Below are 54,555 nucleotides of genomic sequence, written 5' to 3' on the forward strand. Positions count from 1 at the left end.
ACGCCGGAATCGATTCGATCTGGATTGATCACGGAGACGGCAAAAAAATGGAGGGAGCAAAACCGACCTATCGTGTAGAGCGATTGAAAGACGTTTTGGATACGACCGTTCTTCTTCCGCGATAAGATCATGATATCTGCTATGGCTGATATTTGTGCAATTCTTAATCGATCGATGTTTTTTCGTCGGAAAGCAACAATAGCATCGTTTTGTTCCGTCAGAACATGTTGACCTGATTTTATTCATAAAAACAAGATTCCCTCTAACAGTAGACGCAAAAACAAGAGTGACCTGCCTGTTATGGGTGGTTGCTAACTGAGATCTGCTTTAGAGGGTTTTTATTAAGTAGATCTATTTTGTGAAAAACGGCAAAATCGTTCTTATGTGTGAAAAGAATGACAGTGGTTTTTCTCAAATATGAGAACTGAATAGCCATTGCTTTTATAGAGTGCAAATCGAGCGTTGAGTGAACATCTTATAAATCAACGCCTCCTAGTTTCATTATTTACTGCATGACCCTTTAGGACTACTTTCTCTTAGATTTTTCCGTTTTCCATTTCACAAACGTTTTTGCTTAATAGTCTATTACTATATATAAGCAAGGCTAACCCTATACTAGTAAAATACAGACATAAATATTTAAGAAAATTATTGCTCTTTAATAACCATTCGTACAGAATGACGAGCAAGTTTTTTGTGCGAGTGATCATGATAATTTATTAAGATGGACCTAGGTAAAAAGAGATGACAATTTTCCCGAATAATAGAAGAAAAACTAGATGAACACTTGGAAATCAATATATTTCGAGTAGGTAAATGAGTATTTTTATTCATACAAAAAGAATAAAAATATTAAAGAATGACTGGACTAAAAGGAAAGAATAATATACAATATTTTCAGAATATTAATATATATCAAATAATTGTAATATTTTATTAGTATAAGAAGGAGGTCTGGGTACCGTCAAGAATTTTGTGTAAGAGAGTATTCTCAGATACGTTTTTTTAATCTTGGAGGAGGTGTTTAGTTGTCTTATATGAGACTGAATATTCAGTCTCATATAAGACAACTTAGTCTCCCTAGACTCTGTTCTTCATGAACAAAATTTGGTCTTTCAGTATCTTTCTTCAAACATATCTTGAAGTGCCTTGTATGCCGTAGAAAACCCTTTAAGTTTTCTAGTGGACCATTTTTCATTCAAGTCCTGTACCGTTAAGAACGTGATTTTTTCTGCTGCTTCAATACTGGTTAAGCTGTTCATCGTTTTGAGTCGTTTACGTATATCTTTAATCGTTCGTTCAATAGCATTGGTCGTGTAGATGACACTACGAATACTGGTCGGATATTTCATGAATGTTAGGAGGACATCTAAATCTTGTTCCCAAGATTGGACTTCTCTAGGATACTTTTTAGACCACTTGTCTTTAAACTCATGAAAGGCTTGAATGGCTGCGTCTCTTGTCATCGAACGATAGATCAGCTTTAGGTCTTCAGCCACTTCAAATTGGTCTTTTTTCCTTACCTTGTTTAACGTATTTCTTACTTTGTGGACCACACATCGTTGAACATCGGCTTTCGGATAGACGGCTTTAAAGGCTTCTTCAAGACCTGGGAGTCCATCAAAAACACCAAGTAAGACTTCATGAGCACCGCGTGTATAAAGGTCTTGGAGAATCTCTTGCCAGCCATGCGCGCTTTCTTGACCTCCAACGTAAAAGCCAAGAATTTCACGATAACCTTCTTCATTGACACCAAGAACAACGTAAATGACTTCTTTGGCATACGTATCACGACGAACTTTTATATAAAACCCATCAAGATACAACACAGAATACCGTTTGTTTAATGGACGTTGTTGCCATTTTTGAATATCCTCCAACGCGGCATCTGTAATATGACTAATCGTGGTAGGAGAGTAGGTTGAACCAAGAATTCTTTCGATAAACTTCCCAATTTCTCGAGTGCTCATCCCACTTTGATACATTTTAATAATCGCCTGTTCCAGCCAGCCGTCTTGACGTTGATAAGGCTCAAACAGTTGAGTCTGGAAATCCCCGTTGCGATCTCTTGGAACCGTAAGAGCTTCTATTTTCCCGTACTTTGTATCAAGAGTACGGTGATAATAACCATTTCTTGAGTTTTGAACGTGTTCCTGTTCCACTTGGAGGAAATTTTTGATTTCTTCTCTCATGATGAATTCAAGCTTTTCTTGAACAAAATCTTTTATCATATTTTCCAGTTGATTTGCGAAATCTGAGTTGAGTATACTATTACTCATAAGGTAGGGTATCTCCTTTCAGTTTTGTTTGGTCGCAAATCTGAGAATACCCTGCCTTTTTCTTTTTTTCTAGTAGAAAAATTTGCTTACACAAAATAATTTACATCATCGAGGTCTGCGTCGTTCATTCATTTGTTAGGAAAGAAATAAAAAAATGGGGGAATTTTTATGAAGAAAAAATTTTCTAGTATTACGCTGACTTTATTATTCTCAACCGTACTCATGGCAGGGTGCGGAGCCAGCAGCACCACCGGCGGAAGCGCATCGAACGGCAAAACGATCAAGGTGGGCGCCGATCTCGAACTGTCGGGGAATGTGGCATCGTATGGGCAATCCATTGCTGAGGGATTTGCTCTCGCATTAGATGATATTAATAAAAAAGGAATTGATGGGAAGAAAATTGAATTAATCAAAGCGGATAATAAATCTGATGCGGCTGAAGCTACGAGCACCGCCATTAAGCTGGTGAGCCAAGATAAAGTAGCGGTCCTTGTAGGTTCTGCAACAAGTACCAATACGCTTGCACAAGTACAAGTGGCGCAAGATAACAAGATTCCTTTAATTACGCCGACAGCCACGAATCCGGAAGTGACTGTAAAGGGTGGAAAGCTGAATGACTATGTGTTTCGGACTTGTTTTATCGACCCATTTCAAGGGACGGTCGCAGCGAATTTTGCAGCCGATCAACTGAAAGTGAAAAAAGCGGCGATTCTCATTGACAGCTCGAGTGATTATGCAAAAGGGTTGGCAAGTGCTTTTGAAAAATCCTTTAAGAAAACGGGCGGGAAAATCGTTTCAAAAGAAGCGTATGTAGCAAAAGATACAGATTTTCATGCTACATTAACAAGAATCAAAGGCGAAAATCCACAGTTTATTTACTTGCCGGGCTACTATGAAGAAGTAGGGCTGATTGTAAAACAGGCTCGTGAAATTGGTTTAAACGTTCCGATTATGGGCGGAGACGGTTGGGATTCACCAAAACTGGTGAAAATTGCCGGGCCAAAGGCATTGAATAATACTTATATTACGAATCACTATTCTTCCGGAGATCCGGATCAAAAAATTCAGAAATTTGTGAAAAAATTTAAAGCAAAATATAATGGAGATTCTCCAGATGCCTTTAATGCGCTTGGCTATGATACGGCTTACCTGTTGGCAGATGCAATAAAAAGGGCGGGAAGCACAGATCCGGAGAAAATCAAAAAAGCACTGGAAGACACAAAGAATCTTGAATTGGTGTCAGGCACCTTGACTTTTGACAAAGATCATAATCCGATTAAATCCGCCTCTATCTTAGAATATAAGGATGGTAAGCAAGTATTTAAAACAAAAGTGAATCCATAATCTTGAAGATAGGGGGGATCTTTCCCCCTATTTTGAATTTTCAAAGGGATTAAGCCACAAGGATGGGAGGAGCATGCATAATGGAATTCGTTCAACAATTAGTAAACGGAATATCGCTCGGCAGCATCTATGCTTTACTTGCTCTCGGATATACCATGGTTTATGGAATCGTGAAATTGATTAATTTTGCACATGGTGATGTTTTTATGGTAGGAGCCTTTATCGGATTTTACTCCGTCACCGTGTTTCATTTCGGTTTTTTCCCGGCTTTGCTGTTGGCGATGGCGGTTTGCGCAGTGTTTGGCGTGCTCATTGAACGCATTGCCTATAAGCCATTGCGCAATGCTACGAGAATTGCCGCGCTGATCACAGCGATTGGAGTTTCTTTGTTTATTGAATATGGCACGATCTATTTGCACGGAGCACAGCCGGAAGCATATCCAAGCAATGTTCTTCCCGAAAAAAATATCAACATTTTCGGGGTTACGATCAATAGCCAATCGCTGTTGATCCTTTTTACCTCCATTGTATTAATGATCGTTCTTCAGTTTATCGTACATCGAACAAAGGTAGGAAAGGCCATGCGGGCCGTTTCCTATGATGCGGAAGCTGCACGATTAATGGGAATCAGCGTAGACCGCACCATATCGGCCACTTTTGCCATCGGTTCTGCTTTAGCAGGCGCTGCCGGAGTTATTTTTGGAATTTACTATACCAAAATTGATCCACTCATGGGAATTATCCCAGGACTGAAAGCTTTCGTCGCAGCCGTATTGGGGGGTATAGGGATTATTCCGGGAGCCATGGTGGGAGGTTTGCTTCTCGGTGTCATTGAATCGTTGGTCAGTGCAATGGGCTTTTCATTATGGCGCGATGGGGCGGCATTTATCGTTTTGATTCTGCTGTTAATTTTTCGACCGTCCGGCTTGTTTGGAAAAAATGTAAGAGAAAAAGTGTAGGAGGAAAAAATGATGACGATCAGACATACAAAAGGCTTTTGGCTTTCCATCATATTGGCGCTCGCAGCATTTGCAGTGGTTCAAATTCTTATTACCGGGCAAATTCTTAATTCCTTCTATTTAAACACACTATTTTTAATTGGCATCAATATCATATTGGCGGTCAGTCTTCACCTTATTATTGGTATTACAGGACAATTTTCGATTGGCCATGCCGGGTTTTTAGCGGTGGGGGCATATGCATCGGCGATTATGACGATGAAGTTTCAATTGCCTTTTTCGGCAGCCCTTTTGATAGGCGGAGTGGCAGCAGCTGTGGCAGGATTGATCATCGGGATTCCGACGCTTCGCTTAAAAGGAGACTATTTGGCCATTGCCACACTGGGATTTGGAGAGATATTGCGGATTGCATTATTGAATATTGATTATGTCGGGGGAGCAAGCGGGATGCAAGTCTCTCATTTTACCACGTGGCCATGGGTATTTGCCTGTACGCTGATTGCTATTGTGGTGATAGCCAATTTTACGAATTCCAGACATGGACGAGCATGTATTTCCGTCCGTGAAAATGAAATCGCTGCTGATGCGATGGGGATTAATACTACTTTTTATAAAGTGGTGGCATTTGTGATAGGGGCGTTTTTTGCCGGGGTGGCCGGAGGTTTATATTCCCACAACTTTTACATCATTCAGCCGACTAACTTCGGATTTTTAAAGTCTTTTGATATCTTGATTTTTGTTGTATTAGGTGGATTAGGGAGCATGTCTGGAGCGGTTATTTCAGCGATCTTGCTGACGATTATTTCCACGTTTCTTCAAGATTATCCGGAAACCCGCATGGTGATATATAGTCTTGTTTTGATTCTCATGATGTTGTTCCGCCCTCAAGGACTGATGGGGACAAAAGAACTGGCGACATTTTTCAAGAAACGTGCAGCTGAAGGGGGAACGAACCATGACAACAAACAAACCGTTGCTTAAAGTGGAGAATGTCGGAATTCGATTTGGCGGCTTAAAAGCTGTGGCCGAGGCCAATATGGAAATTTATAAAGGGGAGCTTGTCGGGCTAATCGGGCCAAACGGAGCCGGCAAAACTACTTTTTTTAACCTTTTAACCGGCGTATATGTACCGACGGAAGGAAATCTTTTGTTTAACGGTGAACGGTTAAATGGAATGGCGCCTTTTAAAATTACACGAAAAGGCATCAGCCGCACTTTCCAAAACATTCGATTGTTTCAGGACCTTTCTGTTCTTGACAATGTGAAAGTGGCTTATCACTCTTCAGCGAAAAACTCTATTATCAGCTCCATTTTTCGCCTTCCTTCCCATTTTAAGAATGAAAAGGAAATAGAAGAAAAATCGCTGGACATTCTAAAGCTTTTCAAACTGGAAGGTTATGTACACGAAAAGGCAAAAAACTTGCCATACGGACAGCAGCGGCGTTTGGAAATTGCGAGAGCTCTCGCAGCGAATCCAAAGCTTTTATTGCTTGATGAGCCGGCAGCCGGAATGAATCCGCAGGAAACTCATGATTTAATGAATTTGATTGCGTTTATCCGCGATCAGTTTGAATTGACGATCTTGTTGATTGAACATGATATGAATTTAGTCATGGGTGTTTGCGAACGGATTTACGTCCTCGACCACGGACAGCTGATTGCCCAGGGAACACCGGAGGAAATTCGAAACAATCCGAAAGTCATTGAAGCCTATCTGGGCGAGGAGGTATCGTAAATGCTGAAAATAGAAGATATTCATGTTTATTATGGAAATATTCATGCTTTAAAGGGTGTGTCTTTGGATATTCATCAAGGCGAAATTGTGACGCTGATAGGAGCGAATGGCGCTGGAAAGAGTACACTGTTAAAAACGATTTCCGGATTGCTAAAGCCGAAATCAGGAAAAATAGAGTACGAGAATCAATCTATTATGGGAAAACCGGCTCAAGCAATCGTTAAGATGGGGATTTCTCACGTTCCGGAAGGACGTCGAATTTTTGCGAATATGTCTGTTCAAGAAAATTTGGAATTAGGAGCTTTTTTGAGGAAGGATAAAGATGAGATTCGCAAAGATTACGAAAAAGTTTTTCAGTTGTTTCCGCGGCTGCAGGAACGTTGGAAGCAGCAGGCGGGAACTTTATCGGGCGGAGAGCAGCAAATGCTAGCCATGGGCCGAGCATTGATGGCTCGTCCGAAACTGCTGCTGCTGGATGAACCTTCCATGGGATTAGCGCCTCTTTTAGTGAAAACCATTTTCCGAATTATTCAGGAAATCAATGAAACTGGTACAACCATTTTGCTGGTGGAGCAAAATGCCAATATGGCTCTGTCAGTAGCCGATCGAGCTTACGTGATTGAAACAGGGAAAGTCGTCCTGTCCGGAACTCCGGAAGAGCTGAACGAAAGCGATCAAATCAAACATGCTTATTTAGGAGGGCAATAATGGACAAAAGTTCTGATTAAAACACTTCCGTCTGAACAAGGCGGAAGTGTTTTAATCATTTCAATGGTTTCTGCTAATGTTATAGAAAAAATGGTGAATGTGGAGTGTTGTATTTCATGAAAGATTTGTCTCTCATTGGAAAAATAAGTATTGTATCAGGAATTTTTTTTGCTTCGTATGGCCTTTTATTATTCATAAAAGATATGAAAGAAAAGTCAACATTAATAAATTTTCTCGATTCAAGCGGATTTATTGCTCTTGGTATATCTATATTTTTATCAGCATTCTTTTACAAGAAACGAAAATAAAAGTCGAAGTGCAAAACGGATTATGGAGGGATTTATGGGACGTAAAACGAAAAGAACTTTGGAAATTTTAAATATACTAAGATGATTAGAGGGTATTATGTTCAGTTTAAGGACATATATCCTCTTTTTTCATACATAATAGATATATCGATTTTGGATGAAAATTTAAAATAATTAGTTTTTTAGGAAAGGGCATAGTCCAAAGCGGGAGGCGTAGCGAAGTCTTTAGAGAATGACAGCAGGAGATAATGTATTAGTGGTGAAGTGGGATTTCCTTTGATTCCTGTCGTTGAGTATCTGAACTATTTAAATACAACAGGGAAACGCAGTAATACAGTAAAAACTAAACCGTTATGCTTTAAAGCAATATTTTATGTATTTACGGGAGAAAAAGAAAGATTACAGGGAGATTCGTTTAAGAAAACTTGATGGAGTTTGTCCCATGGTTGAGGAATCCATATGAGAGTGCAAGGGCCAATCCCCTGCAACTTGTTAAAGCAAAAAACAGACAAGACGATTCATCTAATGAAGAAATTCAAAATGATATGGTCGGTAAGTTGATGAAACATTGTTTACGGTTAGAATAATTTTATTTATGAGGGGGATTTTTATGGAACTAATTACAAGTAAAGTAATGATCATCTCTTCATTTTTATTAGTTATCACAATGATTGAGACTTTGGCCTATTCAACGAGGATTTCAGGGGCAAGAGTAAAGTTAATCGCAACTGCAATATCTTTGTTTAGTACATTAGTGGTCGTTTCAAGATTATCTACAACCATTCAACAACCTTTAACAGCAAAACTTATTGCAGAAGCTCCAGATATAAATAGATTACATTTTATAGAGGAGCAGTATAGAATTTTAATGGGATTAACTTCAATTGGAGTTTTACTGGGGATTTTTCTTTTTCCGACATTTATCAACGTCTTCTCAAGAGCCATCGTTCAATTGTCAAATGAACGAGGTTCGATGATCACTTTATTTTTTAAGTTCTTTAATATAGAAGGTTTTAAAAAAGTTTTGAAATGTTTTAGATTGCCGAGATTTACCTACCTAAAAGGGATTACCTTAAAAACAATACCTAAACGTCTTTTTGTGATAAATATCATTATTTCTGCTATATTTACAACTGGTGTACTCTCTTCCATATATGCTTCATTGTTAGTTCCGAAATATTATGCACAGGCTGCATTAATGTCATCTGGGATTATAAATGGAATAGCGACCATTTTGTTAACTTTGTTTATTGATCCAAAAGCTTCTGTATTAGCAGATAGAGTAATGAAAAATCAAATTGATTATATTTATTTAAAAAGTTACACTTTGACAATGGTTAGTTCAAAATTTTTAGGCACAATCGTGGCTCAATTTTTGTTTATTCCCGCTGCCTACTATGTCGCTTGGTTTGCCAAGTGGATTTAATGAAGAGGTTATTCCACTAAGAGGGCGTTCATTTAAAAAAAGGACATTACATTTTAGCCATATAAAATATGTAATGTCCTTTTATTTATCTTTTTAAAATTTGTTCTTGATAAAAAACTTAATGTCCTTATTTATTGGCCTGATAAAGGTCTAAGATAGGAGTAGAAAAGAACCACGATCTAACGTGATGATGTAAAAGCCCGAAGGAGGCGTATGGCCCCCATTCGGGCTTTTCTTTTAATCTTCTTTTGCAGCTTCAATGTAGATGGCTACTTTAACGTCATCGCCGACAAGAACACCGCCGGTTTCGAGCGGAGCATTCCAAGTCAGGTTGTAGTCGCTGCGTTTAATCACGCCATTAGCGGAAAATCCTGCTTTTTCTTTACCGCTCATAGGATCTTTCGCCAAGCCTTCAAACACTACTGTAAATGTTTCTGGGCGAGTGACGCCATGAAAATTGACATCTCCCGTTACTTCATACTCTCCATCGCCTTTTTTGTGAATGTTTGTAGTGCGAAATGTCAATGTTGGGTATTTTTCGATGTCAAAGAAATCAGCGGACTTTAAATGTTGATCACGGTCACTGTTGCGAGTGTCAATGCTGGCTAAATCGATTTCTACTTGAATCTTTGCCGTTGTTAAATCGGTTGGATCCGCTTCAATGGAAGCATTGAAGTTTTTAAATGCGCCCCTTACTCTCGATATCATCATATGTCTGACAGAAAAATCAATGTTACTATGGGCCGGGTCCACGATCCATCTGGAAATGGTCATTTTGATTCCTCCAATTCACCAATATTATTACTAAAAGTAAGTTAGTGTTAATAAATAATATAATGCGATAATTAAAGTATAAGAGTGATAGTAACAATTGTCAATTTAAACAGTTTTTTCATACAAGCGCTCGTAAGATAGATGTTAAAGGAGAATGAAACAGTATCGGGAGAAGGGTTTAGGAAAAAGATCAACACATTGGATGAATGAAAGTACGTTTTAGATAAGTTAAATTCTAAAGCAATTAGGCTTTAGGAGGAGTGGGAAAACAAAAAAATAGACTTATTCATTAACTTTTTTTAAACAATTTTTGATGTCTTTTGAATATGTTGTATGGAGAGGAGATGAAAAAGCATGAAAATAAGGAGCATCAAGAGAGAAGCGCGGCAGGCGCTAAAAAACCATTGGGGATTTGCAGTGCTTTTGAGCATCGTCGTCTTTTTGGTTTATTCAGTTGTCCCTTATTTAGTAGAAGTCATTTTAAGCGGCGGTTTTACACGATGGGCGTCTGAAGAGCAAAACTGGCCTGCCATTGTGTCTCAAATCCTCACATTGTTGTTAACACCGGTTACGGTTGGATACAGTTGGGTATTTTTACGATTGGTGAGAAAAGAACCTGTTCAAATAAAGAACACGTTCGAGCTGTTCTCCGGCAAGTTGTACTGGAAATCGCTCGGCTTGACCATTCTCATAACCATTTACACGTTTTTATGGTCTTTATTATTAGTCATTCCCGGTATTATTAAGAGCTTCGCTTATTCTCAAGCTTACTTTATTTTGAAAGATCATCCGGACTATTCATTAAATCAAATCATTACAGAGAGCAGAAAAATGATGAACGGATACAAATGGAGATACTTTCTGCTGCAATTAAGTTTTATTGGCTGGTTCATCCTCAGTTTGATTACTTTAGGTATCGGGTTTCTTTGGTTAGTTCCTTACGTCTACAGCTCATTAGCCCGTTTTTATGAAGAAATCTCTCAAAAAAGGGAAGAAGTTCCCCAACCATAATCGAAGGATTACATGCTGCCGCTCATTTACAAATGGGTGGTTTTTTTCGTAAGAGAAAAAGCGTTGTTCACACTTTTTTCACAGCGATTGCTTCCCGTATTTTTTGAAGCGTGCCTGCGGCTTTTTCTTTTCTCTCCTTCATGACGTTGACAAATAAAGCGTCAATGATGGACAATTGGGCAATGCGCGAAGCGAGAGCTTCTGAACGATATTCGGTTTCTTGTGAAACGGTATGCAAGGATAGATCGGCCTTTTGAGTGAGCGGCGATTTCGAAAAACTGGTAATGGCAATGGTTTTACAGCCGGTTTTTTTAGCAACATCCACAATTTCAAGCAAATCTTTATTCATTCCGGAATGAGAGATAAAGACCGCGACATCTTGTTTGGACAGCAAGGAGGCGGACATGATTTGAAAGTGGGCATCCATAAATGCCTCTGTAGGGATGCCTGTTCTCATAAATTTGTGCTGAGCATCCAAAGCCACGATGGCTGAGCCGCCTGTGCCGTAAAATGAAATTTTTTTTGCCTGCAGGAGATACTCAACCGCTTCCCCAAAGTGTTGAAGGTTTAAAATGTTCAGAGTATCTTGCAATGTTCGGATATTGGATTGGAACACTTTTTCAGCGACTTGATCGCTTGTATCATCTTCTAATATGTTTTCATGTATATCTTGAATGGGGGTCACAATTTCAGATGCCAAGGCGATTTTCATTGCTTGAAACCCTTTAAAACCTATACGTTTGCAAAAACGGAAAATCGTAGCTTCGGCCACTTGGAGGTCGTCAGCTACTTGGTTGATAGTGCTGTGGATAACTTCTTGCGGTTTTTCCAAAAAGTAATCGGCAATCGTTTGTTCCTTAGGACTAAAGCTGGAATAAGCAGATCGAATGGTTTGCAAGCAAGATCGGGTGGCCATAAGTCACTCTCTCCTTTTTCGTGTTTTTAAAACAGACAAGCAATCCAAAGCAGGGATGATCATAGTGCAGCGGCTGAATCTGCAGGTTCTTTGGCTTTGTTAACCATAATCTTGTGAACGCTTCCATTAAACGGTTTTGATTTCTTGTGTTTTGCACTTCCCGAAGGTCTTATCTCCATATGATGATAAGCTCCGTTGCCTGCCTTACGTGAATAACCTATATAGTTGGAAAAATTTTTGACGATTGCTCTTTGATCCTATTTCGTCCCGGATACGTATCGGGTTGTCGAACGAAAGTTTCTTATTTTAGTGTACATGAAAAAAGCTGTGAATAAAATATATTTTCATTGCCATCTTTGAATTAAAAAATTTTTATTATAAAATAAGGATAAAAAGAAAATTTTTTTCTATTAAGATAGGAGAATGAATATGAAAATTGGATTAATCGGTTTAGGAAAAATGGGGCTGAATTTAGGCCAAAACTTAATCGACCATCGCCACGAAGTGGTAGCGTATGACGTCAATCCCAAGGCGGTGGAAGAAATCCAAAAATATGGCGCTCAAGGAACTTCCAGCTTACAAGAACTGGTGGACTCGTTGGAAAAGCCAAGAATTGTCTGGATCATGGTGCCGCATGGTGTGGTGGATTCCGTCCTCAGCGACCTGAAGCCGCTTTTGGAAAAAGACGATATTGTGATCGAAGCGGGGAATTCCCACTATAAAGAATCGATTCGCCGCTACAACGAGTTCAAAGAAGCAGGCATCCGCTTCATGGATGCCGGTACTTCCGGAGGCATGGAAGGAGCTCGCCATGGGGCTTGTTATATGGTAGGGGGAGATCCCGAAGCTTGGAACATCGTGGAACCGATTTTCCGGGATACCGCTGTGGAAAACGGCTATTTATATGCCGGTAAACCGGGCAGCGGCCACTTCTTGAAAATGGTCCACAACGGCATTGAATACGGGATGATGGCCGCTATTGGAGAAGGATTTGAAGTATTGGAGAAAAGCGACTTTGATTTTGACTACGAAAAAGTCGCGAGAGTATGGAACAATGGGTCCGTCATTCGTTCCTGGCTGATGGAATTAACCGAACGCGCCTTCTCGAAAGATGCGAAATTAGACGGCATCAAAGGCGTGATGCACTCTTCCGGTGAAGGAAAATGGACGGTGGAAACGGCTCTGGATTTACAAACGGCCACACCGGTCATCGCCCTGTCCTTATTGATGAGGTATCGTTCGCTCGAAAACGATACCTTTACTGGAAAAGTAGTTGCTGCTTTACGAAATGAATTTGGCGGGCATGCAGTAGAAAGATCTTAAACTATTCGTTGTCAGGACCGTTAACTACACCTAAAAGCGCGGATCATGAGTGATTCGTTGAGAAAGGATGTAGTTGCGGTCTTTTTTAATGGATGATTTTTTCCATCGATTGACGGTCCACCGATATTGATAAAGGGATTAAAAAAGAAAGCCATTAAAGCATTAGGTAGAGAGGGCGGGGGAGCGTTCCATAGGGTTTTGATGGCTAGCCTTTTATCAATGTATAGCAGGCTGAGCAAGTTTTGTTTTATGTAAACTTTGTTATTTTTCAGTTTACATAAAAAGTATTGTTTACTATAATGCTAGTATCATACATCATGAGGAGGATGAAGATGAAAACAAGAGATATGGTGCTAGCGGCGATGTTTACAGCTGTGGTGGCGGCGCTAGGGTTGATACCGCCAATCCCAAGTCCGTTTTCGCCAGTTCCGATCACAGCTCAAACATTTGGAGTGATGCTGGCTGGGGCGGTCCTTGGTCCCAGATTGGGAGGTTTGAGTTTATTATTATTTGATCTGTTAGTAGCAATGGGCGTTCCGGTATTATCAGGTGGAAGAGGAGGTATGTCCGTACTCCTTGGCCCGAGCGGAGGATATATTATGTCTTATCCGATTGCGGCGTTTTTGATCGGTTATTTGGCGGACCGCTATCGAAATAATCTAAATGTGTGGAAGTTGCTTCTTTTTAATATTTTAGGTGGGATGATTTTCGTTTACTTATGCGGAGTAACGTATTTATCCGTTGTTACCGGTACGCCATGGCTGGCGGCGATGACAGCAGCTCTGATTTACTTGCCGGGAGATTTGACGAAAGCGATCGTGTCGGCCATAGTAGCCATTGAATTGAGAAAGCGTTTATCCTTCAAAAGGTTTGCGGATGAAGGATGAGCCGGTCATGTATATAGGAGAATCATTATCGCACTATGCAGAAACGCAGCCAGATACACCGGCTGTTTGTTTTGAACACACACAGATTACTTATAGGGAATTCCGGGATCACATCAAAGGAATATCCGATAGGCTTCTTCAAATATTAGGTGAGGGAAGAAGACGAAAAGTCGCTTTATGGCTAGGAAATAGGCCAGAATTCCTCGAAGCCTTTTTTGCGATTATTCGTCTCGGTTGGATCGCTGTCCCTTTAGATAGAAAATGGACGACGGCGGAATTGCGTCATGCCATGAGTATTGCCTGCCCTGATGCAGTGATTGCAGAGAATGATTCTTCTCCGGGATGGCAAGAAACTTTGGTAATACCGGTCGAACAGCTGTATCAGTATTCTGCCGGCAGTTCGAATTTGCCAAAGCCTCCGACAGAAGACGACCTTTTTTATTTGGGATTTACTTCAGGTACGACGGGAAAACCGAAAGGCTATGTTCGCAATCATGGTTCATGGCTTAAAAGCTTTTCCGCCGGAGAGACAGCCTTTGGTTTTCATAGCGGCCATAGCGTTTTGGCTCCGGGGCCTTTATGCCACTCTTTGTCGTTGTTTGCCGCTGTTCATGCCGTTCATGGCGGCAGCACTTTTTATATGCTTGAGTCGTTTGATGTGGACAAAGTCTGTCGTCTGTTGAAGCAAGGCTGTGTGGATATGCTGCATGTTGTCCCGACGATGCTGGAAAAAATAATGGCTCAATACCGATGGAAACCCATCATCCATCAAAGTGTCAAATGGATTTTGGCTTCCGGTGCTTATTGGGAGGAAAATTCAAAGGAGCGGGCAAAGCAGCTTTTTCCGCAGGCAAGATTGTTTGAATATTATGGAGCTTCGGAGCTAAGCTTTGTCGCTTATCAAGAATATCCGGCTGAAGAAAAAGGAAGCAAGCCATTTCCGGGTGTTCACATTCGCATTTGTGATCAAGCAGGACGGGATGTCGAACCGGGGGAAATCGGGCAAGTCTACATAGACAGCCCATTATTATTTTCCGGTTATGTAAAAGACGAGAACGAAACGAAAAAAGTGTTAACCCATTTTGGGGCCACTGTTGGCGATATGGGAAGAATGGATTCACAAGGCCGCCTTCATATTGTCGGGCGACGCAAAAATATGTTTAAAAGCGGAGGGCTGAAAGTTTACCCAGAGGAAGTAGAGCATGTCATTAAAAAGCATCCTTCGGTAGAAGAAGCGGTGGTCATTGGAATAAAGGACGAGTATTGGGGCGAAAAAGGCGTCGCGTGTGTGCAGTGGAGAAAAAAAGAATCGGAAGAAGAAATCAAGCGTTTTTGCAGGCAGCATCTCGCTGCTTACAAATGCCCAAAACAATGGGTTGAAATGGATCATTGGCCTTTGACCAAAAGCGGAAAAGTAGATCGCTTCACATTAAAACAGTGGCTGGAGAAGGTGTTGTCATGCCAAGAGCAGTGATTGTGGCAGCAAAAAGAAGTGCTGTTGGAAAAATTGGCGGAATTTTCCGTAATGTTCTGCCGGAAGTGTTGGCAGCGAAAGTGATTCAAGCGGTTTTAGAGGAATGCCCTATTCCCGCGGAAGAAATAGATGATGTGATTTTAGGGAACGTGGTGGGACCTGGAGGAAATCTTGCCAGGCTTTCCGCTTTAACAGCGGGTTTGCCTGTTGAAATACCGGGCATGACCATTGACCGTCAGTGCGGATCTGGATTGGAAGCTATTATTACTGCTTGCCGCTTCGTTCAGGCCGGTGCTGGAAATATCTATATAGCGGGTGGAGTGGAAAGTACTAGTCTGGCGCCATGGAAAATAGAAAAGCCAGCTTCTTTATATTCGGCGGCTGCTCCGCGAATTTATACACGCGCACGATTTTCTCCAGATTGGATCGGGGATCCGGAAATGGGGATCGCGGCGGAAAATGTGGCACGAGTGTATCATGTGAGCCGAGAAGAACAGGATGAGTATGCACTACGAAGCCATCAAAAAGCTGTCAAGGCCCAAGAAAATCAATTATTCGCTGAAGAAATTGTCCCGATAAACAATAAGAGTCAAGATGAATGTCCTCGTCCCGGACTTACTCTTTCTTTATTGAGAGCACTAAAGCCCGTTTTTCAAGAAGATGGGATGGTGACAGCGGGAAATGCGTGTCCGATCAATGACGGAGCGGCCATTGTCCTTGTAATGTCTTTGGAAAAATGTCGCGAACTGAATCTGGAGCCGGTGATGGAATTTGTCGACAGTGCCGTAGCTGGAGTCGATCCGAATCTGCTTGGAATTGGACCGGTTCCAGCGGTAAAGAGATTGCTGCACAGAACGGGAATCAGCCTACAGGACATTGACTTGGTTGAATTTAATGAAGCTTTTGCTTCTCAAGTGATTGCTTCCATTCGCGAATTGGGGTTGCCGGAAGAAAAAGTGAATATTCACGGAGGCGCCTTAGCCATTGGACATCCTTATGGGGCATCAGGGGCCATTATTGTGACAAGGCTTTTTCATGAAATAAAGCGTGATTTTGGAGAAACGGGCCTTGCCACTTTAGGGATAGGCGGTGGAATTGGGCTTTCGGCTTTGTTTCAACGTTTCCGATCATGACCATTGATCATCCCCTTCTCCCGCACTGTATCCGTGAGCGGGAAAAGGGGATTTGCCGGACATAGGCTGGGTTTAAGATTTTAGAAAGTTGTTATATGGTCGGAAAGGGATTAAGGCACCTCATGTCCCATGGAGCTGTGAAGTATTTCGAACCATTGGTCGTGTGTTAATGTATGCTCTAAAGATCGGACCGCTTTTTGGATGCGTTCTTTTTTTCCGGACCCCACGATTGGCATAATCTTGGCCGGGTGGTTCAAAAGCCAGGCATACAAAACTTCGTCTATGCTCTCCGCTTGAATTTCCCGGGCAATTTTCGCTAATGTTTTTCTCATTCGCACTGCCTTTTTTTCTTGGGACGAGAAAATGGCGCCACCGCCTAAAGGCGACCAAGCCATAGGTGGTATCCGTTTTTTTAAGCAAAAATTCAAAGTACCGTCCTCGAAATTTTCTAAATGATAAGCGGAAAGCTCTAATTGATTGGTAATCAATTTTTCTTCTAAATAAGACTCAAGCATTTCAAATTGGTGGTCTTTGAAATTGGATACTCCAAAATAGCGAACTTTTCCGGCTTTTTTTAATTCGGCAAAGGCTTCGGCAGTTTGTTCGGGATCCATATACGGGTCGGGGCGGTGGATCAACAGTACATCAATGTAGTCAGTTTGAAAATTTTTTAATGACTGATCGACGGAACGAATGATATGTTTTTTGCTGGTGTTATAATGATGTGATAAATGTTTCGGCCGATTTGGCGAGGGAAGGACAATGCCGCATTTTGTGACAATTTCCATCTTTTCTCGCAAACTTGGCTTAAGGGCCAATGCTTCTCCGAATAGCGCTTCACATGTGTAGCTACCGTAAATATCAGCGTGGTCAAAGGTCGTAATGCCTAGTTCAAGACAATATTCAATGATTGAAAGAGTTTCTTCTTTTGATTTTTTCCAATCCGCCAACCGCCAATAACCGTGGATGATTCGAGAAAATGATAAATCACTGGCTAATTTTACTCTTTCCATTCATCATTCTCCTTCTGTGAATAAGATAAACGATAATACAGATTTATCTTAACCTTTCCAACATTTCCTGTCATTACCAAACCATTCGTGAACTATGCTTCTTTTTTGCTAATGGGAATTCATAATTGAGCTATAGCTAAGTTTTGAAATCATGACAAACCACGTGATTTTCTTTTGCTTTATCATTCATTATGGAGTGGTTAGTTTAACATTGGCGGTGAATTTGTGTATTTAAATGAATAGATGATCTTCTTGTCTTAGGACATAGAAGGGATGGATCATGAACGGCATCGTCAAAAGCAGTGCTTTTTCGAAATGAAATATCGCGAAAAAGAAGGAATTAGCAACGCAAAAGGAGAATTATATTCTGATATGGAAATTTAGAATAAAGGGGGATTCGACATGGAGAAATTTCGTGCCTTAGTGGCGGACAAACAGGAGGAGGCTTTTTCACTAAAGATAAAAGAGCTGACAAAAGAGGATCTTCCAGAAGGCGATGTTACGATAAAAGTTTATTATTCCAGCGTGAACTATAAGGATGGGTTGGCATCGATAAACAACAGCACAGTGGTTAGAAAATATCCTATGGTTCCGGGGATCGATCTGGCGGGGAAAGTTATTGAATCCAAAAATGATCGTTTCAAAGAAGGAGACGAAGTGTTAATTACGGGTTATGACTTAGGTGTGGCCCATTTTGGCGGATACAGCGAAGTGGCTCGTGTTCCCGCTGATTGGGTTGTTCCGTTGCCGAAAGGTCTTTCCATGAAGGAAGCGATGGCAATAGGCACGGCTGGTTTTACGGCTGCTCTTTCCGTCCATCGACTAGAGAAAAATCATCTTTCTCCAAGCCAAGGACGGGTATTGGTGGCTGGAGCGACTGGAGGAGTTGGAAGCCATGCCATTTCCATACTGAGCCGACTTGGTTATGAAGTAACGGCAAGTACTCGCAAAAAAGCGGAGCATGACTACTTAAAGCAGTTGGGTGCAAGCGATTTTGTTTCTCCAGAAGAATTTGTCATGCCTGAAAAACGCGCCTTGTTGAAGCAACAGTGGGCTGCCGCTGTCGATCCGGTCGGAGGACAATATTTGCCGTACATATTAGCGTCGATTCGATACGGAGGTTCTGTTGCTTTAAGCGGAATGACGGGTGGAACCAACTTTCAATCTACCGTATTTCCATTCATTTTGCGTGGGGTAAACTTGCTTGGCATTGATTCGGTCTTCTGCCCAATGGAGACTAGATTGCATCTCTGGGAGAAGTTGGCTGATGAGTGGAAACCGGATCATCTACTGGATTCGATCAGCCATGAAGTTACGCTCGATGAATTGCCGGATGTATTGGCTAAAATCTTAAGAGGCGAAATGCGCGGAAGAACGATTGTAAAGTTATAATCGTTGGAAAAATTTTTTAAGACCTAAAATCTAAAAATCTTTCAAAAAAAGGTAGGCACATATTATCATGCATAATATGTTTGCTTGCCTTTTTCTTATGAATGAATAAGCATTGGAGATTTTATAAGTTTTCAGGCAAATAATGTTGATACATGTTTAACGCATTGGTGTGTTTTTCTAAAACGGCAATGGTTTTTTGGATAGGTTTCGTATAGATGATGGGGAAATCTTTTTCGTCATACTTTTCTTGGATTGGAAATGCTAAGATTTCTTGATCGATAGAAAATTCTGCTTGCACTCCTGGTTTGTTTCCACGAGCATCTAGACGAATCCACCGATTGAATGAACGAAGAAAAACACCATTCAATGCATGAAGGGAATAACCCTTGTCAGGAGTATCAAATATCATAAGCCGTTGATAACAAAAACCTGTTGGTATTCGTTGCGATCTTAATAAAGCTGCTAATAAATTCGCTTTGGCGTAACAAATTCCTTCTTTATATCTAAGCACCTCAGACGCTTTACACGTAACTCTTGTGCTTTGTATATCCCACGAGTGCGAAATCTCATCTCTTACAAATTCAAATGCTATTTTAGTTTTTTCAATTTCTGACTGCCCTTCATAAAACAGTTCGTTCCTTTTTTTCTGAATGAGAGGGTGAGAAAAATTGACAACATCTAATTCTACTAGATAGTCCACTAAATTAGCTGACTCGGGAATTAACTCCATTTTTAGTTCCCCCTTATCAAATTTAATTTTACATAATTATTAGAACATTCGATCAAAAATACAATGATGAAATTAATTTAGGAAGGGTAACTAGCACCACGTTGAGTTTTTCGTGTCCGGGAATCGCAGGTGGATATACGAGGTCTTTTTCACGGATTAGAGGGAGAAAACGCCGCTTCGATAGCAAAAGAGATAAAGCCTATCAGCAGTGAATGCGTGCCAAAACAAAAAAATCATGGAAATCTGCAATTTCTACTTGAATTTTGGAGTAAATAGAGGTAAATTATATATTGGCCGTTGCGAAAAGCGGAAATTTCAATATCATGCTGGTGTAGCACAGCTGGTAGTGCACTTCACTCGTAATGAAGGGGTCGCAGGTTCGAGTCCTGTCACCAGCATAGCCAACAAATGTTGATATAATGCGGTTTCTCTGTTAAGAGGAACCGCATTATTTTATTGGGATAAAAGGAATTGCAAACAAATTGCAAACCTTTAGTATGCTAAAGCGAATTTTTGTTCTCTTTTTTCTCATTTTCAAAGAGATTTTTACTGAATAACTTGATAGCTTCTTTTTGAATGGATGGAAGCAAATGGCCATAAATATTAAGTGTTATTTCTATACTGGCATGCCCAAGACGTTCTGAAACGACTTTTACTGGAATCCCTTGAAGCAGCATTAAAGTTGCGTGGGTGTGTCGTAAATCATGAACCCTTATTTTAGGTACGTCTACCTTCTCAAGAAAGTTATACCATTTTCGATTGTAATTCCTTGGATAAATAGGTTTCCCAAGTGGGGTGCAAACAACCAAGTCGTTATCCTCATATGCAGGGCCGGCTTTCAGTTTATCTTGAGCAACTATTTTTTTTCGTTTCTTTAGTTCCATAATCGTTACGTCATCTAAATCAATTGTTCGTTTATCGCTTGTTTGTGTTTTAGCATCCGAAAATCCTTCTGTAGTAATAGTTTGCATTACTCGTAAGATTTTTTGATCAAAATCGATATCTTGCCACCGCAATCCCAGTACCTCACCGCGCCTCATTCCAGTCATTGCCGGCAAATGAAATGCAATGTAAAGCGGATCTTCTTTAATGCTATTTAAAAATGTCATCAATTGTTTTTCGTCCCAAACTTTTATCTTGCTGGGACCAATGCGCGGCGTTTTAATTCCTGAAGCTACATTTTTCATGATTAATCCGTCCTCGACTGCATCACTCAAAGCGGAGCGCACAATAGCATGAATCTTCTTTATGGAGGATGGAGCCAACTCTTTTTCTTCTTCTAACATGCTATAAAATTCTTTCAGATGAAGCCGATTTAGCTTTTCTAATTTAATATGGCCCAAAGCTGGGATAATGTGATTTTGTAGCATTCGCGTATAATTGTCCAGGGTGGTTGGCTTTATTTGTGTTTTTTTGTTACGGATCCACTTTTCAAGATAAGTTTTAAATGTTTCATTAGATGGTTCAATAAAAGTCCCCTGATTTATTTCATTTAAAATCCTTGGAAGGTCTTTTTCGGCATCCTTCTTTCGATCATACCCAGAAAACCATTTCTGTTTTCGTTTGCCATTATGATCACGGCCCAAATCGACAACAATAGCGTACTTATTTCCTCGTTTTCGTATATGTCCCTTCATTTTTTGCACTTCCTTTCATGATTACATTACGGTTAAAAACTGGAACAATACGATGTTTGAAAAGTGACAAAATGTTCCTATCTAGAACATATGTTCGATTTTATCACCTAAAGAAAAGCCCTTATCTATAGGGCAAATTATGAAAAGAACTTCAAGGCTGTAAAACCGAGAACGAAGGCAATGATTATCGTTCCGATAATCTATCCACTTAGTATATGCAGAAAGTTTTTTATTTTGCTCCCTAATTTTTTTCGTTAATATTTTTGTGGGAACATGTGTTTATGTCGAGGGGAAGGACTAACCCCAAAAGCAATTATATTTTGGGATAAGTCCGTAAAAAATTACTCTATGTAACAAAACGACTGCGGCGGATGGAAGTTTGAAAATATTTCTACTGGTGAAAGCGGTTTTTCGTATTTCTTTGTTTCACGAATTTTAATAGCGTAGCCTCTTTCTTTTTTTTGAAAATAAGATTTAAAAAATTCGTAGCTTATTCCAGAATCTTGATGAGTTTTGTTCCATAAGTCTTCAATTGACTCATCTAATATACAGTCAATCTTAATTTCACCAACAATTTTTCCAACTGGTTTTGTACTATAGATAACGATGGTATCGATATCTGTTTTTTTGAAGATACTTTTGCGATATTCATATTTTTTTTCTCCACTAAAAATCTTCTCAACGAACTCTGGTTTGATTGATAATAAAACTTTCATTGACACCACCTAATTTAATAATCCTTACGAACTGTTGTTCTGTAAGCCTCATTATACCCCAATATGCCTCTCTGTCAATTCCACATTGTTCAATCAAATCTTTGCGAATTAATCTTTTATTTAATGCCAAATTATAAGTCATTTTTAACACATACAGCTTATGTTTATTGAAAAAATGTGTTAATTCTTTTTGGTTAAAAACACTGTATTTCGAACAGTACTTTAGAAAATCATCTAGAGAATTAAAATCATTTTTGGTTTTCAATTCTTTTAAAACGCATATTGAAGTTGCGACTGATCTGTATTCTGCACGATTGGGTATATCTGTGGTTCTATAGATGACAATTGGATCACCTGGTTTTATATCTAATACACCGTCCATCCAACAAATATAAACTTTCTCTATACTATTGGTATGTGAAATATCTTTTATCAAATCATAGCCGGATTCATTATGCAAAATCGAATCAGGGAAGAGCCTTGTATGATATTCAGGATAGATACTGAGTAAATAAGGAGTGGTATTATCCAACGATACTAATGGATAATCTTTAAAAATATTACCAGTGAACTTGTTTAGATTTTTTAACATTACTGACTCTGTGCCGTTATTAGTTGTTTTCCAAGCAACATGTTCAAATCCGTACTTTTTTAGTAATTCTATGAGAGATTTATGTTTTTCAAAAACAGTTACATATAATTCTTTTATATTATTTACAACAGCGTAATCTAGAGCCTTTTTAATAAATCGTTCTCCTAATCTTGTTCCGTGAGAATTAATTTTTAGTGTACCAATTTTAATACGTTTGTTTTTTGGCAGGGAAGGTGATATGTCTGTCAAAGCTTCATCCTCTATTTTTAAGTATAGAAATGCTTGAATTCCATTTTCGTCTTCATAGTAATAAGCTTTGTCATCTGATTTTTTTAAGAACCAATCTTCAAATTCTTGGTAATCTTTCTTTAATGATTCGAAGAACGGATCCGATAGATTAATGTTTTTGAAATAATCATATTTAAAGAAATCGCTTTTACCCATTGTCATCTTATCCCCCTTCTATTGTTCTGTTTTTTGTCTAACAAACAAATTATCAATATAATCATTTATTGATTTATCAGGATTACTTACATCATATACAAAATAAGGTACAGATAATTTTTGACTAACAAATTTGGAGTAATTCAACTCAATATTTTGCATCTTTTGAAGCAATAAGATGTCATATTTTACTCTATCTCTTTGAATAAGCCGTGAATAGATTTTTTCGGGATCGTCTTTTAAAACAATAATGGTTTGTGGTGAAATAGCTAAAAAGGTATTTAATGGAATTTGCGTTACTTCTTGTTCAGGTGTTAATAAGCAAAAATGCCCATCTAATAGAAATGGATTATCGTTGAAAGTGATAGAAGACAAAGCATTAATTAGAATACTTTGATTAGTTTGAACATCTTTTACCTCCTTTTTCTTGAACTGTGATTTTTTGAATTCTGAGATTAAAGAGCTACAAGAAAAATGTTGTATACTGTATTTTTGTTTTAACTGATTACAAAAATAACTTTTGCCTACGCCGTGTATTCCGCCGACAAATATAATTTTTCTCAAAAAAGATCTCCCCTTATTTCTAATAAAAAAGAAATCAATAATTGGTGTCTTTTCTTAATACTAATATGCATATAAAGATAAAGGGTCACCCTTAGGTTTCGGATGTCCATAATTAAATAATTGTTCCATTTGTTTTTTGTTTTAGTTTACTTATAATTCCAAACATTAAGTATTCATTAGTTATGAAATTTATCTTTCACAAGCGATAAAATCGCGATCACGATCTAATTTTCTGTTTGCATCATATAAAATTTGTGAAATATATGGTTTATAATGTGTTTTCCCACCTTTGTTTTTTACTTTTGCAGAGCGGGCAACTCCACCATTGTATACTTAATTCAGTTCTGTGCAGTTTTTGAACCTTTTGGCTTTTACGGCTGCCTCAGCATTATGATTAGAATAAACAGAAAATCCTAAAATCAAACAACCAGAAGCTAAGATTCCAAATAATTTTTTCATCGTTATTCCTCCTTTTGAAAAATGAATTTTATATGAGAACCATGAAGGTTATCAAAAACATTTAATTTTTTTGCTTTTAAGAGCAAAGCCCCCGAGAGGGCTTATTCGTTATACAAAACATTATATTGATCAGCAATAGCTGGTAAATCGACATTTTCTAAATGTTTAAAATTGATCTTATCTAAGGTGCTTTTTTCTAAGCTAATTTTATAAGCAGTGTCAGCCTTGGTGTTTCCGTATTGATCTGTTAATGGCAGATACCAAAAATATGTAATGCTGTCAATTTTAAAATCAACGGTTGGATCATTTTTGATGGCTTTAGCGATCTCCAATGTTTGTTCGTTCACTTTTTCTTTGGTGAATTTATTAGTCATTTCCACTGGAGCATTCAAACGAACAAGAATCAACTTACTACCATCTTGCTTTCCCATATTGTCGTTCACTTCGACTTCTCGAACAGTGTTTTTCTTTTTACCGTTCCAATCCACTTTATCTCCTATGGCATCTTCAATATCGAACCGAACATAATCAGCATAATCTTTATTGGTCGTTTTAATATCATTATCTTTACCATCAGATTTATAAATACCAGTAGATTTTTCAGGATGGTCAAAGTTATTTACTCCATCTTTGTCGATTCTAGTAGTATCTTTTTCTATAATTCCTGATTGTTCAATTGATTCAACATAATTACCTTCATCGAATTTAATAACAGCGTATGAGTCAGGTGATAAAGCATTTTTCCCTCCATATTCCCACATATATCCTTGCTTATCTACTTTTTTGGGATTACCAAGTGTTTTCTCGACATGCTTATAAGAATCTCCTAATTTTACTTTTTTTAGATCATTTGCGGTAATAGATGCATTACTTTTTGTTTTGACATCGAGAATTGGATCGCTTTTAGTCTTAGCGCCAGTACTTGAATTGTCTGCGTTTCCAAAAAAACCTATTAAATATCCTAATGCACAAACGATGACAAAAGTAATTGTAATCTTTTTTCCTACCGATCTTGTTTTATTGGGAATTAGTAATAAAAGTCCAATAACCGACATTAATCCACCAATTAAAAAAATTATAGAACCAAACACGCCCATCGTTATCCCACCTTATTAAACGTTAGTCTATAGAACCATGACAAAAAAACTATTATTTGTGTAAAAAATTATAAAAACCTTTCCATTTCTAGTGGAATTCCATGTTCTCTTAAAACTTGATATTTAGTTTCGTAATTTTTTAAATCTTCGTCAGATAATAAAAGGCGTACGGCGAAAAAATTCGCCTCAACTTCAATTTTATCAACTGAAAAATAAGTAGACTGTTTTAAAAATGGCGTATTCACTCGATGATGTAATTGAGAGTGACCTAATTCATGGGCGCAAACAAATCTTTTAATATCCTCATTCAAATTGGAATTTATAAAAATAAATTTATTTCTTCTAATGTATTTGTAAAACCCCATAATCTCATGGTGCAAATTCCATTGAATGACATTGATATTTTTTTGAGCAGCTATTTCATAAGGATCGTTGGTTTTACAAGATTTTACTAACTTATTTACAATTCTTTCGATCCAATCCAATTAGAGCACCCCCAAAAATCATTCATTATCTTTTCTATATTTTTTCGGGGTGTATTTTTTGTTTACCCTGACAGTGGTTCGCTCTGCATATTCGATCGCTTCTAATAATGATTCGATCGCTTCTTCACTCATTGGTTCTCCAGCAAAGTTCAAACCATCAGCCTTTTTAAGATCTTCTTTAATTTTAGCCATACGTTTGGCGATGTCTTTCTCGTCCTTCTCTGTCAATGGGGGCAGATTATCTGGAATTATATTTGGAATATTAGTTCTACCAAGCAGATAATCAGTAGATACTTCGAAGTAGTCAGCTAATTTTTCTAGCGTATCATAATCTGGTTGTCTTGTTCCACGCTCATATGCCGTATATGCCGGCCTGGTTATACCTAAATAATCAGCCATATCTTGCTGCGTTCTTTTTTTCTGTTTCCTAAGTTTTATAAGCCTTTCAGCTAACAAAGGTATCACCTCTTTTCAATTATTTTAACGTAACAAATAGTTACTTTAAAATAAACGTAACAAAAAGAAACTTTTTTTGCGATTTTCTATTGACTGTGTAACAATATGATACTATAATGAGTGTAACGAAACGTTACAAAGGAGGTGGTACGAATGAGATCATGGCTCAAAGAGATGCGCCTCCAAAAAGGGCTAACTCAATATGAAGTTGCTAAAAAAGCAAAAATCGAACGATCATACTACACCATGATTGAATTGGGGAGTAGAACTCCAAGTGTTTATGTTGCAAAAAAGATCGGAAAAGCAATTGGGTTTAATTGGACAATTTTTTTTGATCATGATTGTAACGAAACGAAACATTTTGAGCTGGAATCTAAATCAAAAGAAGTCAGCTAAACTTCGGACACCGGAAAACTAAAGTTTTCCTCTCCACAGCCGCATAGAGCGCCGAGGAGCGGGAGCTGGCCACGATCCGAAAGGGGAGCCGCGCCATAATACATGATGATACGGTCACCGCGACGACTCGACGCTGTATGCGGTTGGTGGAGGGAGATCAAGTCAAGGAGGTAATCAAATGTCCTTTGAAGACACTATTCGCAAAATCATCCGTGAAGAAAACGAACGTCACTTGGAAGAAATTAGAAAACTCCTTCAAAGCTACGGAGTACAAGAACAGGCGAAACTTCTCAAAGTGGACGAGGCGGCCAAAATTTTAAAAATGGGAAAATCATCAGTTTATGAATTGGCCCGACATTCAGATTTCCCGGCGATCCGGGATGGCCGCAAAGTTCGAATTCCTTACACGGCTTTAATGCAATGGATTGAGAAAAAATCTTCTACCGTTAGTTAAAAGATAACTCAAATATCGGAACAAGTTAATTCGGTTTTTGAGACAAAAGGGGGAATCTAAGGTGAAGGTAAAAATCGGAGAGGAATTGGCCAAAGCTCGAAAACGGCAAGGTCTTTCTCAAGAGCAACTGTCTTGGGATCTTCCAGTCAGCCGTGCGAGTATCGCCAAATATGAAACTGGTAAACGTAAACTGCCGGATGATTTACGAGCTCCGATCGCAAAAGCAGTTGATGACGTTGAATACTATTTTCTCACATGGCGTGATGCAGCTGGTGAAGTAAGTATTCCTTATTTTAATGGAGATTACATTGATCAGCATCCAGCGTCCCTAGTGTTTCTAGTAAAAAAGGAAGCAGCAGAGGCTATGGATCATGTTCGTGAAGCCTGCTGGATTAAGCCGGCTGAAGCACTCAATGAGAGCGAAAAAGAAAAAATGAAGCAATGCTGTTTAGAATTGCTGGATGTTGTAGCTTCGACACTGAATTTAGTTGCCATCATGTGTAAAACATACGGTTTTTCAATGCTAAGTATTTTCAAACAATGGAGATCGACAATAAAAGCAAGGAGGTACAGTCGATGAACCATTCAGATTTTCTTGAAAAGGACTTGCCTATCGCTATAAAACACTATAAATGCTGTTGGTCTTGTCTCTATAAAGCAGAAATTGCATTAGCTAACGACGATTTCGAATTGGCCGAAGCTAGGATGATAGATTTCCAACGATCCCTTTGCGAACTAAAAAGATTGAAAGCCAAAAAAGAGCAATACGATCGAATGAAGGCATTGGTTAAGGAGCTGAACAATCAAGGCGTAAACATTGATAAGGTTGCACGAATTATTTAAGGGGTGGAAAGTATGAATTTTGTCTTTACGGCAAGTCGATTGATGACAGCGGCGGAAGTTCGTGAACTTTGCCAACAAACCAGGGAGAACCCAACCTTACTAATGGCGTTAGAACTGGAAGCGAAAAAACGGTTATTTGCAAAAAAATAAGCAGCAAGCATAAGCTCACTGCTAAACCCATCAGAATCAACGTTAAATATATTATGCCTCAAACACGAATTTTTTTCAAGACAGGCTGATGCCTGTCGACATGATCAGGAATGTTACCATCCCCCTACATTTTCTCCCCTCCGCATTCCTGGTCATGTCGATGGTATCAACCATCCAAAACACAATGAAATGAGGTGAAAAATTATGATTTACGGCATTGAACATCCTGATATTACACGCACGCTACGGACTGGCTACCCATTTAAACCGACAGTGATCAAGACCATTGGTATATGTGAAGGTTGTGGGGAAGCAATTAAAGAAGATGAAGAATTCTTAGAACATCCAGATGGGCTAATTCATGATGATTGGGAATGTGCCTACTTGCTAATCAAAAAGCAAGCAGAATAAAAGCCCGTGCGGCAACACGGGCGAAATTAGGCTCGGGAATATGAGATTCCCTTTTAGTGTACCGTACTTCGAAAACTGAATCAAGGGGAGGCATGAAAATGGCTATGAACATGAATGCCGTTCCAACACGAGATATGACCCGTACAGAATGGCTGATGGAACGCACAAAAGGAATCGGCGGCAGTGATGCCGGCGTAATTCTAGGTCTAAATAAATACCGCACAGCATTTGAATTGTGGCTTGAAAAAACGGGACAAGTTATTCCGCAAGAGATTGATAGCGAAGCGATCTATTGGGGCAATCAGATGGAAGATGTCGTTGCGAAAGAGTTTGAGAAGCGGGCAGATAAAAAAGTGCGTCGATCAAACTTCATGTACAGTCATCCAAAATATCCGTTTATAAGAGCTAATGTGGATCGTTTGGTAGTTGGTGAATCAGCTGTACTAGAGTGCAAGACTGCTAGCGCTTATCTTGCAAAAGAATGGGAAGGCGACGAAATTCCTGCTACGTATCTGGCTCAAGTGCAGCACTACTTAGGAGTAACGGGCAAGAAAAAAGGCTACATTGCAGTTTTAATAGGCGGAAATCGTTTCGTGTGGAAAGAAATCGAGCGAGACGATGAATTGATCAATATGATTTTCGAAGCTGAAAAAGACTTTTGGGAAAATCACGTTCTCACTGGTGTTCCTCCGGCTATGGATGGATCCAGTGCAGCAGAACAATATCTCAAAGAAAAATATGAACGTGCTGAAAAGGATAAGGAAATTGTTCTTCCTTCCGAATTTAAAGACTATCTGGAGCAATATGAAAAGATCAAAGAAGATGAAAAGCTCCTTAAAAAAGCGAAAACCGAGATCGAAAACAAGATCAAAGCTGAATTGAAAGATGCTGAAAAAGGGTTGGTCGATAGCTTCTTGGTTACTTGGAAGAATCAAACGAGGACAACTGTTGATTCAAAAGCGCTAAAAGAGAAGTTCCCTGATATCTATAAGCAGGTTTTAAAAGAAACTCATTTTCGAAAATTCGCAGTAAAGGAGATTGAAGCGTAATGGCTACAAATGCTGCTTTAAAAAATCAATTGGCTAATAAGCAAGACTCAACAAAACAAGTTTCGGCACAGTCTTTAGGTCTTAAATCATTGCTTAACACACCAACTATGAAAAAGAAGTTTGAGCAAGTTTTAGATAAAAAAGCGCCGCAGTTTATGACATCACTTTTGAATTTGTATAACAGCGAAAAAGCTCTTCAAAAAGCTGACCCCGTTTCAATAGTATCAAGTGCAATGGTGGCAGCATCCCTCGATCTTCCAATAGACAAAAATCTTGGATATGCCTGGATTGTTCCATATAGTGGCAGAGCACAATTTCAATTGGGTTATAAAGGATATATTCAACTAGCGCTTAGATCAGGCCAATATAAAGCAATCAATGTCATTGAAATTCGTGAAGGTGAGTTAAAAAGTTGGAACAGACTCACAGAAGAAATCGAATTGGATTTAGATGGAGCGACAAGCGATAAAGTAATTGGTTATTGCGGATATTTTAAATTGATTAACGGTTTTGAAAAGACGGTCTACTGGACAAAAGAGGAAATCGAAAAACACAAGAAAAAATTCAGCAAATCTGACTTTGGTTGGAAAAACGATTGGGATGCAATGGCGAAGAAAACAGTCTTACGGAACATGCTAAGCAAATGGGGAATTCTTTCCGTCGAAATGCAAACTGCGGTTATTGAAGACGAAAAAGAACCAGAACGGAAAGATATAACCGAAGAAGTAGAAGAAACCTCAGAAATCATTGATTATGAACCTTCAGATCCGGAAGATCCGCAAGAAAAAGAACCAGAATCCAAACAAGAACCTAAGCAAGAATCGTTGGAGGACATCATTCTTGAGTAATCGTTAAAAGGGAGTGGTCGGGGTGGAAAAACAAATACAAGCGTCGGGGTTTGTAATTCTGCCCCGATTACGCTTCAAAAAACTGATCGACAAAATGCTTTATCAACATTTTATGGAGCTTGCCAATTATCAACCTAGTAATAATTGCGAGAGAGGACAACTAATTGTTTCAATTCTAAAGCTTTCAGAAGAAACTGGATGGAGCTATGGAGTCATAAGGGGATCCATTAAAAGATTAACTGATTCAAATTACATTCAGGCAGAACCATTTAAGCAAAACAAACAAAATAAAGGGCTCTTAATCACTGTTTTAAATTATGACGAATACCAAAATTTAGGTAGCTATAGCAAGAAAATTAACAAACAGGATAACAAACATATTAACAAACAAGATAACAAACAGGAAGATTCCGCAATCCCTTGTGACACAAGGAGTGAAGAAGCTTTGAAAAGTGAGATTAACAAACGGGATAACAAACCAATTAACAAACAAGATTACAAAACTATAACAGCATATATAAACAGCATTAATAACATCAATAAAACATTAAAAGAATATATCGTCGAAGCTCCTGTAAAAAACAAAAATTTGAGGTCTACAGAAGATATTGAAATCTTTGTTGATTTCGCTTTGCGAACCAACGCTTTACCTGTTGGAATATCAAAGAAAATTCTAGTTGCCTATTTCGATTGTATTCGGCTTACAAGGCAGACATGCACTATATCAGCCAACATCTTAGTGAAATTCATGGAGAAGATCCAAAAATACTCTATTAACCAAATACATTATGCTCTGTGGAAACACATTGAGCAACATGATGACAAAAAAGAGACTTACACACTGGGAATTCTAAGGAACACAAAAGAGCATGAGGCACGGCGCGGGCTTATCAAATTGAAAAATAAAGGCGGTGCATTAGAGCGTGCAGCAGGTGAAGAACATTCTCAATACGACTATGGATTCTAAAATTCTGACGAAATATTGTTGTTTGGGATGTCGGAAGGAAGTCTGGGTGATGGAAGCAACGATTCCTTTCGGTCCTCAAAAAGGGAAATTGATCAGGAGAAAACATGGCTGTGACTGCGAACTCATATCGGATGTGAAACGTGAACTTAAAGAAGCTAAAAAAGCCAGCCTGAAACGCATCTTTGACGAAAACAGTTTGATCAATCCGTCGTTGAGGGAAGCAAGCTTCGAAAATTTCATACCGGGAGAATTCAGAGAAGCTTATGAGAAAGCAAAAAATTATGTCATAGAATTCGATATTCATAAACCTAAAAACCTATTATTTCAAGGATCATTCGGAACTGGGAAAAGCCATCTATCTGTTTCGATAGCAAAAGCCTTACAAGAAAAAGGATTTACAACCATTTTCATTTCAACTCCTAAGCTGCTTACAAAAATAAGGTCTACATACAACAAGAACAGCGAGATTGGAGAAGAAAAAATCATCAATGCCATTGCAGAAGCAGACTTGGTGGTGTTTGACGATATTGGCGCAGAAGGCGAAACGTCAGGATGGCCTGTACAAAAATTGTTCGAGATTATTGATCAACGTGCTGGAAAACATAGCGTTTTTACAACGAATTTGGCGTCTGTTGAATTCGAAATAACAAAAGACATGCAGCGAATCTTCTCCCGAATGATGATGAACTCTGAACCGATCATCATGAACGGAACGGATTATCGGAAACGGCAATTTTTAAAGAAGGTGAAAGAAAATGTGTGACCTTTGTAACGGATCTCGAAGAGTGATTGACGACACTGGATTTGGATACGTGATTCAAACTTGCCCGAACTGCGGGCCGATGTCGGAAAAAGAGTTTCAGGAGTATCACAAACTGATTAGGGAACGGATTGCGGCTGCGGAAGAAAAATTGAGTATGTCGGAAAGGGGGATAGCTGATGTCTCATAAATTAGACGAACTAACGCCAGAGATTTATTTGAGATATAAACGGACCAAGCTACATGACATCCAAATCGCCCGTTTATATGACTGTTCAGAAGAAACTTTGACAGCCTGGAAGCGGAAAAACGGGTTGTTCGGTGTAAGGAGCAATAAATGGGACACGCGAAAAAAATATTTTCCTGATGAAATCGAAAAAATGAAGAAAAAATTTATCGAATTGTACAACAAAGGATGGAAACAAGAAGCCATCGCGGAAGAATTGGGGATGTCTCGGCCATCATTATCCCTATTTATAAAAAGATTCTTACCGCAATATAAAGCTTTTGAAATAAAGATGAAACTTACTAAAGAGCAAAAAGAAATAATTCAGAAACATGGGCTGACGGCCAATACAGTTCTTCATCGCATCCGTGCTGGATGGCCGATTGAAAGAGCGTTGACTCAACCAGCACGTAGAAAAAATAAAAAACGAAAGGACGTGAGTTAAATGGGTGTTCTCTATAAAACGGTTGAAGTATCACAGGAGCTAAAACGACAACACATGATCCAGCAGCTTATAGCTCTGGGAATCACAGAAGAAGGTGGCCGGCCAGTTCAGGATTTGGATTACTTTGAAGTTCGGCATCTGCTCACGATGGCCAAAATCAAATCCGAATAAGGGGATGGTGAATCATGGTCCAAGTAGGGGATTGGGTGAAGGTGAAGCTTTGGGGATACTACTTGGTCGGGTTTGTTGAGTATGTGTGGGATGAAACGGTCCAAATTACGAAAGTTTTGAGAGTAGCGTACGGGGAAGTCCAGAGGATTAGCAGCGGTCCGGCATTTATGATGTTAGTCAAATGGAGCCACTCCCAAGTGACATTCATCCAGAAGATTTATCCGTGTTGATTGATATGGCGTTAGATCATTATGACCGGCAATGGTTTGAGGAGTTAACAAGGAGGCGAAAATATGAATCTAGCAAAACTGTTTGAAATGCAGCGTAAATTGGACGCTCATATCGAAAAAGAGCATCCACGTCAACCTGGCGAGGATCGGCTGGCGAAGAAGATTCTCGCTTTGCAAGTGGAATTAGGGGAATTAGCGAATGAAGCTAGATTTTTCAAATATTGGAGTAATGACCAAGAGCCGAGGACAGAAATACCGATTGATTGTCCGTATTGTTACGGTAAAGGTTACATGAACCATGATGAAGTTTTTGAAGGTGGAGAACCTTGGCCTTGTAAAAGGTGTGATGGATCAGGTGTTTATGGATACAAAAATGCTTTAATTGAAGAATATGCGGACGGCCTGCATTTCATTTTGAGCATTGGGTTGGAATTGAACATACCAGTAATTTACGGAACGGAAACTAAATGGGATGAATTAACATCAGATGAAACGGATATTACTCAGCAATTTTTATTAGTTTTCGAAAATGTTAATAAACTAGTACATCCTATCGATTGGATTAATTTATTTGAAGAATTTTATATTCTAGGCAAAATGCTCGGCTTCACATGGGACCAAATCGAAGAAGCGTACATGAAAAAGAACGCGAAAAATCATCGGAGACAGGATTCAGGGGTGTATTAAAAAATGAAGGAATTATGGAGAGATGTTATTGGTTACGAAGGTGAATACATGGTTAGCAATAAAGGTCGTGTTATGTCGTTAAAAGATCCGAATAAACCTAAAATCTTAAAAACATTTATGAATCGCAAAGGCTATATAAGAATTAACTTGCTAAAAAACGGGAAGATGAAACAAGTATTTGTTCATAGATTGGTCGCTGAAGCTTTTATTGGAGAAATTTGCAATGGGATGACTGTTAATCATATTGACGGAAATAAGGCAAATAACAATGTGTCCAACTTAGAAATTGTCACACAAAGTGAAAATGCATTGCATTCTTGTTACGTGTTAGGCAATGGAATTAGACCTGTTTATATGTTAGATAAAGATACATTTGAAGTTTTGAGAGAGTTCCCAAGTATCACTTTGGCAAGTAAAGAGATGCGTATAGATGATGGGACGATTTATAAAGTTTGTTCGAATCAAAGAAATTTTGCCGGTGGATATTCGTGGGTTTTCAAGGATGAATATAATGCCGAAACCATTAAAAAGAAAAAAGAAAAATTAAAAACAAAATTTCAATCTCGCAAAAAAAGAGTGTGCAAAATTGATCCAAAAACTATGAAAGTGCTAGCGGTTTATGATGGCATACGGGAGGCAGAACGTATAAACGGGATTTCTACGATAAAACATTGTGTTTCTGGAAGGGTAAAAACCGCAGGAGGCTATGTGTGGAAGTATGCACAATGAGCGAAAGGTAGGTTAAATGGGACTAATGACCAAACAGGAACGTGAAGATATTATAGAATTTCTTTATTTTGCAACAATGGATTCCGGCAAATACAGCAGATCATTCTTTGAAAATCAAACCGACGATGAATTGCAACGAATGTATGACAACTGGACGAAGGAAGGGCGATTGTTTTGAGTAGTGCAACAAAGTATAAATCTAAAAAAGTTGAAATCGATGGACATGTATTTGATAGCAAAATTGAAGCACGTTACTACGAGCAATTGAAATGGTTGCAAGAGCATAATCAGATCTTATTCTTCCGGCTTCAACCACGTTATTTACTGCAAGAAGCGTTCAAAAAGAATGGTAGAACATTTCGGAAGATTGAATATGTCGCAGACTTTGAGGTTCATCACTTGGACGGTTCTATTGAAGTCGTGGACGTGAAAGGATACGAAACAGAAGCATTCCGGCTTAAGAGAAAGCTGTTTGAGAAGAAGTATCCTCACAAACTATCTCTTGTCACATATGTCAAAAAGTATGGTGGTTGGATTGAGCTGGACAAGCTCAAGAAATTGCGGAAGGAAGCAAAGAAACAGAAGGTGGGTAGTTAAATGCAAAACGTCTTAATCATAGATCAACGCCCGCACTGGATGGTGAAAGAGGATAGAGAGTATGCTTGCCGTACTTTCTGTTCTCATTACAAAAGATGTTCGAGTCGTGTTGGGTTCGATTGCCGGAAGTTGGGCGGAGAAGTGATTCCGAAGGTGAGAGGGTGAAATAAACTATGAAAGAAATTAAGTTTCGTGCTTGGAATAAAAAGGCTAATTTCATGATCTATTGGGATGAATTTATTGATTATGAAAAAGATCAAATAGCAATCGTAGGCAAAGATTATCGGATGTTCAATGACCCTGAATTTGAATTAGTGCAATACACAGGCCTCAAAGACAAGAACGGCCGGGAGATTTATGAGGGGGATATTGTTAAGGTTACATGGCGTTATGACTCTGATATTGGCACAGTTAAATATATTAGAAACGGATTTTTTGTGAGTGATATGAAACGGCATACGTCTATTCCTTTAGGTAGTATTTCAGCAACTTACGAAGTCATCGGCAATATTTTTCAGGACGGTGATTTATTGCGTGATAGTTAGAGTCCAGAAACCAATTGAGTTCATAAACAAATGTAATTGCATTGTAGATTATTCTGATTTAGAAAAAGCAATTCTTTGGTACACAAATAAACCAGTTACAAGATTAAAAACAATCTACCTACATGGGCAGTATCCAGCAGTGAGTATACACAAAGAAAAAATTCACGTCCATAGATTACTGATGATGTATTGGGAACAAAGGAAGTTAAGGTCAGAAGAATATGTTCATCATAAGGATGAAAACAAACTAAATGCCTTGCGAGAAAATCTTGAAATACGATATGTGTCAGATCATCAAAGTTTACACAATAAAGGTAAAAAACTTACTGAATCTCATAAAAATAAAATTTCTAACGCAAATAGAAAGAGAAAAGGAATGAAATTTAAAAAGCGTAGAAATATTCCTTTGGATGAACTAAGAATACTTCTTGACAAAGGGTGGAGTGTGAACAAAATAGCAAATCACTTCAATGTAGATTGGTCAACAATCAGAAATAGAATTTACGAAAATCCGGAATTGTTAGGTGGTTCAAATGGGTAAAGCACTCAGGAAAATAAAACGCGGCAGGGAAACAATCGCTTTTCCTGCTCGACAAAACGGAAAAGTGTCGGAACAGGTCATGCAGGCTTGGAATAAAGGCTTTTCTACTGGGGCTCGGGAGCAAAGGGAACAAGACATTGAACAGGTAATGAAGTGGCTCGGAAGCCTTGAAGAGATCCCGGGAATCGGCGAAAAACGAGCTTGGGAGATTCGGAGGCATTTCCTTGATTTTTTCGGGAGGGAGAGTTAATTGATGGCACATTCAGAAGAAAAATTCATTTATCGCATTATCGCCCAAAAGAAGGGGATCACGATTACTGCAGAAACAGCAAATGAAATGACGATGGAAGAAGCAAAACAAACAGCGATCGCAGATGTTTTAGGTGGCATAGATAAAGCGATCAAATTCGAGCCGTTTGTTGTTGTTCCGATTGCGACAAAAGAGAGATGGGATCGCAAATGTATTAATTTCTGTCCTCGATGCGGTGCGAATTTAAAGGATTATGAACTGGAACAATCAGAGCGTTTTGAGTGTTTTGAGTGTGGGACATCGATGGACGTCCACATTCATTCTTATGAAGAAGTATGAGGAAACGGGAGGGATCGGAATGAGCGATAAAAAACAAGATATCTTTCAATTTTTAAATGAACTAAGGGAAAAATGTCATTCTCTAACCAATGAAAAAGATATTTTTGAAAATGGTGTCATCAAAGTACCAATTGAGGATTTGGATAAATTAATTGGGATAGTTGAACAGAAACAGCGGGAGATAGAACGTTTAAAAACAGATTGGAATGTTGAATCAGCAAAAAGAACAATACAAATAGGAGCATTAAAAGAACAACTGCAGCAAACGAATGAAAAGATCAAACGGTATGAGAAGGCGTTGAAAGGAATTAAAAACGACATAGAAACAGATTACACACAAGAAGAAATTGCACTTGGAGAAATGACTAGTCTGCTAACAGTTATATATGAACAAGTTCAACAAGCATTGGAGGGAACGGAATGAACCTTAGAGAGATTGATCGTCTGGTTGCGGAGAAAGTGATGGGGTGGAAGGTTTCTAAAGGAAGATCGGGCTTGGAGTGGTACGAAGCTAATGAAAATGGAAAGTTTGAATTCATTCGTTCCGTTACAGATTTCGAGCCATCTACAGACATTAGGGACGCTTGGCAAGTGGTGGAAAAATTGAAAATTGCAGTAATACCACAAGCTGGCGATCCTCCTACAGATATGAAATATCTAGCTGAAATAGATAGACAACCTTTTGGTGATAATTATGAAGCCTATGCTGGAACTGCTGAACTTGCCATTTGTTTGGTGGCGCTGAAATCGGTAGGGGTGAACATTGAATGATTATATCCTACTGCCCCGACTGCGGGTGGGAAGTTTGGGACTTTAAACCGGTGATCAAGATCTGTTGCGGGTATTACGTTGAACACGAGGAAGTGGAGGGAGAATGAAGTTTTTAGTTGTGTATGAAGTTCCACCCATGAGAGGGATTTTTCATACAGAAATAAATGCAGACAGTACAACGGATGCAGAAGAAAAAATTCGATTGAATCCAGAAACAGCACATTATCGAATAAAAGAAATTCTATTAATTGAATAAAAAACGCCAGGAACATTTTAAAAAAGGAGTTGTTAAACAATGAAATATTTTGAAACATATTATCCATATTACGCACTAGTTAAGGATGAGAATAAAGAGGATGCTATGAAAACATATGTAAAGTTTGTTGCAGATGATGATGGTACGTTGCACTTAGAAATGAAAGAGGTTGAGCGCGATTACGCTCTTGCAAAGTATAGCAGAGGGTTATCAGAAGACGGAAAAGAAATTCCTATTTCAGAAATTCTTGATGATTTTCAAAGTGAGGAAAGTTCGGTTTTATTGATTGATCCTGCATTGGTCTGACGAACTGTTAATGTACAAAAACGCCAGGATCTCTCCCAGCTTCCCCAATCTCATTTTATCACATGGGAGGGGTCCTGGTGAAAGTAAATCCAGAAACAATGACAGCGGAAGTCAATCTCATGGAGAACTCCATGTATGTCGTCAAAGACGGTCAAATCACAAAAATTGAAGCCCCTCAAACGGGCTTTGGAGAATATACAGCGGTTTGGAAAGATGGAAAAGTGCTTGATGTGATAAAGAGTGAAAGGGTGCGGATTTAGTGAATAGAGAGTATCTTCACGGACTAGAACTAGATGATTGTCCTAACTGTGGCAAGCCTAATAGCGCTACAAGGGGTTCTAGTCGTTGGGGGCATGATTATTTATGTTGTAGTGAAGCTTGCGGTATTCGGTTAGGTCAGAAAATAGATGCTGGTATGATTGACCTTCCAAGGTATCAATATGGTCCGTTTGGAGTTCTGATGAATGATTACAAGCTTCAAATTCAAAATCTAAGAAAACGAATTAAAGAACTTGAAGGTCAGTTAAAAGAAAATAATATCAAACCGATGAAATCAAGAATATAAAAGCCTTACGGAAGAACCGAGGGCACTAAACCAACGCAAAATTGCGTTCGTTTGGTGTCCTTTTTTGTTTGCAGAAAAGGAGTTGAGAGCATGACTAAAACATCGAAAAAAGACCGCCGTATGAAGGCGAGAAAGGGCAAATCAGAGCATTTTACAAGGCGGGAGATAGAAGAGCTTATGGGGATGAATCGACCTGTATATGAGCGCCGTAGAGGGGCAATCAGACGAAAATATTAGTTTGGGGTGATTGGTATGAACAAAAAAGAGATTGCGAGCATCTTACGTGATTATCACTGGATGATTAATGAAATTCAACGGCAGCGGAAAATGTTATCCGATGAAGTTAATGGCAATTTCACTGCACAATATGGTATTGAGTCATCTTTACCAAAAGGAAAAGGACAAAATGGAGATCCCATCTTCCGGGAAGTCATTCGCAGAGAGAAGAAGTCAAGGTGGATCGAGAAGCTTGAGAAGAAGGTTATGTTCGTACAGGAGCATATGGATTGTATTACTAATGAACGCGAAAAGGCTGTTCTGGAGTGTTTGCTTGATGGTATGAGTATGATTGCCATTTCAAGACATATGGGCTTTTCAGAGAGAACTATTTATAAAATCCGTGAAAGCATAATTGATAAGATGTTGGAGAATGCAGAAAGTGCAAGAATTGCAGGATAATATAATAATTTTACAAATGTTGTTGCTGTCGAATATCATGGAAGGCAGGACGGGGAGGCGGAAACCTCCCTGGTTGGCAAGCCATCTATAATTGATTGAAGCACCACCTTTCGGTGGTGTTTTTGTTATAATTTGTCGAACAAATGTAGTAGGAAAATAGTCTCCTTTTGTCGAAGAGTGGTGGCAAAGGGAGGTGAAAACAGTGTCTAAATACGTTTATAAAGTATACGATTATAATAATAGTGCAGTCTATGATACGTTAGAAGAAGAATTGTTGAAATTGGGCGAGCAAGGTTGGGAATTAGTTTCAGCATTACCGATAGTTTCTGGTGATGGAGATGATGAAGGTTTAACAATAAGGACACGTAACATTAAATTGATTTTCAAAAAACAGGCATAATTATTAAAGCACCCATCGAGGTGCTTTTTCTTTTGTTCCAAAACAAACACAAATGTCGGAGGTGGCAGGTGATGTAGCAGGTGACGGAAAAATATATTCAAGCTGAAAAAGATTATGTCAAAGGCATGAAATACAAGGACATTGCTGAAAAATATGGCGTGTCTTTAAATACGGTCAAGTCATGGAAAAAGCGTTACGGTTGGACGCGTGAAAAGGGTGCACACAAAGAAAAAGGTGTGCACACGAAAAATAAAAGGGGCGCACCTATAGGAAATATAAATGCAAAGGGAAATAAAGGCGGTGCGGCTCCAAAAGGAAACCAGAACGCATTGAAGCACGGCTTCTTCTCCAAATACATTCCAGAGGAAACTCTTGAGATCATGGGAATGTTAGAAGAGAAATCGCCTGCTGATCTGATATATGACCAAATCATGATTCAGTATGCTGCAATCATCCGGGCACAACAGATTATGTTCGTTTCCGATCAAGACGACTTGACCAAAGAGCTCAGAAAAGAGAAGAACACACTCACTGAAAACATGGAAGTCAGCGAAAAGGAATATGAGGTCCAATTTGCATGGGATAAGCACGCAACTTTTCTTAATGCTCAATCCAGGGCAATGAGCGAGTTGCGAAGCCTGATCAAGCAGTTCAATGAATTGGCACATGAAGATGATGAGCGTCGATTGAAACTTGAGCAAATGCGGTTAGGAATCGAGAAAACGAAGGCGGAGGTTGAAAAAATCTCTTCCGGTTCCGACGACAAGCCGATTGAAATCCTCATCAAGCGGAAGAGTAAAGGTGATGGATCATGATCGAAAAAGAAGTGAACCCTCACTTTGAAGATTTTCTGTTTGATTGGTCCACAAAATTTCAGTTTCTTGTCGGTGGTTACGGTTCATCTAAAAGCTATCACATTGCTTTAAAACTAATCTTAAAACTATTAAGCGAAAAACGAACAGCATTAGTCGTTCGTGAAGTTTATGAAACGATCCGGGAATCGTGTTTCTCGTTACTTGAAGAGATTATCACCGATTTAGGGTTAGAGAACCAAATCAAATGTGTAGTTTCTCCAATGCAAATTCGTTTCCCGAACGGATCCAAAATCATCTTCAAAGGGATGGACAAGCCAGCAAAACTGAAATCCATCAATAACATTTCGATCATTTGGTTAGAAGAGTGTTCAGAGATTAAATACGCTGGTTTTAAAGAGTTGTTAGGACGCTTGAGGCATCCCTCATTGAAACTTCATATGATCCTATCAACAAATCCAGTGAGCAAAGACAACTGGACTTATAAACACTTTTTCAAGGATGAACAAAATAACCGTTTTATTTTGGACGATGAAGAACTATATGAAAAACGGACAATCATAACAAACGACACTTATTATCATCACTCAACAGCTGATGATAATTTATTTTTGCCTGAAAGCTACATTGAACAATTAGAAGAACTGAAAGAATATGACCCAGACCTTTACCGAGTTGCTCGGAAAGGTCATTTTGGCGTGAATGGCGTTAAAGTATTGCCACAGTTCGAAGTGGCTCCACACGATGAAGTGATGGAAGCTATTAGACGTATACCTAATCCAATTAAACGAGTGGGGATGGACTTTGGTTTTGAAGAATCTTATAACGCTATTATTCGTCTAGCGATAGATCCAAACAAAAAGCATCTCTATATCTATTGGGAATATTACAAAAACAAAATGACGGATGACCGAACGGCTGAAGAAATTAAGGAGTTTAAGGAAACCGGTGAATTAATCAGAGCTGATTCAGCAGAGCCTAAGACAATCCAGTTCTATAAACAAAATGGATTCAACATGAGAGCGGCTAAAAAGTTTCAAGGATCACGGTTGCAATACACAAGAAAGGTCAAACGGTTCAAGAAAATCATTTGTTCCGATCAATGCAAAAATACAATCCGCGAGTTGAAGAATTTAACTTACAAGAAAGATAAGAACGATGAAATTATTCCGGATGAATTCAACATCGATCCGCATACACTCAGTGCTATTTGGTATGCTCTGGACGATTATGAAGTATCAGACCTTAAAGCACCGTTAGAACGATATAGGAAGATGCTCGGCCGACGCAGATAGGTGGTGATGAAATGAAAACCGTGGAAAAAGCAAAGGTCCTGCGGATGGATTTCATGCAAGGGCATGGAAAAGGGTATGGAAAAGACGCTCTTGTAAGGCAACAGCCGGGAATAAGACGGAGACTAACTACACAGGAGTTAACCGACTTATATGCAACGAATAGTATTGTCCAAAATATCATCGACATTCCTGCAGAAGATATGACCAGAAGCGGTTTTGATCTCGTTATGGAGGATGAGGCGCTAAAAAATAACATTATGAGTAAGCTTCGGGATTTGAAAGTCAAAGACGCGTTTAAAAAAGCGCGATCCTATGAACGTCTGTATGGTGATGGCTTTATTTCGCTGGGGGTGACTCAATCAGTACCATTCGAATTAGCAGATCCATTGGATCCAAAGAAATTAAAAAGAGTGGATTACATTCATCCTTTTAGCGGAAATAAGGTGAATGAATTCATATTGAATGAGGACATGTTTAGTCCGAACTACGGACAAGTTGAGTTTTTTCAAGTAAATAGGAGATCAAGAATTGGGCAACAAATTGCGGGAATATCTCAAGATAATGTCCATGCTTCACGTCTTATCCATGATCAGACACGGAGATTGGAAGATGAATACCGAGGCCAGCCATTGCTTGAGTCACTATACGACATCATCACTGTTTTGGACACTTCCTTGTGGTCTGTGGGGCAGATCCTATATGACTTTGCGTTTAAAGTCTATAAATCAGACAGTATCGTGGATATGGATGCTCAAGACAAATACGAATTAGGCATGCTTATGGATTACATGTTCCGAACGGAAGCCCTTGCTGTCATTGGCAAAGATGAGGAACTGACCAAAGAAACAACCAATACAACAGGGATTAAGGATCTCCTTGATTATGTTTGGGATTACCTTTCCGGCGCCGTCCGAATGCCGAAAACAGTCATAAAAGGGCAAGAAGCAGGGACCATCACAGGCGCTCAATACGATGTGATGAACTATTATTCTCGCATTGCTGCCATGCAAGAAAACGAGATGCGCCCGAATTTGGAAAGATTGATTCGTTTACTGCTTCAATCAGAGGAATTTGGAAAACTGGATCCAGAAAAGGTTGACTGGAAGATTAAATTCAATCCTTTGTGGCAAGTAGATGCCAAAACAGATGCCGAGATTCGCAAGTTAATAGCCGAAACAGATCAGATTTATGTTACCAACGGAATTCTCACTGTTGATGAAGTAAGGGAAACTCGTTTCGGTCAGTTTGGGTTAACAAATGCTTTAAAATTCAGTGGCGATGAAGCGGATTTAGAGAGAATGGCTAAAGAGGTTTATCAAGCATGGAAGGAACGTGGCAAAAATGGCTAGAAAAGCCCCTCCTACGCGTTTTCCAGATGCGGTGGCTGTTTCCTATTACCGAGAGATAAAACGCCTTGTAGACGAGCTAGGAAGGCTTACTTTGCGTGTGTTCGATGAACAGATTAAAGAGCAGATCAAATTGTATCAGCGGAATGACAGTGCCTTTTATAAAACAGATGGTCCACTTGATGTTATTCAGCAGGCTATCGATTTGATCAAAGCATTGTCTCTTGGAATATTTGCATCAAGTACCGTAAAAGAAATTGCTACTCGTTTCTTGAATTCGTTAAATCAATACAGCGAAAACATCGCTAGAAATCAAGGAAAGATCAAAGGTATTGATCCGACTCAATATGAACCATGGCTTGATGAATACATGAGATCATCCATAACGGAAAATGTGAGCTATATCAGCACAATTCGAGATGAGTTTTTCCCTAAAATCGAAGCTATCATCTATCAAGGTGTAAAAAATGGCCAAAGCATTAAATCTATTCGGGATCAGCTTGTAGAACGTATTGGAATGACACAAAATCGTGCCAAGTTCATAGCGGTTGATCAAACTGGGTCCATATTTGGTCAAATGACTGCCAAAAGACATCAAGAAATGGGTGTTGAAAAATTTAGATGGTCTACATCACACGATGAACGTGTAAGACCGGCACATAGAGCATTGGATGGAAAAGTATTTCCCTACAGTGATCCACCTGCAGAAGGGCTACCTGGTACTCCGTTTAGGTGCAGATGTGTGGCTATTCCGGTGTTTGATGATTAGCACTTCCATTACGGATAGTGCTTTTTATTATGCACGAGAGGAGGTGATAACGTGTGAAGCTCCAAAGGTATGATAAAACATTCATACAGGATTTTGACGAGACACAAGAGGGATACCTAACCGTCACAGCACCTATCACTCGTCCCGGTGTCTTTCCCTATATGAGAAGTGATGGAACGGTTCAGATGGAAGCAAAGTTGCCGGAGGAAATCTTTTCTGACAAAACGATTCAATCCGCACAAGCAAAGCCGGTAACGGATGATCATCCAAACGAACCGGTGACATTGCAAAATTTCAATCAATATGCAAAAGGGATAACACACACGGATGCAAGAGTCCAAGATTTAAAGCTAGTCGTCTCTTTTACTGTCACTGATGCGGGCCTTATCCAAAAGATTCGTGATGGAAAACGAGAGATTAGCATTGGTTTTATGGCTGACATCGTTGCAGAATCAGGCACTTATCAAGGGCAGCAATATGAATATGTTCAACGAAACATTGAAATCAATCATATTGCTATTGTTGATCAAGGGCGTGCTGGTCCTGAAGTTGCTATTCGTGGTGATTCAGCTGCTTTTATGATTGATTCAAAAGACGAAGGAGGAAAAAGTAATATGGCAAAGTACAAGATTGATGGCAAGGAATATGAAGTGGATTCAGCTGTTAAATCTTATTTAGAGGCTCAAGCGGCAAAATTAGATGCTGCCGAAACTAAATTAAAGGATTATGACGCATTACAAGGACGATATGACGCGTTAGAAACTAAACTAAAAGCAAAAGAACAAGAGTTGGAGGAAGCCAAGAAAAATACCCTTTCTGCGGATGAATTAGACAAAAAAGTGAATGAACGTATCGAATTGATCACCAGTGCAAAACCATTGCTTGGTGATTCTTTTGATTTTACAGGAAAAACAGAACGTGAGATCAAAGAAGCCGTTATCCAAAAGGTGAAACCTGACTTTAAAGGAGATGGTAAATCGGATGACTATATTAATGCATTCTTCGATGCGACTGTAGAAAGAGTAAAAGCTGACGGTTATTCATCCACTGGAGCAAACCAAATGAAGACCATTAGCGGTGATACAGCAAATGAAATTAATCAAAAACGCGCTCAACGATTAAATCTAATTAAATAAGGAGGAGTAAAGAATGACTATTCCGGTAGGACAAGAGTACATGAGTCCGGTTCTTGGACTTGGAAAAATTGCAAGCTATCAAAACTATAAGGCTGATACGTTAGCAGCTTCCAGTGACATCAATTTTGGAGCTGCCGTGCAAATGGTTAGTGATAATCCCGAACAATGTAAAGCATATGATGGCTCTGGAGAATTCTACGGTGTAGCTATTGCCAAACATTTTGTCCCTTCATTTGAAGGCGATAAGGTTGGGAAATACTCGCAGTTTGAGGCAGTAAGCGTATTACGCCAGGGCATTATCACTGTAAAAGTAGAAGAAGATGTAATCAAAGGTGAGAAAGCTGTGATCGATAAAGCAACGGCCAATTTTCGACCAAGTGGAACATCTACAACTGAAGTATCTGGCGTTGTTGGGATTTTCAAAACTTCTGCTAGTGGTGGAGGACTAGCTCAATTAGAAATCAATTTACCTTAAGGAGGAATAATTTATGGGAAATGAAGTACAAGCAACTCTTTCAGCATTAGACCTACAGCAAATCGATAGCACTTTATACGAACCAAAAGCCGAGGAATTAACAGCACGAACTGTCTTTCCTTTAAAAACAGATATTCACCCTGGTGCTGAAACTTATGGATATAACGTTATGACCCGTTCTGGTGCAGCTAAAATCGTCGCAAATGGAGCAGATGATATTCCGTTAGTAGATACAGATATCAAACGTGAAACGGCTAAAATTTACTCAATCATGGCTGCATTTCACTATACACAACAAGAATTACGTGCTAATCAATTAGCGGGAACAAGCGTAGATACGACCAAAGCTGCCACTGTTCGTCGGGCCATCGCTGAAAAAGAAAATAAAATCGCTTGGATTGGCGATAGCGATTATGGACTTGTAGGCGTCGTAAACGCTCCTGGTATTCAAACAGTAGCGGTTGATCAAGGATCTAAAGGATCAACAAAATGGAAAGATAAGGATGGTAATGAAATTCTCGAAGATATTCGAAAAACACGTGCTAAAATCACAATCCTTCCAGGTTACGGCTCTGCTAGTCTAGTATTAGCCGTTCCGCCTGCACAATTTGAAGAATTGAATCGTCGTTATAGTGATTATGATGCACGTTCGATCATGAAAGTGGTTGAAGATAATCAGTGGTTTACCAAAATCGTTCGAGTTCCTGATTTGGTTGGTGTCGGAACGAACGGTTCTGATTCGATGCTTATTTTTAATAATGATCCAGAAACAATTCAATTGGTTTTGCCGATGGATTTAACCCGTTATCCAGAGGAATATAAGTTCCCACGTGTAAAAGTTCCTTGTGAAGAGCGTTGCGGTGGGGTTATCATTCGCTTTCCATATGCTGTTGTAAGAGGAGATGGTATTTAATGATCGTTCATAACAAAGGAAAATATATTCGCCATATAGGCGTCCGTTTAGTGCCAGGGGCAAATAGCTTGAATCAAGAGGATGGAGAAGCTTTTTTAAAAGAATCTGAACACCCACTTAATAAAGTTTTATTAGAATCAGGCGAAATAAGTTACGAAATTAAGGGTTTGTCTGAACTTAGCGCTCAGAAAGCTGCGACATTAGTAAAAGATACATTTGATTTGAAACTCTTAGAAGAATGGAAAGAGAAAGAAACTCGCAAAACAATCTTGAAGGCAATCGATGAACAAATCGAATCCATTAAGAATCCTCCAGCGGAAAAAATCGTTGATCTTAATGAGTAGGAGGCAAAAGGATGAATCCTATTGAAAATGCAATAAGAGCGATTGAATACATGAGATTGAGGTGGGGATTAGCAAGTATCAAGAAACCCGGGTCCTTAAAGTATCCCGGGTACAAAAAGGGTAGCCTTTTAAAAAAGGGTGAACATTTATGGTAGCCACATCGCCGGATCGTGTGCGAGCCATTGCCAAGCATTTGTCATCACTTACTGATGATCAGCTGCAAATTATCATTGATGACGCTTATCAAGAGGTGAAGTCATTAGGTATAAAAGAAGAATACGAAGAACGGTTAACCCGGTATTTGGCGGCTCATCTTGGTTCGCTGAATATTCGTCAAACTCAATCTGAATCAGTCGGTCCAATGAGAAAAACCTTCACCGCACAATCTATCGATAATAACACTGGATTGAAAGTCACTCCTTATGGCCAAGAATATGAACGTTTGAAAAACAGACTTACTGCCAAATCAAGAATCAATTTGACGGTGATTTAAATGGTCAAAGTACAAACAGATGATGATGGATTGCAATGGCTTTATCGAGAATTAGCTGAACTTGATCGCTATTCCATCGAGATTGGTATCTTCGGTTCAGACGATTCCTTTTATGCCATGATCGCAAATGTTCACGAGTTTGGAATGACGATTAAGGCAAAGAATAAATACCTTGCCATTCCTACGAAAGAAGCAGGAGATAGAAAACCTGCAGATATTCCCGGCCTGTTTCAGCCGAAAGGGAAAAATGTCCTTGCGGTGGCTGACAAAGCAGCGGAGAACGGAATAAAGGTCATGTTCATCCTGAAAGAAAGCGTCAATATCCCAGAACGTTCTTTTATCCGTTCAACGTTCGATGAAAAGAACGACGAATGGATGGATTTCCTAAAAAAACAGATTAAAAAACTCTGTGAGTTAGAAATAGACGCACAGACTGTTTTTAAGCGATTGGGGGCCAGGATAGCAGGAGATATTCAAGACAAGATTAGGGATATTCGAACGCCTCCTAATGCTCCACTAACGATTGAAAATAAAGGGTCTGATAATCCACTGATTGACACTGGTGGATTGCGAATGCACGTCACATGGAAGTTGGTGAGAGACGATGGGGAATATGTTTGATTTCTCTGATCTTATTGAAGAATATAGCTTGCCCATTCAAATCATTTTGCCTGAAAATCCAGATGATAAAGGCCACTATGACGAAAATACCGGTGAATGGGTTCCGCCAACACCAGCTGAACCTATTAATACGAAAGCTGTGGTCATTCCCTTTTCATCCAACGAGCTTTATCAAAGTGGCGGCCGTCTCTCATCTGCTGACAGGCAGCTTGTTATTTCTTCAGATATCCCTATTAAGAGCACAGTGATTGCAGAGGGCCATAAATATTCAGTTGAACAAATACTTCCTTACAGTGCTTATGCAGGCTTTAATCTGTACGAATTAAAGTGGGTGAGTCCTTTTGAGCATTGATTTTGATTACACCACTGTCACAAGTGCTTTAATTAAAGCGATTAAAGACGGAACAGGCTATCCTTTGATAGCTGCTAATAGCGCAGGTGATCCACCTCCTTATCCGTATTGCAGCTTCACAATAACATCACCAAAGATTGATATTGAAAGAGATTATGAAGGCGCCATATTTGAACTGGTTGTTTCCCTTACGTGGCATGGAACTAGTTCAGTAGGCGTTTTAAATTTGGCCAAAAAAACAGAGTCCTATTTAAAATCCTCACAAGGCCGTAAAGCATTGAGCGATAAAGGAATAGTGATTGTTTCAACATCCGGTTTTACAAGTCGAGATAACTTTATTTCGATCGATTACGAGCGCATGGCTGGTTTTGATGTTCAGCTTCGTGTTCGTGACACCGTAACCGAGGATGTAGAGACGATTGATGATTTTCAAATAAATAATACTGGAGGTACGAACTAATGGCGATTCAAGACGTTACAGTAACAATTGATGTTCAGAATCCAGCGCCCAAGGTTGGCTTAGGACGTCCGTTGATTTTAGCAGCATCAGCTGAAGCTGAATCAATTTATAAAGAATACAACGGATTGGAATCTTTAAAGGTAGATTTTCCAGAAGATACAAGCGTTTATAAAAAAGCTGCAGCAGTATTTGCACAAAAAAATAAGCCGGATATTGTGGCTGTAGCAACCTATAGCGCTTCAGGCGGTGGCGATCCTGGAACAGGTTTAACAATCGTACAAGCGTTCGAAAAATACTTTGATAAGCCTTGGCATTTTTTGCTTTTGCCTGATGCAATTGCATCGGAAAGAAAGGCTATTTCTGATGCTTTACAAGCGCACAAATTTAAATTTCTCGTTCTGAAAGTTGAAGATAAAGATGAATTAGCGCAATATGCTTCAAATTCAAGAACAATTCTTTATTACCATCCTGATAAACCAGATGAACATATCGACGCGGCCATCATTGGTGATGCAGCATCACTAACCGTCGGATCAATCACTTGGAAATTCAGAAAGGATTTAGTTGGAATTACTCCAATCGATATTTCTGCTGATGAATTGGAGTCACTTCATGCTTCTGGAGCGAATGCTTATGTGTTGAAAGCCGGAATCTCTCAAACTTCTGAAGGCATTACAGCAACGGGTGATTATATCGATTTCCTTCATGGTCAAGATTGGGTGAAAGCGAATATTGAAACTGGATTGCAACAAATGTTGAGCGATAACGATAAAGTTCCAAGCAATGATACTGGCATATCAATGGCCGTATCCGTAGTAACAAGTGTTTTAACAACCGCGACACAAAACGGAATCATTGAAAAAGATGCAAATGGTAATGCCGAATTCACAGTTACATCAAAATCAATGGATGAAATTCCGGAAGAAGATAAGAAGAAACGTATTTATAGCGGATTAGGGTTTGAATATTATCCAGAAGGAGCCTTCCATAAAATGAAAGTTAATGGAACGGTAGTAAATAACTAAAACATTCATTTGTGCGAGCCAATCGGCTCGCTTTTCTAATTTTTTAAAAGGAGGATTCAAAGATGAACGGACTTTATGACGCTTCCAAAATTACGGTAACAGCAAAAAACATGAATGTTACTGGGTTCAAAAAAGGAACTTTCGTAACGGCCAATAAGGACGATGATAATGTCACGGTGGAATCCAATGCACAAGGGGAAGCAGCCTGGGCAATTAACAATTCTAAGCTTGGTACTATCACCCTTACGCTCAACCAAACATCACCTTTTTGCAAATTCTTTAATGATTTGGCGAATACACGTGAGTTTTTTCCAATTTGGGTAGATGATCCAGTCGGAGGAGAAAAACGTGGTGGCACGCAAGCTATGGTGACCAAAATAGCTGATGCTACTTTTTCCGACGGCGTTGAAGCGCGCGCATACACAATCAAGGTCGGGGATTTCACAATTATCAATAGCTAATTCTAATTAAATAAAAAAATGGGGGAATGAAGAAATGGCTGAAAATAAACAAGTTCAAAAAGAAGAAAGAAAATCTAAATTTGGTTTGCAAGAAAAGCATAAGGTAGCCGGCGTGGAATATACTTTTCAGTTTCCGGGGGTAAAGGCAACGATTGAGCTGTTAGATAGGTGTAAAAACCATTTTGGTATTGTTGTAGATTCTGCTTATTACGAAGAGATTATGGAACACGTCATTATTGAACCGAAAGTGGATTGGGATTATTGGGATACTCACGATGGATTACGTGAGGTGATGGCACTCGCCGACAACTTTCTTGGTAGACAATTGTAAGTTTGATCCACAGGAAGTTTATGATCGCAAGTTACAAGAAGATATTGATTACTGGTTGCCGGTAATCACAGGGATAGCCACACATGAGGAAGTAAGTCGCATGACGGCTGAACAACTCGGTGTGGCTATTAGTGCTGCAAAAATGAAGATAAAACTGTTTGGGGAAGGGGGTTGACGGATAGATGGCCAAATCACTTAGAAATACAACGATGAGAGTCAATATTGAAGTCAACTCCAAAGCCCTTGATGAAGCGAATCGCAGGATTAATGCTTCTATCCACGAAACGGACAAGCTTGAAAGAAGTGCTAATCAAAGCGGTAAAGCCATTGAACAAGCCGGTAGAAAGTATGCGAGTGCCAGTGGATCTATAAAAAAGAACGCTGATTCTTTACGGGAAAACGCTGATCGTGCCAGAAGCGCAAGTCGCGAACATAATAGTCTAGCTTCCAGCGCAAAAAAGTCAGGAGATAGCTTCAGAGAACAAAAAAGAGATATTGATAATTCCAGCCAATCTTTAAAACATTTTGCGTCTGCTGCTGACAAAGTGAAAGATACGCTGGCAACCATTGGATTTGGTTATGCTAGCGCGAAAATGTTTGAGTTGGGCAAAGCGGCGATTCAAACTGGCATGGAATTCGACAAGCAAATGAGCGCTATCAAGGCGATCAGTGGAGCGACAGGTGACCAGTTTGAAGCATTAAGAAAACAAGCAATAGATTTAGGGGCAACTAGTGCTAAATCAGCCTCTGAAGTAGCGGCAGGACAATTAGAGCTGGCTAAGGCCGGCTTTACTGTCAAACAAACTCTGGCAGCTATGCCTGGGGTTATCTCGGCAAGCACAGCGTCCGGTGAAGATATGGCACGTACTGCTGAAGTTATGACAGCTGCACTGAACGGCTTTGGATTAAAGGCTAGCGCAGCAAGCCATGTCGCTGATGTGTTGGCACAAGCGGCCAACGATTCGTCTGCGGACATTAACGATTTGGGCTATGCTTTTAAGTACGCCGCGGCTCCTGCTCATGCGTTAGGAATGAAACTTGAAGAAGTTTCGGCTGCTATTGAAATCATGAGTGATGCGGGGATAAAAGGTGAGACTGCCGGAACGACTTTACGTGGTGGCCTTATTCAATTGCTGAAACCATCTGAAGAAACATCTAAAATGATGCAAAGGCTCGGAATCGAGGTTGAAGATTCTAAAGGGCACTTTGTCGGCCTGGCCAATCTTATCCAAAACATTTCTAAATCACTCGAAGGTCAAACTCGGGCTCAAAAATTAGCAAACCTTTCTGCGATGGTAGGAACTGAAGCGGCATCGGGTTTCTTGACATTGATGGAAGCCGGACCGGAAAAAATAAGAAAATATACTAAATCGCTTGAAGAATCAGATGGCGCTTCCGCGAAAGCTGCCAATACCATGCAACATAACTTTGCTGGGGCGGTTGAGCAACTAGGTGGTACGATTGAGAGTATCGCTATTAACGTATCTGATGTATTAACACCTACGGTCGAAAAAGCGACAAACTTTCTTTCCGATATGGGAGATAAATTTAATGAATTAAGCCCATCGGCCAAACGATTTGTTGTTTGGGGCAGCGTGATTGTTACCAGTGTTCTCCCTGCCATTTATGTAATTAAAAAGATTACAGAAACGGTTTCATGGTTTAAAAACACATTACTTGGCTCCGGTCCTGCATTCGCTAAATATCGCGCGGAAATGGCTCTAACAGGCCGAGAAGCACTGGTAATGGCTTCGCAAGTTAAAGAGGCAAATTCAATCATTGCAGCTTCTCAGCCATCATCAACTAAGAGTTATTCAGAGCTGATGAAAGAGGCTCAGAATAAAAAAATTCGTGGATCTGTAACCACGGTTGCCGAAGAAACAGTAGCAAAAGGCGGAGCTTTTGCGGGCAAAGCTTCCAAGGCCGTTCCTATTATCGGTACAGCATTAGCGGGATTATCTTTAATCGGCATGACGAAAGAAACTGCCGGCCAAGATTTAGGTGGGTTCAGCGGATCAATAGCCGGTGGGGCAGCAGGAGCTGCGATCGGTTCTGCTATTGCTCCTGGCATCGGCACAGCTATCGGTGGAATGATAGGCGCATATGCCGGCTCTTCCTTTGGAGAAAAGTTTGGTTCCTACCTTCAAAAAGAATGGCCAAAGATGGCCAATAATTTTAATAATTACGCTAAAAGTCATCCACTATCACTTCCGGGTTTGATAGCAGGAGCTCAAAAAATTAAAAATGCTTTCAAAGATCCGTTAAATGCGACTATTAACTTTGGCAAATCAGTAAATAGCACGACAAGTAAAGCGATCAACAGCTATATTGAACTTGCTAGCAAATCAAAAGTTCAGCTGAGTCTTCTTGCATTGAATGGTGAGAAATATTCGAAGTCTGCAAGAGACTCCGTTAACAAAAACTTTCAATCAATGGTGAGTCTTGTAGAAAAGTCGTTCAGTAAGGCTCAAAAATCAACAGCTAAGAATCTATCTACTCTTGTTAAAAATGGCCTGTTGTCTGATAAAGACATGAAGGCTATAGAGAAAAAGCAACAAGATACACAAAAACGCCAATTAAAAGCCGTTCAAGACTCAGCTAGAAAGATGATTCAAATTAACAATAATGCTTATAGGCAACAACAAGAAATCACGAAAAAAGCTGAGGATAGAATTAACGCAATCAAGGAAAATGCGGCCAAAAAAGGGCGTACATTAACCAAAAGTGAGCAAGATAAAATCAAAAAAATAGAATCAGATGCTGCTAATGAACGAAGAAAAATTGCTCAAAAAGCAGCACAGGCGATTGCGAAGGAAGAAGAAAAACAGCGTAGGAACGTCGTTGCCTCTCTGAGCAAATCCGAAAAACAACAAGTGCTTATCTTGGGCCGATTGAAAGATGAAAGTGGAAAGATTTCTGCTAAACAGGCGGCCGACATCGTTAAAAATGCCGAAAAAGCTCGTAAAGGGGCAGTAAAAGAGGCAAACACGAAATATGCTCAAGTCAAGAAAGCAGCTGATGAAGAATATTACGTAAACGGTACAATCAGCAAAAAGCAGCATGACGAAATTGTATCTCAAGCGAAAAAGACTCGTGATGAAACGATTTCTCATGCTAACTACATGAAAGATCAGATTGTTAAAGCTGCTCAAAATCAAGCAAAAGGTCATCTGAAAGAAGTTGACTGGGAAACAGGTCAAACGCTGACCAAATGGGATCAGCATAAAGTCAGCTTGTCTCAGACATGGAATTCGATCACAGGTGCTATCAATAAAGTTCTTAAATTCTTACACTTACCAACGATACCTGAATGGCATCCTGCCGGCTCTACAGGACAAAATATGCCAACCCACGCTACAGGAACACCATATCATCCAGGTGGACCGGCTGTAGTAGGTGAAGAAGGCGTAGAATTGGCTTACGTCCCGTACAAAGGAGCAACACTTGTTGGTCAAAATGGCGCTGAGATTGTGGATCTACCACCAGGAACACGAATTCTTCCGCATGCACAAACAAAGCAAATGCTTAATGGCGGGCTTAAGGGCCAAATGCCAGGATATGCAAGTGGTACTTTAGGTGCTGTTCAAGATTTTGTATCTGGGGCCTGGGATAAAACCAAAGATGTTGCCAGTGCTGCATGGGACAAAGCTAAATCGATTGGCAGTGATATTAAAGACATTACATCTGCAGCAAGCGATTGGATCATGCATCCTGTTCAGAAGGTAAAAGAACTATTTGATAAATATTTACCTTTAAAAGGAGACATCGGATACGGCGAAGGATTAGGGACAAGTCTTTTAAAATACACCAGCACAGGGGTCCAAAAATACCTCAAAGATCAATTTTCAAGCTTTGCTGGAGATTGGAGCGGTGGAGCAGCTGCCCCAGCCCAGGTTAAACAATGGCTATTGACAGCGATGGCTATTACAGGGACGCCTGCAAGTTACTTAGGTGCTCTCCTCAAGATCGCCATGCATGAAAGTGGTGGTAATCCGAGGGCGATCAATCTATGGGATTCAAACGCAAAAGCTGGGCATCCGTCAAAAGGTCTCATGCAGACCATTGACAGTACTTTCAATGCATACAAGCTTCCGGGATTGGGTGACATTTGGAATCCTGTAGCGAATGCAGTTGCGGCCATCCGTTACATGAATGCGCGGTATGGTTCGATCGCCAATGTACCGGGAGTTAAGGCAAAAGGATACGTAGGATACAAAAACGGTGGTCGGAAGCTCAACGATAACCA

The 54,555-nt window shown here is 39.5% G+C and carries 72 protein-coding genes, 1 tRNA gene and 1 pseudogene (2 of these 74 only partly in view); 61 read left to right on the forward strand and 13 right to left on the reverse strand.

Annotation, left to right across the window (positions count from 1 at the left end; all coding sequences use genetic code 11):
- Positions 1-125 carry the 3' portion of an HAD family hydrolase gene (locus tag NST81_RS01585; protein ID WP_341027865.1) on the forward strand. Its footprint begins 670 nt before the window's first position, so 125 of the gene's 795 nt are visible here — the last part of the coding sequence; its start codon lies off the left edge, out of view; it ends in the stop codon at positions 123-125.
- Between the two features lie 990 nt (positions 126-1,115).
- On the opposite strand, the gene NST81_RS01590 is transcribed toward NST81_RS01585, so the two are convergent.
- Positions 1,116-2,279 (reverse strand): IS256 family transposase, encoded by a 1,164-nt coding sequence (locus tag NST81_RS01590; RefSeq protein WP_048623008.1) that lies wholly within the window; start codon positions 2,277-2,279, stop codon positions 1,116-1,118.
- A gap of 168 nt (positions 2,280-2,447) precedes the next feature.
- Between NST81_RS01590 and NST81_RS01595 the strand changes: the two genes are divergently transcribed.
- From NST81_RS01595 to NST81_RS01620, 6 genes are all read left to right on the forward strand, one after another.
- Complete coding sequence (locus NST81_RS01595; protein WP_341027869.1) at positions 2,448-3,623, forward strand: ABC transporter substrate-binding protein; 1,176 nt, start codon at positions 2,448-2,450, stop codon at positions 3,621-3,623.
- 80 nt (positions 3,624-3,703) lie between these two features.
- Positions 3,704-4,582: a branched-chain amino acid ABC transporter permease gene (locus NST81_RS01600; RefSeq protein ID WP_003353169.1), complete on the forward strand. Its 879-nt coding sequence runs from the start codon at positions 3,704-3,706 to the stop codon at positions 4,580-4,582.
- 9 nt (positions 4,583-4,591) lie between these two features.
- Positions 4,592-5,563 (forward strand): branched-chain amino acid ABC transporter permease, encoded by a 972-nt coding sequence (locus tag NST81_RS01605; RefSeq protein ID WP_341027870.1) that lies wholly within the window; start codon positions 4,592-4,594, stop codon positions 5,561-5,563.
- On the forward strand, positions 5,538-6,317 hold the full coding sequence (locus tag NST81_RS01610; RefSeq protein ID WP_048622497.1) for an ABC transporter ATP-binding protein: 780 nt from the start codon (positions 5,538-5,540) through the stop codon (positions 6,315-6,317). The genes NST81_RS01605 and NST81_RS01610 overlap by 26 nt, the downstream gene beginning before the upstream one ends.
- Positions 6,318-7,025 (forward strand): ABC transporter ATP-binding protein, encoded by a 708-nt coding sequence (locus NST81_RS01615; RefSeq protein WP_003353163.1) that lies wholly within the window; start codon positions 6,318-6,320, stop codon positions 7,023-7,025.
- Positions 7,026-7,943: 918 nt separating this feature from the next.
- Entirely contained in the window at positions 7,944-8,759 is an 816-nt protein-coding gene (locus NST81_RS01620) for a lipid II flippase Amj family protein (protein WP_082142221.1), read from the forward strand.
- Between the two features lie 237 nt (positions 8,760-8,996).
- On the opposite strand, the gene NST81_RS01625 is transcribed toward NST81_RS01620, so the two are convergent.
- Positions 8,997-9,533: a YceI family protein gene (locus NST81_RS01625; RefSeq protein WP_003353157.1), complete on the reverse strand. Its 537-nt coding sequence runs from the start codon at positions 9,531-9,533 to the stop codon at positions 8,997-8,999.
- A 354-nt stretch (positions 9,534-9,887) separates the two neighbouring features.
- Between NST81_RS01625 and NST81_RS01630 the strand changes: the two genes are divergently transcribed.
- The gene (locus tag NST81_RS01630; protein WP_341027876.1) at positions 9,888-10,544 is read left to right on the forward strand and encodes a DUF975 family protein; all 657 of its coding nucleotides are present in this window, start codon (positions 9,888-9,890) and stop codon (positions 10,542-10,544) included.
- A 67-nt stretch (positions 10,545-10,611) separates the two neighbouring features.
- On the opposite strand, the gene NST81_RS01635 is transcribed toward NST81_RS01630, so the two are convergent.
- The gene (locus tag NST81_RS01635) at positions 10,612-11,460 is read right to left on the reverse strand and encodes a MurR/RpiR family transcriptional regulator (protein ID WP_003353155.1); all 849 of its coding nucleotides are present in this window, start codon (positions 11,458-11,460) and stop codon (positions 10,612-10,614) included.
- Between the two features lie 429 nt (positions 11,461-11,889).
- On the opposite strand from NST81_RS01635, the gene gnd reads away from it, so the two are divergent.
- The 4 genes from gnd (at position 11,890) to NST81_RS01655 (ending at position 16,277) form a co-directional block, all read left to right on the forward strand.
- A complete protein-coding gene (gene gnd / locus NST81_RS01640) occupies positions 11,890-12,783 on the forward strand; it encodes a phosphogluconate dehydrogenase (NAD(+)-dependent, decarboxylating) (protein ID WP_003353154.1) in 894 nt (297 codons plus the stop codon).
- 332 nt (positions 12,784-13,115) lie between these two features.
- A complete protein-coding gene (locus tag NST81_RS01645; RefSeq protein WP_048622503.1) occupies positions 13,116-13,670 on the forward strand; it encodes a biotin transporter BioY in 555 nt (184 codons plus the stop codon).
- A gap of 7 nt (positions 13,671-13,677) precedes the next feature.
- Positions 13,678-15,144, forward strand: coding sequence for an AMP-binding protein (locus NST81_RS01650; protein WP_341027880.1), 1,467 nt, complete (start codon positions 13,678-13,680; stop codon positions 15,142-15,144).
- Positions 15,129-16,277 (forward strand): thiolase family protein, encoded by a 1,149-nt coding sequence (locus tag NST81_RS01655; protein ID WP_341027882.1) that lies wholly within the window; start codon positions 15,129-15,131, stop codon positions 16,275-16,277. Before NST81_RS01650 ends, NST81_RS01655 begins: the two co-directional genes overlap by 16 nt.
- A 110-nt stretch (positions 16,278-16,387) precedes the next feature.
- Here the strand turns inward: NST81_RS01655 and NST81_RS01660 are convergent, their stop codons facing one another.
- Positions 16,388-17,290, reverse strand: coding sequence for an aldo/keto reductase (locus NST81_RS01660; RefSeq protein WP_340396950.1), 903 nt, complete (start codon positions 17,288-17,290; stop codon positions 16,388-16,390).
- Between the two features lie 402 nt (positions 17,291-17,692).
- On the opposite strand from NST81_RS01660, the gene NST81_RS01665 reads away from it, so the two are divergent.
- Positions 17,693-18,682, forward strand: a complete 990-nt coding sequence (locus tag NST81_RS01665; RefSeq protein WP_341027884.1) for an NADPH:quinone oxidoreductase family protein — start codon at positions 17,693-17,695, stop codon at positions 18,680-18,682.
- A 121-nt stretch (positions 18,683-18,803) separates the two neighbouring features.
- On the opposite strand, the gene NST81_RS01670 is transcribed toward NST81_RS01665, so the two are convergent.
- Positions 18,804-19,412, reverse strand: a complete 609-nt coding sequence (locus tag NST81_RS01670) for a transglutaminase-like domain-containing protein (RefSeq protein ID WP_048622508.1) — start codon at positions 19,410-19,412, stop codon at positions 18,804-18,806.
- Positions 19,413-19,737: 325 nt separating this feature from the next.
- Here NST81_RS01670 and NST81_RS01675 point away from each other — a divergent pair.
- A tRNA-Thr gene (locus NST81_RS01675) sits at positions 19,738-19,810 on the forward strand.
- Positions 19,811-19,912: 102 nt separating this feature from the next.
- On the opposite strand, the gene NST81_RS01680 is transcribed toward NST81_RS01675, so the two are convergent.
- The 8 genes and pseudogenes from NST81_RS01680 to NST81_RS01715 form a co-directional block, all read right to left on the reverse strand.
- Positions 19,913-21,049 (reverse strand): site-specific integrase, encoded by a 1,137-nt coding sequence (locus tag NST81_RS01680; protein ID WP_341027886.1) that lies wholly within the window; start codon positions 21,047-21,049, stop codon positions 19,913-19,915.
- A 341-nt stretch (positions 21,050-21,390) separates the two neighbouring features.
- Entirely contained in the window at positions 21,391-21,765 is a 375-nt protein-coding gene (locus tag NST81_RS01685; RefSeq protein ID WP_328203778.1) for an ASCH domain-containing protein, read from the reverse strand.
- Positions 21,728-22,807 (reverse strand): GNAT family N-acetyltransferase, encoded by a 1,080-nt coding sequence (locus tag NST81_RS01690; protein WP_341027888.1) that lies wholly within the window; start codon positions 22,805-22,807, stop codon positions 21,728-21,730. Before NST81_RS01690 ends, NST81_RS01685 begins: the two co-directional genes overlap by 38 nt.
- Before the next feature lie 12 nt (positions 22,808-22,819).
- Entirely contained in the window at positions 22,820-23,365 is a 546-nt protein-coding gene (locus NST81_RS01695) for an ATP-binding protein (RefSeq protein ID WP_328203773.1), read from the reverse strand.
- 189 nt (positions 23,366-23,554) lie between these two features.
- Positions 23,555-23,824, reverse strand: a pseudogene (locus tag NST81_RS01700) (excalibur calcium-binding domain-containing protein).
- Positions 23,825-23,925: 101 nt separating this feature from the next.
- A complete protein-coding gene (locus tag NST81_RS01705; RefSeq protein ID WP_328203770.1) occupies positions 23,926-24,921 on the reverse strand; it encodes a hypothetical protein in 996 nt (331 codons plus the stop codon).
- 68 nt (positions 24,922-24,989) lie between these two features.
- Positions 24,990-25,406, reverse strand: coding sequence for an ImmA/IrrE family metallo-endopeptidase (locus NST81_RS01710; protein ID WP_328203767.1), 417 nt, complete (start codon positions 25,404-25,406; stop codon positions 24,990-24,992).
- Positions 25,407-25,424: 18 nt separating this feature from the next.
- Positions 25,425-25,862, reverse strand: coding sequence for a helix-turn-helix domain-containing protein (locus NST81_RS01715; RefSeq protein WP_328203765.1), 438 nt, complete (start codon positions 25,860-25,862; stop codon positions 25,425-25,427).
- A 153-nt stretch (positions 25,863-26,015) separates the two neighbouring features.
- Between NST81_RS01715 and NST81_RS01720 the strand changes: the two genes are divergently transcribed.
- The 47 genes from NST81_RS01720 to NST81_RS01950 all read left to right on the forward strand — a co-directional run.
- Complete coding sequence (locus NST81_RS01720; RefSeq protein WP_328203763.1) at positions 26,016-26,258, forward strand: helix-turn-helix transcriptional regulator; 243 nt, start codon at positions 26,016-26,018, stop codon at positions 26,256-26,258.
- A gap of 178 nt (positions 26,259-26,436) precedes the next feature.
- The gene (locus tag NST81_RS01725; RefSeq protein ID WP_341027892.1) at positions 26,437-26,712 is read left to right on the forward strand and encodes a helix-turn-helix domain-containing protein; all 276 of its coding nucleotides are present in this window, start codon (positions 26,437-26,439) and stop codon (positions 26,710-26,712) included.
- A 61-nt stretch (positions 26,713-26,773) separates the two neighbouring features.
- Entirely contained in the window at positions 26,774-27,292 is a 519-nt protein-coding gene (locus tag NST81_RS01730) for a helix-turn-helix transcriptional regulator (RefSeq protein ID WP_341027894.1), read from the forward strand.
- Positions 27,289-27,555, forward strand: coding sequence for a hypothetical protein (locus NST81_RS01735; RefSeq protein WP_341027895.1), 267 nt, complete (start codon positions 27,289-27,291; stop codon positions 27,553-27,555). The genes NST81_RS01730 and NST81_RS01735 overlap by 4 nt, the downstream gene beginning before the upstream one ends.
- A gap of 12 nt (positions 27,556-27,567) precedes the next feature.
- Positions 27,568-27,705 (forward strand): hypothetical protein, encoded by a 138-nt coding sequence (locus tag NST81_RS01740; protein ID WP_341027897.1) that lies wholly within the window; start codon positions 27,568-27,570, stop codon positions 27,703-27,705.
- A 204-nt stretch (positions 27,706-27,909) separates the two neighbouring features.
- Positions 27,910-28,116 carry a hypothetical protein gene (locus NST81_RS01745; RefSeq protein ID WP_341027900.1) on the forward strand — a complete coding sequence of 69 codons (207 nt, stop codon included), beginning with the start codon at positions 27,910-27,912 and terminating at the stop codon, positions 28,114-28,116.
- 104 nt (positions 28,117-28,220) lie between these two features.
- Positions 28,221-29,165, forward strand: coding sequence for a YqaJ viral recombinase family nuclease (locus NST81_RS01750; RefSeq protein WP_445662365.1), 945 nt, complete (start codon positions 28,221-28,223; stop codon positions 29,163-29,165).
- On the forward strand, positions 29,165-30,013 hold the full coding sequence (locus NST81_RS01755) for a recombinase RecT (protein ID WP_341027905.1): 849 nt from the start codon (positions 29,165-29,167) through the stop codon (positions 30,011-30,013). Before NST81_RS01750 ends, NST81_RS01755 begins: the two co-directional genes overlap by 1 nt.
- A 22-nt stretch (positions 30,014-30,035) precedes the next feature.
- Entirely contained in the window at positions 30,036-30,980 is a 945-nt protein-coding gene (locus tag NST81_RS01760) for a hypothetical protein (protein WP_341027906.1), read from the forward strand.
- A 49-nt stretch (positions 30,981-31,029) separates the two neighbouring features.
- Positions 31,030-31,743 carry an ATP-binding protein gene (locus NST81_RS01765; protein WP_341027908.1) on the forward strand — a complete coding sequence of 238 codons (714 nt, stop codon included), beginning with the start codon at positions 31,030-31,032 and terminating at the stop codon, positions 31,741-31,743.
- Positions 31,736-31,930, forward strand: coding sequence for a hypothetical protein (locus NST81_RS01770; RefSeq protein ID WP_341027910.1), 195 nt, complete (start codon positions 31,736-31,738; stop codon positions 31,928-31,930). Before NST81_RS01765 ends, NST81_RS01770 begins: the two co-directional genes overlap by 8 nt.
- Complete coding sequence (locus tag NST81_RS01775) at positions 31,920-32,411, forward strand: helix-turn-helix domain-containing protein (RefSeq protein WP_341027912.1); 492 nt, start codon at positions 31,920-31,922, stop codon at positions 32,409-32,411. Before NST81_RS01770 ends, NST81_RS01775 begins: the two co-directional genes overlap by 11 nt.
- Entirely contained in the window at positions 32,412-32,582 is a 171-nt protein-coding gene (locus NST81_RS01780; protein ID WP_341027915.1) for a hypothetical protein, read from the forward strand.
- Positions 32,583-32,596: 14 nt separating this feature from the next.
- The gene (locus tag NST81_RS01785; protein WP_341027918.1) at positions 32,597-32,812 is read left to right on the forward strand and encodes a hypothetical protein; all 216 of its coding nucleotides are present in this window, start codon (positions 32,597-32,599) and stop codon (positions 32,810-32,812) included.
- A gap of 63 nt (positions 32,813-32,875) precedes the next feature.
- Entirely contained in the window at positions 32,876-33,499 is a 624-nt protein-coding gene (locus NST81_RS01790) for a dUTP diphosphatase (protein WP_341027921.1), read from the forward strand.
- A 3-nt stretch (positions 33,500-33,502) separates the two neighbouring features.
- Positions 33,503-34,228, forward strand: coding sequence for an HNH endonuclease (locus NST81_RS01795; RefSeq protein WP_341027923.1), 726 nt, complete (start codon positions 33,503-33,505; stop codon positions 34,226-34,228).
- A gap of 16 nt (positions 34,229-34,244) precedes the next feature.
- Positions 34,245-34,406, forward strand: coding sequence for a hypothetical protein (locus tag NST81_RS01800; protein ID WP_341027924.1), 162 nt, complete (start codon positions 34,245-34,247; stop codon positions 34,404-34,406).
- Complete coding sequence (locus NST81_RS01805) at positions 34,403-34,825, forward strand: DUF1064 domain-containing protein (protein WP_341027927.1); 423 nt, start codon at positions 34,403-34,405, stop codon at positions 34,823-34,825. Before NST81_RS01800 ends, NST81_RS01805 begins: the two co-directional genes overlap by 4 nt.
- A gap of 173 nt (positions 34,826-34,998) precedes the next feature.
- Positions 34,999-35,370: a YopX family protein gene (locus NST81_RS01810; protein ID WP_341027930.1), complete on the forward strand. Its 372-nt coding sequence runs from the start codon at positions 34,999-35,001 to the stop codon at positions 35,368-35,370.
- Positions 35,360-35,911 carry a hypothetical protein gene (locus tag NST81_RS01815; protein WP_341027933.1) on the forward strand — a complete coding sequence of 184 codons (552 nt, stop codon included), beginning with the start codon at positions 35,360-35,362 and terminating at the stop codon, positions 35,909-35,911. The genes NST81_RS01810 and NST81_RS01815 overlap by 11 nt, the downstream gene beginning before the upstream one ends.
- On the forward strand, positions 35,904-36,161 hold the full coding sequence (locus tag NST81_RS01820; protein WP_341027935.1) for a hypothetical protein: 258 nt from the start codon (positions 35,904-35,906) through the stop codon (positions 36,159-36,161). Before NST81_RS01815 ends, NST81_RS01820 begins: the two co-directional genes overlap by 8 nt.
- Positions 36,162-36,164: 3 nt before the next feature.
- Positions 36,165-36,500 (forward strand): hypothetical protein, encoded by a 336-nt coding sequence (locus tag NST81_RS01825; RefSeq protein WP_341027937.1) that lies wholly within the window; start codon positions 36,165-36,167, stop codon positions 36,498-36,500.
- A gap of 19 nt (positions 36,501-36,519) precedes the next feature.
- Positions 36,520-36,924, forward strand: a complete 405-nt coding sequence (locus tag NST81_RS01830) for a hypothetical protein (RefSeq protein WP_341027939.1) — start codon at positions 36,520-36,522, stop codon at positions 36,922-36,924.
- A complete protein-coding gene (locus tag NST81_RS01835; protein WP_341027941.1) occupies positions 36,921-37,271 on the forward strand; it encodes a BC1872 family protein in 351 nt (116 codons plus the stop codon). Before NST81_RS01830 ends, NST81_RS01835 begins: the two co-directional genes overlap by 4 nt.
- A 103-nt stretch (positions 37,272-37,374) precedes the next feature.
- A complete protein-coding gene (locus tag NST81_RS01840; protein WP_157404840.1) occupies positions 37,375-37,527 on the forward strand; it encodes a hypothetical protein in 153 nt (50 codons plus the stop codon).
- Positions 37,528-37,566: 39 nt separating this feature from the next.
- Positions 37,567-37,833 carry a hypothetical protein gene (locus NST81_RS01845; protein ID WP_341027945.1) on the forward strand — a complete coding sequence of 89 codons (267 nt, stop codon included), beginning with the start codon at positions 37,567-37,569 and terminating at the stop codon, positions 37,831-37,833.
- A gap of 77 nt (positions 37,834-37,910) precedes the next feature.
- Positions 37,911-38,093, forward strand: a complete 183-nt coding sequence (locus NST81_RS01850) for a DUF3954 domain-containing protein (RefSeq protein ID WP_429738851.1) — start codon at positions 37,911-37,913, stop codon at positions 38,091-38,093.
- On the forward strand, positions 38,093-38,398 hold the full coding sequence (locus NST81_RS01855) for a DNA repair protein RecO C-terminal domain-containing protein (RefSeq protein ID WP_341027948.1): 306 nt from the start codon (positions 38,093-38,095) through the stop codon (positions 38,396-38,398). Before NST81_RS01850 ends, NST81_RS01855 begins: the two co-directional genes overlap by 1 nt.
- Before the next feature lie 90 nt (positions 38,399-38,488).
- Entirely contained in the window at positions 38,489-38,635 is a 147-nt protein-coding gene (locus tag NST81_RS01860; RefSeq protein ID WP_341030514.1) for a hypothetical protein, read from the forward strand.
- A 15-nt stretch (positions 38,636-38,650) separates the two neighbouring features.
- Positions 38,651-39,076 (forward strand): LuxR C-terminal-related transcriptional regulator, encoded by a 426-nt coding sequence (locus NST81_RS01865; protein ID WP_341027950.1) that lies wholly within the window; start codon positions 38,651-38,653, stop codon positions 39,074-39,076.
- A gap of 202 nt (positions 39,077-39,278) precedes the next feature.
- Entirely contained in the window at positions 39,279-39,476 is a 198-nt protein-coding gene (locus tag NST81_RS01870) for a hypothetical protein (protein ID WP_341027952.1), read from the forward strand.
- Between the two features lie 80 nt (positions 39,477-39,556).
- A complete protein-coding gene (gene terS, locus NST81_RS01875; protein WP_341027954.1) occupies positions 39,557-40,291 on the forward strand; it encodes a phage terminase small subunit in 735 nt (244 codons plus the stop codon).
- Complete coding sequence (locus NST81_RS01880; protein WP_445662354.1) at positions 40,288-41,583, forward strand: PBSX family phage terminase large subunit; 1,296 nt, start codon at positions 40,288-40,290, stop codon at positions 41,581-41,583. The genes terS and NST81_RS01880 overlap by 4 nt, the downstream gene beginning before the upstream one ends.
- An 11-nt stretch (positions 41,584-41,594) precedes the next feature.
- Positions 41,595-42,932 carry a DUF1073 domain-containing protein gene (locus NST81_RS01885; protein ID WP_341027956.1) on the forward strand — a complete coding sequence of 446 codons (1,338 nt, stop codon included), beginning with the start codon at positions 41,595-41,597 and terminating at the stop codon, positions 42,930-42,932.
- Positions 42,925-43,698: a phage head morphogenesis protein gene (locus NST81_RS01890; RefSeq protein WP_341027959.1), complete on the forward strand. Its 774-nt coding sequence runs from the start codon at positions 42,925-42,927 to the stop codon at positions 43,696-43,698. The genes NST81_RS01885 and NST81_RS01890 overlap by 8 nt, the downstream gene beginning before the upstream one ends.
- A gap of 53 nt (positions 43,699-43,751) precedes the next feature.
- Positions 43,752-44,834 (forward strand): DUF2213 domain-containing protein, encoded by a 1,083-nt coding sequence (locus NST81_RS01895; RefSeq protein WP_341027962.1) that lies wholly within the window; start codon positions 43,752-43,754, stop codon positions 44,832-44,834.
- A gap of 13 nt (positions 44,835-44,847) precedes the next feature.
- Positions 44,848-45,309: a structural cement protein Gp24 gene (locus NST81_RS01900; protein ID WP_341027964.1), complete on the forward strand. Its 462-nt coding sequence runs from the start codon at positions 44,848-44,850 to the stop codon at positions 45,307-45,309.
- Between the two features lie 13 nt (positions 45,310-45,322).
- The gene (locus tag NST81_RS01905; RefSeq protein WP_341027965.1) at positions 45,323-46,222 is read left to right on the forward strand and encodes a DUF2184 domain-containing protein; all 900 of its coding nucleotides are present in this window, start codon (positions 45,323-45,325) and stop codon (positions 46,220-46,222) included.
- Positions 46,222-46,566, forward strand: coding sequence for a hypothetical protein (locus tag NST81_RS01910; protein WP_341027969.1), 345 nt, complete (start codon positions 46,222-46,224; stop codon positions 46,564-46,566). Before NST81_RS01905 ends, NST81_RS01910 begins: the two co-directional genes overlap by 1 nt.
- Positions 46,567-46,714: 148 nt before the next feature.
- A complete protein-coding gene (locus tag NST81_RS01915; RefSeq protein ID WP_341027971.1) occupies positions 46,715-47,059 on the forward strand; it encodes a DUF4054 domain-containing protein in 345 nt (114 codons plus the stop codon).
- The gene (locus NST81_RS01920) at positions 47,060-47,680 is read left to right on the forward strand and encodes a hypothetical protein (protein ID WP_341027973.1); all 621 of its coding nucleotides are present in this window, start codon (positions 47,060-47,062) and stop codon (positions 47,678-47,680) included.
- Positions 47,664-48,032, forward strand: a complete 369-nt coding sequence (locus NST81_RS01925) for a hypothetical protein (protein WP_341027978.1) — start codon at positions 47,664-47,666, stop codon at positions 48,030-48,032. Before NST81_RS01920 ends, NST81_RS01925 begins: the two co-directional genes overlap by 17 nt.
- Entirely contained in the window at positions 48,022-48,492 is a 471-nt protein-coding gene (locus NST81_RS01930; protein WP_341027981.1) for a phage neck terminator protein, read from the forward strand. Before NST81_RS01925 ends, NST81_RS01930 begins: the two co-directional genes overlap by 11 nt.
- Positions 48,492-49,517 carry a DUF3383 family protein gene (locus tag NST81_RS01935; protein ID WP_341027987.1) on the forward strand — a complete coding sequence of 342 codons (1,026 nt, stop codon included), beginning with the start codon at positions 48,492-48,494 and terminating at the stop codon, positions 49,515-49,517. Before NST81_RS01930 ends, NST81_RS01935 begins: the two co-directional genes overlap by 1 nt.
- Positions 49,518-49,579: 62 nt before the next feature.
- Positions 49,580-49,978: a phage structural protein gene (locus NST81_RS01940; RefSeq protein ID WP_341027989.1), complete on the forward strand. Its 399-nt coding sequence runs from the start codon at positions 49,580-49,582 to the stop codon at positions 49,976-49,978.
- Between the two features lie 34 nt (positions 49,979-50,012).
- Positions 50,013-50,309, forward strand: a complete 297-nt coding sequence (locus NST81_RS01945) for a hypothetical protein (RefSeq protein ID WP_341027991.1) — start codon at positions 50,013-50,015, stop codon at positions 50,307-50,309.
- 182 nt (positions 50,310-50,491) lie between these two features.
- On the forward strand, positions 50,492-54,555 hold the 5' portion of the coding sequence (locus NST81_RS01950; protein WP_341027993.1) for a phage tail tape measure protein. The gene runs 256 nt beyond the window's last position; the window shows 4,064 of its 4,320 coding nt (coding positions 1-4,064); it begins with the start codon at positions 50,492-50,494; the stop codon falls past the right edge of the window.

It is taken from the genome of Bacillus sp. FSL W8-0223 (genome assembly GCF_038006805.1).
GTDB lineage: Bacteria > Bacillota > Bacilli > Bacillales > DSM-4216 > Bacillus_O > Bacillus_O smithii.

What these genes read in the sequence shown, in the direction of transcription:
- NST81_RS01590 (WP_048623008.1), bottom strand. Translation starts at nt 2,279, where the DNA reads ATGAGTAATAGTATACTCAACTCAGATTTCGCAAATCAACTGGAAAAT.
- NST81_RS01595 (WP_341027869.1), top strand. Translation starts at nt 2,448, where the DNA reads ATGAAGAAAAAATTTTCTAGTATTACGCTGACTTTATTATTCTCAACC.
- NST81_RS01600 (WP_003353169.1), top strand. Translation starts at nt 3,704, where the DNA reads ATGGAATTCGTTCAACAATTAGTAAACGGAATATCGCTCGGCAGCATC.
- NST81_RS01605 (WP_341027870.1), top strand. Translation starts at nt 4,592, where the DNA reads ATGATGACGATCAGACATACAAAAGGCTTTTGGCTTTCCATCATATTG.
- NST81_RS01610 (WP_048622497.1), top strand. Translation starts at nt 5,538, where the DNA reads ATGACAACAAACAAACCGTTGCTTAAAGTGGAGAATGTCGGAATTCGA.
- NST81_RS01615 (WP_003353163.1), top strand. Translation starts at nt 6,318, where the DNA reads ATGCTGAAAATAGAAGATATTCATGTTTATTATGGAAATATTCATGCT.
- NST81_RS01620 (WP_082142221.1), top strand. Translation starts at nt 7,944, where the DNA reads ATGGAACTAATTACAAGTAAAGTAATGATCATCTCTTCATTTTTATTA.
- NST81_RS01625 (WP_003353157.1), bottom strand. Translation starts at nt 9,533, where the DNA reads ATGACCATTTCCAGATGGATCGTGGACCCGGCCCATAGTAACATTGAT.
- NST81_RS01630 (WP_341027876.1), top strand. Translation starts at nt 9,888, where the DNA reads ATGAAAATAAGGAGCATCAAGAGAGAAGCGCGGCAGGCGCTAAAAAAC.
- NST81_RS01635 (WP_003353155.1), bottom strand. Translation starts at nt 11,460, where the DNA reads ATGGCCACCCGATCTTGCTTGCAAACCATTCGATCTGCTTATTCCAGC.
- gnd (WP_003353154.1), top strand. Translation starts at nt 11,890, where the DNA reads ATGAAAATTGGATTAATCGGTTTAGGAAAAATGGGGCTGAATTTAGGC.
- NST81_RS01645 (WP_048622503.1), top strand. Translation starts at nt 13,116, where the DNA reads ATGAAAACAAGAGATATGGTGCTAGCGGCGATGTTTACAGCTGTGGTG.
- NST81_RS01650 (WP_341027880.1), top strand. Translation starts at nt 13,678, where the DNA reads ATGTATATAGGAGAATCATTATCGCACTATGCAGAAACGCAGCCAGAT.
- NST81_RS01655 (WP_341027882.1), top strand. Translation starts at nt 15,129, where the DNA reads ATGCCAAGAGCAGTGATTGTGGCAGCAAAAAGAAGTGCTGTTGGAAAA.
- NST81_RS01660 (WP_340396950.1), bottom strand. Translation starts at nt 17,290, where the DNA reads ATGGAAAGAGTAAAATTAGCCAGTGATTTATCATTTTCTCGAATCATC.
- NST81_RS01665 (WP_341027884.1), top strand. Translation starts at nt 17,693, where the DNA reads ATGGAGAAATTTCGTGCCTTAGTGGCGGACAAACAGGAGGAGGCTTTT.
- NST81_RS01670 (WP_048622508.1), bottom strand. Translation starts at nt 19,412, where the DNA reads ATGGAGTTAATTCCCGAGTCAGCTAATTTAGTGGACTATCTAGTAGAA.
- NST81_RS01680 (WP_341027886.1), bottom strand. Translation starts at nt 21,049, where the DNA reads ATGAAGGGACATATACGAAAACGAGGAAATAAGTACGCTATTGTTGTC.
- NST81_RS01685 (WP_328203778.1), bottom strand. Translation starts at nt 21,765, where the DNA reads ATGAAAGTTTTATTATCAATCAAACCAGAGTTCGTTGAGAAGATTTTT.
- NST81_RS01690 (WP_341027888.1), bottom strand. Translation starts at nt 22,807, where the DNA reads ATGACAATGGGTAAAAGCGATTTCTTTAAATATGATTATTTCAAAAAC.
- NST81_RS01705 (WP_328203770.1), bottom strand. Translation starts at nt 24,921, where the DNA reads ATGGGCGTGTTTGGTTCTATAATTTTTTTAATTGGTGGATTAATGTCG.
- NST81_RS01720 (WP_328203763.1), top strand. Translation starts at nt 26,016, where the DNA reads ATGAGATCATGGCTCAAAGAGATGCGCCTCCAAAAAGGGCTAACTCAA.
- NST81_RS01725 (WP_341027892.1), top strand. Translation starts at nt 26,437, where the DNA reads ATGTCCTTTGAAGACACTATTCGCAAAATCATCCGTGAAGAAAACGAA.
- NST81_RS01735 (WP_341027895.1), top strand. Translation starts at nt 27,289, where the DNA reads ATGAACCATTCAGATTTTCTTGAAAAGGACTTGCCTATCGCTATAAAA.
- NST81_RS01740 (WP_341027897.1), top strand. Translation starts at nt 27,568, where the DNA reads ATGAATTTTGTCTTTACGGCAAGTCGATTGATGACAGCGGCGGAAGTT.
- NST81_RS01745 (WP_341027900.1), top strand. Translation starts at nt 27,910, where the DNA reads ATGATTTACGGCATTGAACATCCTGATATTACACGCACGCTACGGACT.
- NST81_RS01750 (WP_445662365.1), top strand. Translation starts at nt 28,221, where the DNA reads ATGAACATGAATGCCGTTCCAACACGAGATATGACCCGTACAGAATGG.
- NST81_RS01755 (WP_341027905.1), top strand. Translation starts at nt 29,165, where the DNA reads ATGGCTACAAATGCTGCTTTAAAAAATCAATTGGCTAATAAGCAAGAC.
- NST81_RS01765 (WP_341027908.1), top strand. Translation starts at nt 31,030, where the DNA reads ATGGAAGCAACGATTCCTTTCGGTCCTCAAAAAGGGAAATTGATCAGG.
- NST81_RS01770 (WP_341027910.1), top strand. Translation starts at nt 31,736, where the DNA reads ATGTGTGACCTTTGTAACGGATCTCGAAGAGTGATTGACGACACTGGA.
- NST81_RS01775 (WP_341027912.1), top strand. Translation starts at nt 31,920, where the DNA reads ATGTCTCATAAATTAGACGAACTAACGCCAGAGATTTATTTGAGATAT.
- NST81_RS01780 (WP_341027915.1), top strand. Translation starts at nt 32,412, where the DNA reads ATGGGTGTTCTCTATAAAACGGTTGAAGTATCACAGGAGCTAAAACGA.
- NST81_RS01785 (WP_341027918.1), top strand. Translation starts at nt 32,597, where the DNA reads ATGGTCCAAGTAGGGGATTGGGTGAAGGTGAAGCTTTGGGGATACTAC.
- NST81_RS01790 (WP_341027921.1), top strand. Translation starts at nt 32,876, where the DNA reads ATGAATCTAGCAAAACTGTTTGAAATGCAGCGTAAATTGGACGCTCAT.
- NST81_RS01795 (WP_341027923.1), top strand. Translation starts at nt 33,503, where the DNA reads ATGAAGGAATTATGGAGAGATGTTATTGGTTACGAAGGTGAATACATG.
- NST81_RS01800 (WP_341027924.1), top strand. Translation starts at nt 34,245, where the DNA reads ATGGGACTAATGACCAAACAGGAACGTGAAGATATTATAGAATTTCTT.
- NST81_RS01810 (WP_341027930.1), top strand. Translation starts at nt 34,999, where the DNA reads ATGAAAGAAATTAAGTTTCGTGCTTGGAATAAAAAGGCTAATTTCATG.
- NST81_RS01820 (WP_341027935.1), top strand. Translation starts at nt 35,904, where the DNA reads ATGGGTAAAGCACTCAGGAAAATAAAACGCGGCAGGGAAACAATCGCT.
- NST81_RS01825 (WP_341027937.1), top strand. Translation starts at nt 36,165, where the DNA reads ATGGCACATTCAGAAGAAAAATTCATTTATCGCATTATCGCCCAAAAG.
- NST81_RS01830 (WP_341027939.1), top strand. Translation starts at nt 36,520, where the DNA reads ATGAGCGATAAAAAACAAGATATCTTTCAATTTTTAAATGAACTAAGG.
- NST81_RS01835 (WP_341027941.1), top strand. Translation starts at nt 36,921, where the DNA reads ATGAACCTTAGAGAGATTGATCGTCTGGTTGCGGAGAAAGTGATGGGG.
- NST81_RS01840 (WP_157404840.1), top strand. Translation starts at nt 37,375, where the DNA reads ATGAAGTTTTTAGTTGTGTATGAAGTTCCACCCATGAGAGGGATTTTT.
- NST81_RS01845 (WP_341027945.1), top strand. Translation starts at nt 37,567, where the DNA reads ATGAAATATTTTGAAACATATTATCCATATTACGCACTAGTTAAGGAT.
- NST81_RS01860 (WP_341030514.1), top strand. Translation starts at nt 38,489, where the DNA reads ATGACTAAAACATCGAAAAAAGACCGCCGTATGAAGGCGAGAAAGGGC.
- NST81_RS01865 (WP_341027950.1), top strand. Translation starts at nt 38,651, where the DNA reads ATGAACAAAAAAGAGATTGCGAGCATCTTACGTGATTATCACTGGATG.
- NST81_RS01880 (WP_445662354.1), top strand. Translation starts at nt 40,288, where the DNA reads ATGATCGAAAAAGAAGTGAACCCTCACTTTGAAGATTTTCTGTTTGAT.
- NST81_RS01885 (WP_341027956.1), top strand. Translation starts at nt 41,595, where the DNA reads ATGAAAACCGTGGAAAAAGCAAAGGTCCTGCGGATGGATTTCATGCAA.
- NST81_RS01890 (WP_341027959.1), top strand. Translation starts at nt 42,925, where the DNA reads ATGGCTAGAAAAGCCCCTCCTACGCGTTTTCCAGATGCGGTGGCTGTT.
- NST81_RS01900 (WP_341027964.1), top strand. Translation starts at nt 44,848, where the DNA reads ATGACTATTCCGGTAGGACAAGAGTACATGAGTCCGGTTCTTGGACTT.
- NST81_RS01905 (WP_341027965.1), top strand. Translation starts at nt 45,323, where the DNA reads ATGGGAAATGAAGTACAAGCAACTCTTTCAGCATTAGACCTACAGCAA.
- NST81_RS01910 (WP_341027969.1), top strand. Translation starts at nt 46,222, where the DNA reads ATGATCGTTCATAACAAAGGAAAATATATTCGCCATATAGGCGTCCGT.
- NST81_RS01915 (WP_341027971.1), top strand. Translation starts at nt 46,715, where the DNA reads ATGGTAGCCACATCGCCGGATCGTGTGCGAGCCATTGCCAAGCATTTG.
- NST81_RS01920 (WP_341027973.1), top strand. Translation starts at nt 47,060, where the DNA reads ATGGTCAAAGTACAAACAGATGATGATGGATTGCAATGGCTTTATCGA.
- NST81_RS01925 (WP_341027978.1), top strand. Translation starts at nt 47,664, where the DNA reads ATGGGGAATATGTTTGATTTCTCTGATCTTATTGAAGAATATAGCTTG.
- NST81_RS01935 (WP_341027987.1), top strand. Translation starts at nt 48,492, where the DNA reads ATGGCGATTCAAGACGTTACAGTAACAATTGATGTTCAGAATCCAGCG.
- NST81_RS01940 (WP_341027989.1), top strand. Translation starts at nt 49,580, where the DNA reads ATGAACGGACTTTATGACGCTTCCAAAATTACGGTAACAGCAAAAAAC.
- NST81_RS01945 (WP_341027991.1), top strand. Translation starts at nt 50,013, where the DNA reads ATGGCTGAAAATAAACAAGTTCAAAAAGAAGAAAGAAAATCTAAATTT.